Annotated in this window: 58 protein-coding genes and 1 riboswitch (1 of these 59 running past the window's edge); of the genes, 19 read left to right on the plus strand and 39 right to left on the minus strand. The window is 35.3% G+C overall.

What is annotated here, in order from left to right; translation table 11 throughout:
- Positions 1-592, minus strand: partial view of an ABC transporter ATP-binding protein gene (locus AZF04_RS13410; RefSeq protein ID WP_061949156.1) — the 5' portion only. Its footprint begins 179 nt before the window's first position; 592 of the gene's 771 nt are visible here — the first part of the coding sequence; its start codon is at positions 590-592; the stop codon falls past the left edge of the window.
- 158 nt (positions 593-750) lie between these two features.
- Here AZF04_RS13410 and AZF04_RS13415 point away from each other — a divergent pair, with 158 nt between their 5' ends.
- A complete protein-coding gene (locus tag AZF04_RS13415; RefSeq protein ID WP_061949157.1) occupies positions 751-1,461 on the plus strand; it encodes a response regulator transcription factor in 711 nt (236 codons plus the stop codon).
- Between the two features lie 10 nt (positions 1,462-1,471).
- Positions 1,472-2,863, plus strand: coding sequence for a sensor histidine kinase (locus AZF04_RS13420; RefSeq protein ID WP_061949158.1), 1,392 nt, complete (start codon positions 1,472-1,474; stop codon positions 2,861-2,863).
- Between the two features lie 104 nt (positions 2,864-2,967).
- On the opposite strand, the gene AZF04_RS13425 is transcribed toward AZF04_RS13420, so the two are convergent.
- Positions 2,968-3,480, minus strand: a complete 513-nt coding sequence (locus AZF04_RS13425; RefSeq protein WP_045481492.1) for a FixH family protein — start codon at positions 3,478-3,480, stop codon at positions 2,968-2,970.
- 803 nt (positions 3,481-4,283) lie between these two features.
- Entirely contained in the window at positions 4,284-4,685 is a 402-nt protein-coding gene (locus tag AZF04_RS13430; RefSeq protein ID WP_061949159.1) for a hypothetical protein, read from the minus strand.
- Positions 4,686-4,897: 212 nt separating this feature from the next.
- On the opposite strand from AZF04_RS13430, the gene pepT reads away from it, so the two are divergent.
- Positions 4,898-6,136 (plus strand): peptidase T, encoded by a 1,239-nt coding sequence (gene pepT, locus AZF04_RS13435; RefSeq protein WP_061949160.1) that lies wholly within the window; start codon positions 4,898-4,900, stop codon positions 6,134-6,136.
- An 80-nt stretch (positions 6,137-6,216) separates the two neighbouring features.
- Positions 6,217-7,431, plus strand: coding sequence for an MFS transporter (locus AZF04_RS13440; RefSeq protein WP_061949161.1), 1,215 nt, complete (start codon positions 6,217-6,219; stop codon positions 7,429-7,431).
- A 226-nt stretch (positions 7,432-7,657) separates the two neighbouring features.
- Here the strand turns inward: AZF04_RS13440 and AZF04_RS13445 are convergent, their stop codons facing one another.
- Positions 7,658-7,900, minus strand: coding sequence for a hypothetical protein (locus AZF04_RS13445; protein ID WP_045481502.1), 243 nt, complete (start codon positions 7,898-7,900; stop codon positions 7,658-7,660).
- Between the two features lie 85 nt (positions 7,901-7,985).
- Between AZF04_RS13445 and AZF04_RS13450 the strand changes: the two genes are divergently transcribed.
- A complete protein-coding gene (locus tag AZF04_RS13450; protein ID WP_061949162.1) occupies positions 7,986-8,558 on the plus strand; it encodes a hypothetical protein in 573 nt (190 codons plus the stop codon).
- A 16-nt stretch (positions 8,559-8,574) separates the two neighbouring features.
- Here AZF04_RS13450 and AZF04_RS13455 read toward each other — a convergent pair whose 3' ends face one another.
- From AZF04_RS13455 to AZF04_RS13485, 7 genes are all read right to left on the minus strand, one after another.
- The gene (locus tag AZF04_RS13455) at positions 8,575-8,808 is read right to left on the minus strand and encodes a hypothetical protein (protein ID WP_061949163.1); all 234 of its coding nucleotides are present in this window, start codon (positions 8,806-8,808) and stop codon (positions 8,575-8,577) included.
- Between the two features lie 157 nt (positions 8,809-8,965).
- Complete coding sequence (locus tag AZF04_RS13460) at positions 8,966-10,228, minus strand: MFS transporter (RefSeq protein WP_061949164.1); 1,263 nt, start codon at positions 10,226-10,228, stop codon at positions 8,966-8,968.
- Complete coding sequence (locus AZF04_RS13465; RefSeq protein ID WP_082795413.1) at positions 10,225-10,701, minus strand: ArsR/SmtB family transcription factor; 477 nt, start codon at positions 10,699-10,701, stop codon at positions 10,225-10,227. The genes AZF04_RS13460 and AZF04_RS13465 overlap by 4 nt, the downstream gene beginning before the upstream one ends.
- Positions 10,702-10,897: 196 nt before the next feature.
- Positions 10,898-13,501 carry an ABC transporter permease gene (locus AZF04_RS13470; RefSeq protein ID WP_061949165.1) on the minus strand — a complete coding sequence of 868 codons (2,604 nt, stop codon included), beginning with the start codon at positions 13,499-13,501 and terminating at the stop codon, positions 10,898-10,900.
- Positions 13,498-14,181, minus strand: a complete 684-nt coding sequence (locus AZF04_RS13475; protein WP_061949166.1) for an ABC transporter ATP-binding protein — start codon at positions 14,179-14,181, stop codon at positions 13,498-13,500. The genes AZF04_RS13470 and AZF04_RS13475 overlap by 4 nt, the downstream gene beginning before the upstream one ends.
- A gap of 106 nt (positions 14,182-14,287) precedes the next feature.
- Positions 14,288-15,292, minus strand: coding sequence for a sensor histidine kinase (locus tag AZF04_RS13480; RefSeq protein ID WP_061949167.1), 1,005 nt, complete (start codon positions 15,290-15,292; stop codon positions 14,288-14,290).
- The gene (locus tag AZF04_RS13485) at positions 15,279-15,995 is read right to left on the minus strand and encodes a response regulator transcription factor (protein WP_061949168.1); all 717 of its coding nucleotides are present in this window, start codon (positions 15,993-15,995) and stop codon (positions 15,279-15,281) included. Before AZF04_RS13485 ends, AZF04_RS13480 begins: the two co-directional genes overlap by 14 nt.
- 614 nt (positions 15,996-16,609) lie before the next feature.
- Between AZF04_RS13485 and fosX the strand changes: the two genes are divergently transcribed.
- On the plus strand, positions 16,610-17,029 hold the full coding sequence (gene fosX, locus AZF04_RS13490) for a FosX/FosE/FosI family fosfomycin resistance hydrolase (protein ID WP_061949169.1): 420 nt from the start codon (positions 16,610-16,612) through the stop codon (positions 17,027-17,029).
- A gap of 39 nt (positions 17,030-17,068) precedes the next feature.
- On the opposite strand, the gene AZF04_RS13495 is transcribed toward fosX, so the two are convergent.
- From AZF04_RS13495 to AZF04_RS13535, 10 genes are all read right to left on the minus strand, one after another.
- The gene (locus tag AZF04_RS13495; protein ID WP_061949170.1) at positions 17,069-17,548 is read right to left on the minus strand and encodes a hypothetical protein; all 480 of its coding nucleotides are present in this window, start codon (positions 17,546-17,548) and stop codon (positions 17,069-17,071) included.
- A 102-nt stretch (positions 17,549-17,650) separates the two neighbouring features.
- The gene (locus tag AZF04_RS13500; RefSeq protein WP_061949171.1) at positions 17,651-18,535 is read right to left on the minus strand and encodes a metal ABC transporter permease; all 885 of its coding nucleotides are present in this window, start codon (positions 18,533-18,535) and stop codon (positions 17,651-17,653) included.
- Positions 18,536-19,441 (minus strand): metal ABC transporter permease, encoded by a 906-nt coding sequence (locus AZF04_RS13505; protein ID WP_061949172.1) that lies wholly within the window; start codon positions 19,439-19,441, stop codon positions 18,536-18,538.
- Positions 19,419-20,180: a metal ABC transporter ATP-binding protein gene (locus tag AZF04_RS13510; protein ID WP_061949173.1), complete on the minus strand. Its 762-nt coding sequence runs from the start codon at positions 20,178-20,180 to the stop codon at positions 19,419-19,421. Before AZF04_RS13510 ends, AZF04_RS13505 begins: the two co-directional genes overlap by 23 nt.
- Positions 20,181-20,182: 2 nt before the next feature.
- Positions 20,183-21,160, minus strand: coding sequence for a metal ABC transporter solute-binding protein, Zn/Mn family (locus AZF04_RS13515; protein ID WP_061949174.1), 978 nt, complete (start codon positions 21,158-21,160; stop codon positions 20,183-20,185).
- Positions 21,161-21,483: 323 nt separating this feature from the next.
- Positions 21,484-22,179, minus strand: a complete 696-nt coding sequence (locus tag AZF04_RS13520; protein ID WP_061949175.1) for a hypothetical protein — start codon at positions 22,177-22,179, stop codon at positions 21,484-21,486.
- On the minus strand, positions 22,176-23,057 hold the full coding sequence (locus tag AZF04_RS13525) for an ATP-binding cassette domain-containing protein (protein ID WP_061949176.1): 882 nt from the start codon (positions 23,055-23,057) through the stop codon (positions 22,176-22,178). Before AZF04_RS13525 ends, AZF04_RS13520 begins: the two co-directional genes overlap by 4 nt.
- Before the next feature lies 1 nt (position 23,058).
- Complete coding sequence (locus AZF04_RS13530; protein WP_045481556.1) at positions 23,059-23,430, minus strand: GntR family transcriptional regulator; 372 nt, start codon at positions 23,428-23,430, stop codon at positions 23,059-23,061.
- Between the two features lie 864 nt (positions 23,431-24,294).
- Positions 24,295-24,444, minus strand: a complete 150-nt coding sequence (locus tag AZF04_RS21950) for a hypothetical protein (protein WP_327020396.1) — start codon at positions 24,442-24,444, stop codon at positions 24,295-24,297.
- Positions 24,399-24,953, minus strand: a complete 555-nt coding sequence (locus tag AZF04_RS13535; RefSeq protein ID WP_235599990.1) for an HAD family hydrolase — start codon at positions 24,951-24,953, stop codon at positions 24,399-24,401. The genes AZF04_RS21950 and AZF04_RS13535 overlap by 46 nt, the downstream gene beginning before the upstream one ends.
- A 120-nt stretch (positions 24,954-25,073) precedes the next feature.
- Between AZF04_RS13535 and AZF04_RS13540 the strand changes: the two genes are divergently transcribed.
- Positions 25,074-25,469, plus strand: a complete 396-nt coding sequence (locus AZF04_RS13540) for a GNAT family N-acetyltransferase (protein WP_061949177.1) — start codon at positions 25,074-25,076, stop codon at positions 25,467-25,469.
- 454 nt (positions 25,470-25,923) lie between these two features.
- On the opposite strand, the gene AZF04_RS13545 is transcribed toward AZF04_RS13540, so the two are convergent.
- A complete protein-coding gene (locus AZF04_RS13545) occupies positions 25,924-27,531 on the minus strand; it encodes a BCCT family transporter (protein WP_061949178.1) in 1,608 nt (535 codons plus the stop codon).
- 125 nt (positions 27,532-27,656) lie between these two features.
- On the minus strand, positions 27,657-28,250 hold the full coding sequence (locus AZF04_RS13550) for a GNAT family N-acetyltransferase (protein ID WP_412459212.1): 594 nt from the start codon (positions 28,248-28,250) through the stop codon (positions 27,657-27,659).
- A 104-nt stretch (positions 28,251-28,354) separates the two neighbouring features.
- On the opposite strand from AZF04_RS13550, the gene AZF04_RS13555 reads away from it, so the two are divergent.
- The gene (locus tag AZF04_RS13555) at positions 28,355-28,876 is read left to right on the plus strand and encodes an RNA polymerase sigma factor (RefSeq protein ID WP_061949180.1); all 522 of its coding nucleotides are present in this window, start codon (positions 28,355-28,357) and stop codon (positions 28,874-28,876) included.
- Entirely contained in the window at positions 28,854-29,738 is an 885-nt protein-coding gene (locus tag AZF04_RS13560) for a hypothetical protein (protein ID WP_061949181.1), read from the plus strand. Before AZF04_RS13555 ends, AZF04_RS13560 begins: the two co-directional genes overlap by 23 nt.
- Before the next feature lie 44 nt (positions 29,739-29,782).
- Here AZF04_RS13560 and AZF04_RS13565 read toward each other — a convergent pair whose 3' ends face one another.
- Complete coding sequence (locus AZF04_RS13565) at positions 29,783-30,439, minus strand: spermine/spermidine synthase domain-containing protein (RefSeq protein WP_061949182.1); 657 nt, start codon at positions 30,437-30,439, stop codon at positions 29,783-29,785.
- A 173-nt stretch (positions 30,440-30,612) separates the two neighbouring features.
- A riboswitch (ZMP/ZTP riboswitch) is annotated at positions 30,613-30,696 on the plus strand.
- A 55-nt stretch (positions 30,697-30,751) separates the two neighbouring features.
- On the opposite strand from AZF04_RS13565, the gene AZF04_RS13570 reads away from it, so the two are divergent.
- Positions 30,752-31,585: a bifunctional 5,10-methylenetetrahydrofolate dehydrogenase/5,10-methenyltetrahydrofolate cyclohydrolase gene (locus AZF04_RS13570; RefSeq protein ID WP_235599991.1), complete on the plus strand. Its 834-nt coding sequence runs from the start codon at positions 30,752-30,754 to the stop codon at positions 31,583-31,585.
- A 354-nt stretch (positions 31,586-31,939) separates the two neighbouring features.
- Here AZF04_RS13570 and AZF04_RS13575 read toward each other — a convergent pair whose 3' ends face one another.
- Positions 31,940-32,818 (minus strand): SMP-30/gluconolactonase/LRE family protein, encoded by an 879-nt coding sequence (locus AZF04_RS13575; protein WP_061949184.1) that lies wholly within the window; start codon positions 32,816-32,818, stop codon positions 31,940-31,942.
- Positions 32,815-33,087 carry a hypothetical protein gene (locus tag AZF04_RS13580; RefSeq protein ID WP_061949185.1) on the minus strand — a complete coding sequence of 91 codons (273 nt, stop codon included), beginning with the start codon at positions 33,085-33,087 and terminating at the stop codon, positions 32,815-32,817. The genes AZF04_RS13575 and AZF04_RS13580 overlap by 4 nt, the downstream gene beginning before the upstream one ends.
- A gap of 342 nt (positions 33,088-33,429) precedes the next feature.
- Between AZF04_RS13580 and AZF04_RS13585 the strand changes: the two genes are divergently transcribed.
- Entirely contained in the window at positions 33,430-34,272 is an 843-nt protein-coding gene (locus AZF04_RS13585) for a Cof-type HAD-IIB family hydrolase (protein WP_064504140.1), read from the plus strand.
- 134 nt (positions 34,273-34,406) lie between these two features.
- Here AZF04_RS13585 and AZF04_RS21955 read toward each other — a convergent pair whose 3' ends face one another.
- The 6 genes from AZF04_RS21955 to AZF04_RS13615 form a co-directional block, all read right to left on the minus strand.
- Positions 34,407-37,112, minus strand: a complete 2,706-nt coding sequence (locus AZF04_RS21955; RefSeq protein WP_061949187.1) for a glycosyl hydrolase 53 family protein — start codon at positions 37,110-37,112, stop codon at positions 34,407-34,409.
- Between the two features lie 96 nt (positions 37,113-37,208).
- The gene (locus AZF04_RS13595) at positions 37,209-39,269 is read right to left on the minus strand and encodes a beta-galactosidase (RefSeq protein WP_061949188.1); all 2,061 of its coding nucleotides are present in this window, start codon (positions 39,267-39,269) and stop codon (positions 37,209-37,211) included.
- Positions 39,270-39,292: 23 nt separating this feature from the next.
- A complete protein-coding gene (locus AZF04_RS13600; RefSeq protein ID WP_045481587.1) occupies positions 39,293-40,144 on the minus strand; it encodes a sugar ABC transporter permease in 852 nt (283 codons plus the stop codon).
- A 2-nt stretch (positions 40,145-40,146) separates the two neighbouring features.
- Complete coding sequence (locus tag AZF04_RS13605; protein WP_045481588.1) at positions 40,147-41,403, minus strand: carbohydrate ABC transporter permease; 1,257 nt, start codon at positions 41,401-41,403, stop codon at positions 40,147-40,149.
- Between the two features lie 141 nt (positions 41,404-41,544).
- Complete coding sequence (locus AZF04_RS13610) at positions 41,545-42,816, minus strand: sugar ABC transporter substrate-binding protein (protein WP_061949189.1); 1,272 nt, start codon at positions 42,814-42,816, stop codon at positions 41,545-41,547.
- Between the two features lie 178 nt (positions 42,817-42,994).
- The gene (locus AZF04_RS13615) at positions 42,995-43,987 is read right to left on the minus strand and encodes a LacI family DNA-binding transcriptional regulator (protein ID WP_061949190.1); all 993 of its coding nucleotides are present in this window, start codon (positions 43,985-43,987) and stop codon (positions 42,995-42,997) included.
- Positions 43,988-44,588: 601 nt separating this feature from the next.
- Here AZF04_RS13615 and AZF04_RS13620 point away from each other — a divergent pair.
- From AZF04_RS13620 to AZF04_RS13630, 3 genes are all read left to right on the plus strand, one after another.
- Entirely contained in the window at positions 44,589-45,170 is a 582-nt protein-coding gene (locus AZF04_RS13620) for a histidine phosphatase family protein (RefSeq protein ID WP_061949191.1), read from the plus strand.
- A gap of 16 nt (positions 45,171-45,186) precedes the next feature.
- Positions 45,187-45,597, plus strand: coding sequence for a GNAT family N-acetyltransferase (locus AZF04_RS13625; RefSeq protein WP_061949192.1), 411 nt, complete (start codon positions 45,187-45,189; stop codon positions 45,595-45,597).
- A gap of 99 nt (positions 45,598-45,696) precedes the next feature.
- Positions 45,697-46,281 (plus strand): S26 family signal peptidase, encoded by a 585-nt coding sequence (locus AZF04_RS13630; protein WP_061949193.1) that lies wholly within the window; start codon positions 45,697-45,699, stop codon positions 46,279-46,281.
- Positions 46,282-46,684: 403 nt separating this feature from the next.
- On the opposite strand, the gene AZF04_RS13635 is transcribed toward AZF04_RS13630, so the two are convergent.
- The 3 genes from AZF04_RS13635 to AZF04_RS13645 all read right to left on the minus strand — a co-directional run bounded on the left by AZF04_RS13635 (position 46,685) and on the right by AZF04_RS13645 (position 48,257).
- Positions 46,685-47,287: an undecaprenyl-diphosphatase gene (locus AZF04_RS13635; RefSeq protein WP_061949194.1), complete on the minus strand. Its 603-nt coding sequence runs from the start codon at positions 47,285-47,287 to the stop codon at positions 46,685-46,687.
- Positions 47,288-47,475: 188 nt separating this feature from the next.
- A complete protein-coding gene (locus AZF04_RS13640; protein ID WP_061949195.1) occupies positions 47,476-47,919 on the minus strand; it encodes a DinB family protein in 444 nt (147 codons plus the stop codon).
- A gap of 158 nt (positions 47,920-48,077) precedes the next feature.
- Complete coding sequence (locus AZF04_RS13645; protein ID WP_061949196.1) at positions 48,078-48,257, minus strand: hypothetical protein; 180 nt, start codon at positions 48,255-48,257, stop codon at positions 48,078-48,080.
- A 359-nt stretch (positions 48,258-48,616) separates the two neighbouring features.
- Here AZF04_RS13645 and AZF04_RS13650 point away from each other — a divergent pair, with 359 nt between their 5' ends.
- From AZF04_RS13650 to AZF04_RS13665, 4 genes are all read left to right on the plus strand, one after another.
- Entirely contained in the window at positions 48,617-50,677 is a 2,061-nt protein-coding gene (locus AZF04_RS13650; protein ID WP_061949197.1) for a HelD family protein, read from the plus strand.
- 136 nt (positions 50,678-50,813) lie between these two features.
- Positions 50,814-51,626 (plus strand): TrmB family transcriptional regulator, encoded by an 813-nt coding sequence (locus AZF04_RS13655; protein ID WP_045481604.1) that lies wholly within the window; start codon positions 50,814-50,816, stop codon positions 51,624-51,626.
- A gap of 95 nt (positions 51,627-51,721) precedes the next feature.
- Positions 51,722-52,453, plus strand: coding sequence for an AzlC family ABC transporter permease (locus AZF04_RS13660; RefSeq protein WP_061949462.1), 732 nt, complete (start codon positions 51,722-51,724; stop codon positions 52,451-52,453).
- Positions 52,450-52,779 (plus strand): AzlD domain-containing protein, encoded by a 330-nt coding sequence (locus tag AZF04_RS13665; RefSeq protein ID WP_061949198.1) that lies wholly within the window; start codon positions 52,450-52,452, stop codon positions 52,777-52,779. Before AZF04_RS13660 ends, AZF04_RS13665 begins: the two co-directional genes overlap by 4 nt.
- Before the next feature lie 211 nt (positions 52,780-52,990).
- On the opposite strand, the gene AZF04_RS13670 is transcribed toward AZF04_RS13665, so the two are convergent.
- Together AZF04_RS13670 and AZF04_RS13675 are read right to left on the minus strand one after the other, a co-directional pair.
- Positions 52,991-53,695: a DsbA family oxidoreductase gene (locus AZF04_RS13670; protein WP_061949199.1), complete on the minus strand. Its 705-nt coding sequence runs from the start codon at positions 53,693-53,695 to the stop codon at positions 52,991-52,993.
- 103 nt (positions 53,696-53,798) lie between these two features.
- Complete coding sequence (locus tag AZF04_RS13675) at positions 53,799-55,010, minus strand: MFS transporter (RefSeq protein WP_061949200.1); 1,212 nt, start codon at positions 55,008-55,010, stop codon at positions 53,799-53,801.
- A gap of 100 nt (positions 55,011-55,110) precedes the next feature.
- Between AZF04_RS13675 and AZF04_RS13680 the strand changes: the two genes are divergently transcribed.
- Entirely contained in the window at positions 55,111-55,671 is a 561-nt protein-coding gene (locus tag AZF04_RS13680) for a TetR/AcrR family transcriptional regulator (protein WP_061949201.1), read from the plus strand.
- Positions 55,672-55,892: 221 nt separating this feature from the next.
- Here AZF04_RS13680 and AZF04_RS13685 read toward each other — a convergent pair whose 3' ends face one another.
- Both AZF04_RS13685 and ald read right to left on the minus strand, forming a co-directional pair.
- Positions 55,893-56,321 (minus strand): hypothetical protein, encoded by a 429-nt coding sequence (locus AZF04_RS13685; RefSeq protein WP_061949202.1) that lies wholly within the window; start codon positions 56,319-56,321, stop codon positions 55,893-55,895.
- 192 nt (positions 56,322-56,513) lie between these two features.
- On the minus strand, positions 56,514-57,632 hold the full coding sequence (gene ald, locus AZF04_RS13690; protein ID WP_061949203.1) for an alanine dehydrogenase: 1,119 nt from the start codon (positions 57,630-57,632) through the stop codon (positions 56,514-56,516).
- Positions 57,633-57,671 lie beyond the last annotated feature (39 nt).

The following is a 57,671-nucleotide window of genomic DNA, read 5'->3' on the forward strand; positions in this document are numbered from 1 at the left end:
TAGTCGTCTCATGATCATCATTCATAGAACGAAGGGTTTCTAATAGGCTTTTGGCAGATTTAGAATCTAATGCACCCGTTGGTTCATCAGCGAAGACTAATTTAGGGTTTGTTATTAAAGCACGACACGCTGCTGCTCTTTGCTTTTGACCTCCCGATATTTGATAAGGGTATTGATCGATAATATAATCAATACCAAAGGCTTTAACGATTTTATCTATTGTTTCTTCTATATCTTTCACTTTCTTTTTGGCAATTGCTAATGGCAATAATATATTTTCTTTTACAGTTAATGAATCGAGTAAATTATACTCTTGGAAGATGAAGCCTAAATGTTTCTTACGAAAATCAGCTAACTTCCCTTCCTTCATTTGTACTAAATTGTTTTCCTCTAAGTGAATTTCTCCTGATGAAGGTTTATCAATCGTCGCTAATACATTTAGAAGCGTAGATTTACCTGAACCAGATGGCCCCATCACTCCCACGAACTCTCCATAGTCAATGTCAAATGATATATGTCTCAAAGCGTCAAACGAGCTCGTTCCTTTTCCATATACTTTTCCAACCTCTTTGACCGATAATAATGTTTCCATATCTAATCCCTCGCTTTCCTTATTACTAACTATAACTAGCCATCCTTAAACGAAAATCACATTTACCTTACAAAATCCTTAAATGATACATACTCTTTATGGAAACTGTTACTATAGAGAAAGATAATAAAACCGTGAATTCGGAAGGGTGAGAGAAAATGGGGCAACCAAAAATTCTAATTGTTGATGATGAAAAAGACTTATGCACCTTAATTAAAACCTCCCTAAAGAAGGAAGGCTTCGAGGAAATCATTCTAGCCAATACGATTAAGGAAGGCTGGGAGGCTTTTTTGCAGCACTCTCCAGATCTTGCTATCTTAGATGTCATGCTTCCTGATGGGGAAGGCTATGAGCTGTGTAAAAAAATTCGGGAGGAATCTAAAATTCCCATTTTATTTCTGTCTGCAAAAACAGAGGAAGTAGATAAAATTTTAGGATTAGCTATTGGCGGAGATGATTATGTAACAAAGCCTTTTAGTCCTAAAGAAGTTGCTTACCGAGTAAAGGCTCAATTAAGAAGAGTAGGTCTTTATAGTGTCGATGTCGATCAAATAACACCGGCTAACACATCGAAAAAGGTCGGAGTATTTTCAATCAATAAAGAGGAAACAGAAGTTAAAAAGAATGATATAGCCTTAGAGTTAACAGCAAAAGAGGTTGGATTGATGGCTTGCTTCTTAAGAAACCCTAATCGGATTTTAAGTAAAGAGACTCTTTTTCAGGCTGTATGGGGAGAAGAATTTTATGGTGCCGATAATACATTAATGGTACATATTAGAAGGCTAAGGGAAAAAATAGAAGAGACTCCTTCTAACCCTAAATATATAGTAACAGTTAAAGGTTTAGGATATCGATTTCTAGGAAGTTAGGTGAAAGCAGTTGAAATGGAAGTTAACAGGACGCTATATATTTTCAATACTATCTATCGTTTTTATTGTTCTTGTAGTGAACGCTTCGATTGTATTGGCTATGCTTATTCACCAGAGATTTAATGATGAAGAGGATATTTCAACTGACAGAGCCGAGTCATTCACAAGAGAATTTAGTCAATATTTCATGTTCGAAAATGGACAACCTACTATTAGTCAGCAAGGGCAGGACGCTTTAATCGGTTTTGGTGCATGGCTTCAAATTCTCGATGAAAATGGAGAAGTAATAAGCTCCTTTGATGCTCCAGAATCTGCTTCTATGAATTACAGCCCGATAGAGCTTATTCATAAATATAAGTATATGGATGATGAATTCAACACTTATTTTATAGGTGCTTATGAGGAATATAGCTACATTATCGGAATGCGGTTTTCGGATGAAAGGAGATTTGTATTTACGATAGATTTGCAATCCTTTTTTTCAAACGCGACTCTAGCCTTTTTTATTATCGTCATTGTTAATTTCATCATTGCTGCTTCTATAGGTCTTCTTTTTAGTTCTATTCTTACAAGACCCGTTCACATTATAATCAAAAGGATTTCCCAGCTTAATCAAAGGCAGTTTAATGAGTTTCACCCTAATCGACCTGGTATTTTCAATTCTGTTTTTGCTAATCTTAATAATTTATCGAACACACTAAAAAAACAAGAAGAAGACCAGTCAAAGCTCGAGAAGATGAGGAATGAATGGATTAGTAATGTCACTCATGATTTAAAAACACCATTGTCTTCTATTCAAGGCTATGCAGAATTATTACGAGAGCACGATATAACGAAAGATGAGCGACTTGAATACTCAGAGGTTATTGAGAGACAGTCTATTTATATGAGAAACTTACTCGACGATTTAAATTTGACGATCCGACTGCGAAACCAAGAAATGCCGTTGAGCGTAACAGAAACGAATATTGAAAAATTTGTCAGAGAGATGATCATTGATATCCTAAACTCTCCCTCTTTTCAAGACCGTAACGAGATATCTTTTTCTAGTGAGGCAGAGAATGTATACCTGTCTATTGACAAACATTTATTAAAAAGAGCCCTACTCAATTTTATTCAAAATGCCTTTGTTCATAATGACGCTAACGTTCTAGTTTCTTTAGTGATAACAGATGATTATATGGTGATAGAAGATAACGGAAAAGGAATAAAATCAGAGGATTTAGAGCAGATTTTTGAACGCTATTATCGTGGAACCAATACCGAACATATTCAAGGTACAGGATTAGGGATGGCGATCGCCCGAGATATCATTGAAGCTCATGGAGGAAAGGTTGAAATCACTAGTCAACACGGAAAAGGTACCTCCATTCGTATTTGGTTTGAAAATATGAGAACATAAAAATATTAAACATATAAACTTTTGAAAGAAAAAAGGCTGGTGCGTAATCACACCAGCCCATACATTTATTAAAATTATTAACCATTATTAACCATTATTAACCATTAATGATGATGCTCATGGTCGTCTTCGTCATGTTCTTCTGTATCGCCTTCATGATTTTCATGACTTGCATCACTTTCTTCGTTATCAGGATACATTTCAGCCAACTCTTCCTCGGTTAAGGAGCCGACCGTAAATTCCTTTGTCGGCATTACATGCATATCTCTTGCTGTAACATGTGCTTGAACATTATATAGACCTTCGTTTGTGAAGGAATATGTATTTTCATAGAGACCAGAACCTACATGCTCAGCTTCAATCATTTCACTATCTTCCTTATTTCCTGATTCCCAAACCTCAAAAATGACTTCATATGCATCTTCAACCACTTCTTCACCATGCGTCACAACCGCGCCTAAGGTTATCTCCTCATTTATATCAAGGCTTTCATTAGGTAATTGAATGGATACTTCTACTGGTACAAGACTATCTGGCTGAGTCGTTTGTTCATCGCTGTTTGAACAAGCCATTAACAAACTAATCGATAATAGTAACAAAAATGAGAAACGCTTCATTGTCTCACCCTCCTTTTTTGTATTCACAACTGTTAGACCATTATATTATAAACAATGTTTGTGAAAGGACTGTGAAATAGTGGAAAGATTTATTTTATAAGCTATTTGAGTGAATTTCATCATTGCTCTATAAGTGAATAAAACCGACCATTCATTTAAAAATGTCTTGGAAGTTTGTGAATTCACTCGATGATTGAAACGGTAGGTAGTGACTCCCAAAGGATGAGCGCAGTCTGAAGATCCACTCTGGCGAAGCTCTGCGCAATCAGAGTTAGCTGAAGACAAGCCCTTGGGAAAGCATCTACCTAAAGTGAAAATCTAAACCTCATTGATTTGTTTTCATTAAAAGACGAACCTTGATGAATCCACTTGTTGATTGAAACGGTAGGTAGTGACTCCCAAAGGATGAGCGCATTCTGAAGATCCACTCTGACGAAGCTCTGCGCAGTCAGAGTTAGCTGAAGACAAGCCCTTGGGAAAGCATCTACCTAAAGTGAAAATCTAAACCTCATTGATTTGTTTTCATTAAAAGACGAACCTTGGTGAATTAACTCGTTGATTGAAACGGTAGGTAGTGACTCCCAAAGGATGAGCGCAGTCTGAAGATCCACTCTGACGAAGCTCTGCGCAGTCAGAGTTAGCTGAAGACAAGCCCTTGGGAAAGCATCTACCTAAAGTGAAAATCAATAAACCTAATCGTTCGGTTTTCATTATAAGATATGAATTTGATTTATTAATTATTATAAAGCAGGTCCTCTTTGAATAAAAGCTCTGTACGTCCTCTTTTATATGGAACGTCAAAATTAATTACTCATATTGTGAAAAATTTTTTCTATATTATGAAGAAGCTTTCTTGTGCTATAGTAATCAATTTTCGCATGATATACATTAGATTGATTCAATTGGTTTTCATAAGATAACGCTTCATACTCCTCAATATTATGATTAGTAATGCTTAAATAATCTTGATGCGTATAAGACTGAAGCTCTTCAATTTGTTTATATAATTCTTCTAATTTCAATTGTACAAAAGGAAGGATTTTATCTTCAGACTCTGTTTGTGCAAATACGTCCTCACAACTCTCGAATTGCTGTTTGATATTGGCTAATAAATTCTGCTCTTGTAAGCCACTAACCTCCATGTGATTGACAATTTGTCTACAGGCACTTACCAACTCATGTGTTCTCTTTAATGAAAAGTCCATTTATCCACCTCTATAGTCCTGATTTGATTTTTTCTTATTTTAAACTCCTATAAAGAATCTATACCTTGATTGGTTGCTAAATTATAATCCCTACCTTCTCCGTAACCATTTCTAAATATTAAAAGAAAATGATATGATGAAGAAGAAAAAGAATCCATCGCACCATTCAAGCTATGAATTGATATATTTTTACATAAAAGGAGCTAACCAAGATGCAAAAGTCAAATTTAATTAACCGCCTTATAAAATATGCAAAAATTGACACCCAATCAAATGAAGAAAGTACGAGTTGCCCTTCAACACCTGGTCAACTAGAATTAGCTCATTTGCTTGTCGCAGAATTAAAGGAAATAGGTATGTCTGACGTTACAATAGATGAAAATGGCTACGTTATGGCTACATTAGAATCTAATACAGAAAAAAATGTGCCAACAATTGGATTCCTCGCACATGTTGATACAGCAACAGACTTTACGGGTAAAGATGTCTCTCCTCAAATAGTGGAGAATTATAATGGAAAAGATATCATTTTAAATCAAGAAAAAAATGTTGTTTTATCGCCAAAGGATTTTCCACAGCTTTCTAAATATGTGGGTAACACGCTAATTACAACAGATGGAACAACTTTACTTGGAGCCGATGATAAGGCGGGGATTGCTGAAATTATGACAGCTATGGAATATCTAATACAGCATCCAGAAATAAAGCATGGAAAAATAAGAGTTGCTTTTACACCTGATGAGGAAATAGGTAGAGGCCCTCATAAGTTTGATGTAAAACAATTCGCCTGCGATTATGCCTACACATTAGATGGTGGACCAATTGGTGAACTTCAATACGAAAGCTTCAATGCTGGATCAGCAAAAATCACAATAAGAGGATCTAATATTCATCCAGGTACTGCAAAAGGGAAAATGGTCAACTCAACCAAAATTGCTATGGAATTAAACCGTCGTCTTCCTGCTGCAGAGGCCCCTGAGTTTACAGAGAACTATGAAGGCTTTTTTCACCTTTTATCGATATGTGGTGATGTCGAGGAAACGAAGCTTAATTATATTATTAGAGATTTTGATTCGGCCGAATTCCAAAAAAAGAAAGATACTCTTCAGTTGATTGTAAATGATTTAAATGCTATGTATGAAGAAGAACGGGTTTTCTTAGTACTGAAGGATCAATATTATAATATGCGTGAAAAAATTGAACCTGTTCGTGAAGTGATTACGAACGCTTCAGATGCTATGAAAAAACTAGATATAGTCCCAATCATTGAACCTATTCGAGGAGGGACTGATGGTTCGCAAATTTCCTATATGGGATTACCAACACCTAATCTTTTTACCGGTGGAGAGAATTATCATGGTAAGTTTGAATTCATCTCTGCAGAAAGCATGCTAAAAGCAACGAAGGTGATTATAGAAATTGTGAAATTATTTGAAGAAAGAACAGAATAGTATGGATGACTGCTTACGAGAACACTTGTGAGTAGTCATTTCTTTATGTGAAAAAACGACCATTCTGGAGATGTGATACTGTGACAGAAGTAACTCTTACTCGGAAACAATATTCAATCATGACTTTTTTATTATTTTGGTGTGGACTCATTATTTTATCTAGTATGTATATGACGATACCACTTCTAACTATTTTTTCGAAGGAATTTTCGATTACTTTAGAGCAGTCGGCCTGGGCTGGCAGCGCTTTTTCCTTTTGTTATGCTATAGGATGTCTACTTTTTGGACCTTTTTCAGATCAATACGGTCGGAAAATTTTTTTATTCACAAGTATTTTTTTACTGTCTTTTATTACCATCGCTATTAGCTTTGTATCACAATTCTATATACTTGTTATTCTTAGAGCATTACAAGGCTTGGTAGCAGCGGCGTTTGCGCCTCTTTCATTAGTTTATGCAGGAGAAATGTTTCCAAAAGAAAAGCGTGTCACTGCTATTGGGTTTATAAGCTTAGGCTTATTTATGGCAGGAATTATTGGTCAGGTATATGTCGGAGTTTTTCAAAAATTTACTCAGTGGTCATATAGCTTTTTATTAATAGGGCTCATTTATCTAGTTACTAGTTATTTTGTTTATCGCTATTTACCTGATGATTTTATACCCACTTCAAAAACGAGTAGTCTTAAACAGGCCGTTCGAAAAATGTATCAGCAAATAAAAGAAAGACAATTACTTTTCGCCTTTCCCATCACTTTTAGTATCTTATTCTCTCTCGTAGGCCTATACACGATGCTTGGACATTATTTATCCCTTCAATACGGCTTACAGGAACAAGATATTCTAATGATTCGAGCAATAGGTATAGTAGGTATGCTTATCTCTCCCTTTGCAGGCAGAATTGCTGCACGGTTTGGTATGCTTCAGACCTTACGAGTAGGACTTATTTTATCGATTACTAGTTTATTATTCATGATTACTCAACCAAACCTTATTCTCATTGTTGTTTTAACGATCTTTTTTGTGATGGGCTTATCTTTGGTTAACCCTATTAATATATCGGTCATTAACTTAATAGCTAACAAAGCAAGAGGTTCCGCTCTTTCCTTTAATGCGTTCATCTTATTTTTAGGAGCAAGTTCAAGTCCAATTATGGCTATATTCCTCCTTAAAAATGAACTGTATCAGCTCGCATTTCTTCTATTTAGCTTGTTTCTGTTTATTGGAATGCTTTCCTCACTATTCATTAAGCTACCCACTTCTATGAACCTACTAAATAAAAATATGAAGAGTGGCTAATAAACTAACAGGTATAGCCGACGACTTTTGCATGGTCGCCGGCTACAATAAATTCAAGCTTTATCAACATAAACCCTTATGTATACATACCTGTGTATTTAGCGTCTTACTAAATTAGAACCTAATTTAAACAAACTGTATAAAAATCCACCTGCCATTACTACACAGAATATTCCAACTAAAACCATCATAACTGCTGACAATATTAACACCTCCTTTTAAATCTTTAAAAGTCTGTTTTTTCTTCTCTAGCGTCTAAAGAATTACCTGCATCTGTTAACTTCAGTGTCTTCTGATGCTCTAGCTCTAGTGCTTCGTTCTGCTCAAGCTTTTTCATTTCCAGCTCTAATTCTAGCTCTTTCACTTCAAGAAGTCGTTCCTTATGATCGTAATCTTTTTTTACTGCATACCCACCTAAAAACAAACTAGGTACAATAATACCTAAAACAATGATAACAAAAGGATCCATAAAATTACTCCTTCCCACTCAAAAGTTATTTAACTATTCGTACAACTATGATACGATTTTACCATTAATAACCTGGAGGTATGATATGAAACGTTTTCAAAACAAAATAGCAAAGTTCCTATTTTGGAGTGGTTGTATCCTTACTATCTTAAGCATCGTCATTACAAGCATTCAAACTTATACCGAATATCAGCTTTATTATTCAGATGATTTCTATTACGATGATGACAGATTTATACAATTGCTTAATCATTTCATCACGTACATACGCTTTAATCATAATCAGTTTTTATTTAGTTTATTTTTAATTGGCTTTGCTGAAATTATTGAAATTTTTTTCAAAAGAAACTCAACACCTGCTTCTTCTTACATAAATAACTCTGTGAATGAAACAGATGAAATAAGTATAACAACAGAAGCTAATGAGATACAAGCTCTATCAACCGAACAAAAAACTCAAGTTGTTACCTTTTTTGAGCAGCTCGGATTAGATGTTGATGAAATAATCCCGTCTCCGTTCGAAGGATTTTTAATCGTTCAGATTCATGATGATTTCCATCTAGTTGAAATGGGTGAATTTCAGCCCAAGATATTAAAAATAAACAATTATCCTGAAATTGCCGAATGGTTTCATCAACAAAACCCAAAGCATAAATAGTATGTTAATCATTTTCTCAAGGCTTTGTCATATGTTTTTCTTTAACATACTCTTCATATACTCGGTCTGCTATCGATTGCTTGGTTTTATTGGACAAAAGCTCATTGTGAATATCCTTCACCATTAGTGCAATCCACATGTTCACCCCTAATAAAATGCCTAAGCATAATATCGCTCCAAAAATGGGGTTTAGCATAAAAGCTAATAAACTGATTAAAGTGCTAAGAATGACTAAAAGTAATAATTTCAAGCTGCTTTCACCTCTTTAGTAACCTAACGATATAACTTTATAATTTCTGTTTATTATTTTATCATATTCTTTTTTGGTTGCATGAAGTAATTTATTTCAGATGAGGCAAAAAAACTAAGCGAATTGCTTAGTTTTTTAAATATTCTGCGTCTTATTTCTATGAATCGGCTACTTTCACTTCTTTATTAGTCGAGGTTTTTTTAAGAAGCAGTTCAATTTCATCTATTTTAGGCAAGGCTCTTAAGCGCTTATTTAAATAATAGTAAATAGCCACTATGACTAAAGCTATTCCTGCCAAAATGATAGGGTAATGAAGTTCGATTGTACCCACAAACCCACCAAAAAGGGAGCCTAATGGTGTACAGAGGCCAGCAATACTGGAGACGACCGTAATCACTCTTCCTACCAACTTAATTTCAACTTTTGATTGTATAAGTGAAAAAATAAGAATATTGACTACCGCTATCCAAAAGAATGCAATAGCCATTAATACAATTCCTATTGATGAAGGAACTAATCCGACACCAATCATACATAATCCTGAGAATATGAAGCAAATAACGATCATTTTTCCGAAGGCAATATCTTTTAATAATGGAGTAAGCATAGAGCCTATAAGCATTCCAAATGTTAAAGCCGCTAAATAATAACCATAATAATGTTCAGAGCCACCTTGCTGTAAGGAGAACGCTGGTAATATAGCAAAGAGTCCACCTGTAAAGAAGTTAACCACAATAGCCGGCACAACTACTTTCTTAAGATGTGACCCCCAAATGACTTGAAATCCCTCGGATAAATCTTTTTTGTAACGTATCACATTACTTTGAAGAGTGGTCTTCTCTAAAGTAGTAGGCTCTATTTTAAATGTAAATAGCATATAAAGAAAGCCTGTTAATCCGTGACAAACAGCTGTTATCATAACAACCTCTGCATTTCCAATAAAAGCAATTACGAGACCTGCAACCGCTAAAAAAACAATATCTAGGCTTTCCCTCAGCATATTCATAAGAGAATTAGCTCTTACAACATTTTCCTCACCAACAAAAGCGGGCACTAGCGTTGATTCAATCGGGTAAGTAAATTGGGAAATCATCGCTACCAAAAACATGATACCTATGACATAAAATACATGTAGGCTTTCAACCATATATAATAGAGGGATGCTTAATAATAAAATCGACTTAAGAAATTCGCAAACTATTAAGCCTTTTTTATATGAAATATAATTAGCAAATGGTGCAATTAAAAATCCAATGATATTAGGAATGTTAATAAAGAAAAAGGTTAATCCGGAATAAAAAACATTATTCGTTAGTTCTAAAACGAGGAGCATCGCTGCAACTGAATAAATCCCTGTTCCTACTGCTTTGATGAAGGTTCCCGATAACAAAACACTATAATTCCGCGAAAATAAATTCAAAGCTCCTCCTCCTCTACTTTTAGAAAGCTCAGCTTTAAATGATAACTATCCTTTGATTCATGTGAATAATTCACCGATAATTTCAAGTATTTCATAAGAAGCTCATTATAATCCTCCTTAAACTGCTTCAAATTCTCTTCGCTAAAATCAATATATGTCTGATACTTATCTACTTCAGTCTCTTCTTCTGTTTGTGTGGGCTGCTCCCCTTCTAACCTAAAATGGGTTGCCTTTGAACGATAATATTTTTCGTTAATCCCTTTATTTTCTCTAACCTCGGTCAGTTCAATAATTCCCATCTTATAAAGCTGCTGAATATGGTAATGAATAGAGCCAGGTGTTTTGTCTAATGATTCAGCAACTTGTTTTGAAGTTAGCTCTTTTTCTGAAAGAAGATAGATAATCTTTGAACGCAATGGATGTGAAATAAGCTTCTGTTGCTCTAAATTGATACTCATCATTTTTTTCTCCATCATATAACCTCCGTTTATCAATCTACAATTATTATATGATCTAATTTTTTAGATCGCAACCACTATTTTAAATTAATCTAATTTTTTAGATCATTTATACTTACTATAAAATTCTAGCTTATTCTCATCTTACCTAAACGAAAAGGGCCTATTCTTAGATTATTTTCGTAACCTTCAGAATCGCCCCTCTAACCTACTAAATATTTTCTTGTTTTAATACATCGATAATATTTTCCTTTTTTACCTTGGAGATAGAGTACAGCATCGCTAACCCTACTATCATGAATACACTTACCATAACAATCATAATTTCAATCCATGGTAAAGTAAATGTATAAGAAAAGGCATACTGATTACTCATATAAATCAAGTACATAATGATGACGCTAATAGGTAGTCCATACAAGATCGCTTTCATTCCAAAAAACAGACTCTCAAATCGAATCATTTTATTAAACGCTTTTGGAGTCATTCCCATTGATTTCAGCATCGCAAATTCCCTTTTTCTCAGTGCAATACTTGTTGAAATCGTATTAAAGATATTTGCTACCGATATTAGCGTAATCAATGTGATAAAGCCATACATAAATATTGACATGATTTTCAACAAGTTTTCATCAGCTTGTCGTTGCATATAAGTGTTTGTAATATTCATAAAATCTATATTGTCCATTAGTTCAAGTTGCTCCTGTGTTGCAATCGGATCGTTCGATTGAATATACAATGTATGATTAACATATTCCATTTGATCGACTATACCTTCAAAAGCAGCTGGAGATACGATTAGAATAATACTACCTAAGTTAGAGTAAAAATTTCCTAATGGCAGTTCATTGGTAAGAGCTCCAATCTCAACTTCTCCATATTCATCCACAACCATATCATCGATTTCTTCAGAATAAGTGGTGAGTTCTAATTGCAGAGTATCGCCTTCCTGCAATTTTATGGATTCACCTTCTACATACTTTCCTTGTTCTGCATTTTCATATTGTATTTGATTAACCAATATAGCTTGATGTTGGTTTGTTTGGTCAAAATCCTCTACGTCTAAACCAATACTTGTGACGTATTGTTCAAACATGTTTTGATTCATTGAAACCAAGTCTACACCATAGCTATACTTGCCATTCACTAATTCCTCTGGTACTTCCTCGATAGATTGTAATAGAGAGTCAGGTAAATACTCTTTCTCAACATTTGTAGTAAGGTAAATCATCTGGTTTAAACTCTCTGCTGTTATTCCCTCTACTTGATCAAGCTTTGATAGAAGCTCATCCAATTGACCACCTGAATTATGAGAGGATATACTAATATCAAAATTTACGGTCTCCTGTGAAAGCTCCATCGATTTAGATAAACTATAGGAAAAATAAGAGACGGTTAAAAACAAAATAATACTAGTCATTAAAGAAAATACCGTTACATAATATCTTTTTTTATTTCTTTTTATATTTTTTAATGCAATCTCTGCTTCTATTCCGAAGAAATTTTTAATAAAAGATGATGTTTTGACTGTTTTTTTACTTAGTTTAATATCATGAGACTGACGAATAGCATCAATAGCTGTAATCTTAGAAGCTCTCTTCGCTGGTATATAGGTTGAAATGAAAATAGTTAAGGTAGAGATGAGTACCGAAATGAGAATCGAAACAGGGGAAATCACTAAGGACATCTCTTGATCATAACCTATACTACCTAACAAAGAGTTAACGAAAATTAACGTGACTCCTATTCCGGTAATTCCTGCAATAATACCAATCGGTATACTAATAGCACCAATGATAAAACCTTCAAAATAAACCGAGTTTCTTTTTTGGCGCTTAGTCGCCCCCACACTCGATAGCATCCCCAAATAACGAGAGCGTTCTGAAACAGATATTGCAAAAGAGTTAAATATGAGCGAGATGGAACCAATCATTATAACAACCATAATAATGGATAAGAGACCATACATCGTTGCTTGGACATTGTCATTAATCGTTATTCCCTGATATCTCAATAATTCATGATTAAAATCTACATTTTCGATTTGATGTTCTTTTGCAAATCGTTCTCCCTCTTCAAAAACGGTTCTTTTCACTTTATCTAATGTTACATAGCCAAAGTAATCAGCAGAAGATAATGGGGACTGCTCATTTAATAGAGAAATAATTGAATAGCCCGAGGACCAATAATGATCCCAAAGTGGTTCCTCTATAATCCCAACAACACTATATTCTTTCTTTTCTAACTCAATTAGAAACTCCTTATTCTCTCCATCAATAGTGTATAATGAGCTGTTTTCTCCTTTATTTATAAAAAAGTCATCGTATTTAGCTGAACGAGCTCCTATTTCTAATTCTAATGTATCCCCTACTTCTATCAACTTCTCGGAACCATTCAACATCTCTTCAGAGATTACTACTTCACTGTTGTTTTGTGGTAAGCGCCCTTCCAATAGCTGAACTTGCATTTGCTCAAAGGCTGACAAATTCAGTTCATTAATATATAAGTAAGGTTTATTTTCATCTGTAGGTTGTTCTAAATAAGCATATCCTATATCTCTAATCAGAGACAGTGACTTCGTATTCGCTTCATTATGAATACTTTCAATCTGCTCTTGATTCAACTCATTATACATGACATGCCATTCACCAAATGTCTTAATCGTATCTCGCTGTAGCATATTTAAAAAAGAAGAACCCAAAGTAGCAACAGCAACAACCATTGCAACTGAAATAATCGTGCCAACAATGGTAATAAGTGTTCGCTTCTTATTCTCCTTTAAATGCCTCAAAGTAACTTTATTAACGATATTCACGACCTTATCACCTCATCTTTAGCAATGACACCATCCTCAATTGAGATAATTCGATCGGCTTGAAGAGCAATTCGGTCATCATGAGTAATCACGATTAAAGTTTGATTATATGTTTTGTTAAATAATTTTAGTAAATCGACAATTTCCTTACTATTTCTACTATCTAAATTACCAGTCGGTTCATCAGCTAGCATAATGGAAGGATTACCCATTATTGCTCTTCCTATTGAAACCCTTTGCTGCTGTCCACCAGAGAGCTGATTAGGTAGATGATTTAACCTCCCCTCTAAACCAAGTAGCTTGACGGTTTCTTGAAAATGCCTTGGGTTGACCTTATGAGAATCTAATAATAGTGGCAGCATCATATTTTCTTCGACAGTAAGAATCGGTAACAAATTGTAAAATTGATAGATGAGCCCAATTTGTCTTCTACGGAAAATCGCAAGCTGTGTCTCATTTAATTGATACATGTCTGTCTTATCAATAAAAACCTTCCCAGTCGTAGGGGAATCGACTCCCCCTAGAAGGTGTAAAAGTGTTGATTTCCCAGAGCCAGATGGACCTATAATAGCAACAAATTCTCCTTTATTTACTGAAAATGATACTTGGTCTAGTGCTTTTACCGCTGTGTCACCTTTCCCATATGTTTTTGACAGATTTTCTATTTTTAATATCTCCATCATTAATCCTCCAATATTTCTTTTGATGCTACTAACTATATCTGTTTAAGGTGACGATGCAGTGACTATTTTGGTGACGAATTAGTCACTTTACCTAAAATGGTTTTCAGTTTCTGATTTCCTTATAAAATTTGATATAAAAAGTGGTCCCTAGCCCATACTCACTTTCCACTTCAATGTCTCCCCTTTGACTTGTAATGATCGTATGAGCCATAGCTAAACCAATTCCTACACTGCTTTCTGAAGCGTTACTACCTCTATAAAATCTTTTAAAAATATAAGGTACATCCTTTTTTTCAATTCCACTCCCACTATCCTTTATTTTTAATTCTGTATAGAGAGCATTTTCTTTATAATCAATTGTAATGGTTCCTTTTGCATTCGTATGCTCAACTGCATTTTTTAACAGGTTTATAAAAGCTTCCTTTGTCCAATTTTTATCTCCTATAAAAGAAGTGGTTTCTATTCCATTCATTTCGATTGAGAGTTCCTTTAATTCAATTGGAATTAAGATAGGAATTAAGGCATCTTCTACTAATTGCTTCATATTCATTTTTTCTTTTTTAAAGATAATTGTACCAGCATCTATTTTTGATAATTTCAATAAAGAAGAGACTAACCAATCCATTCTTTCCAATTGAAATTGAATATTCCTTACAAACTCTTTTCTTTTTTCGGCATTGATGGTTGAATTGCTTAATAAATCCGCCATCACCGTCATAGATGTTAGAGGCGTTTTTAACTGATGAGATATATCTGATATCGCATCCGTTAATTTACTTTTATCATTTTCAAGACTATTACTATAATTCGATAACTTCATGGTTACCTTATATATTTCGTTCTTTAATAAACTTAGCTCTCCCTCTTGGTTATCACGAATATCTAGTGAATAATCACCAGCAATAATTTCTCTTAAGTAGCTAGATAACTTTGCCATTTCCTTATACCTCCATGTGATAAAAAGAAAATGTACACTAGCGAAGACTACTCCACAAACTAAAACATATATAGCTGCAAGACTAGAAATAAGTAAGGCACCACCTGTAGCAACTAGCAGGAGAAAGGGGTACAACAAGAGGATGATTCTAATCTCTTTATTTCTTAACATGCTGTTCTCCTATTCTATACCCAATTCCACGAACTGTCTGAATGAGTAGAGGGTTCTGAGGGTCGTCCTCCATTTTTTCACGAAGTCTCTTAATATAAACAGTGAGTGTATTATCATTAACAAAATCCCCTGCCGCATCCCAAATCAATTCTAATAACTGTGACCTTGTTAGAACTTGTCCTAAATGATTGGCAAAAATCATTAAGAGGCGATATTCGAGTGCTGTTAGGAACAATTCATCTTTATCCTTGAATACCTTGCCCTCTAATGGATGAATGGATAAATCTCCTATTTTTATAACGGTGTCGTCTTTTGGGTCTTGCGTCACATCCGAATGACGTTTATATCTTCGTAAAACACTGTTAATTCGAGATAGTAGCTCTCTGATACGAAATGGCTTCGTTATATAATCATCCGCCCCCATGTCTAGACCTAATACCACATTCACTTCATCATCCACTACCGTTAAAAAAAGGACAGGGGTATCAGATTTTTCTTTAATTAATTGACAAAGCTCGTAGCCCGAACCGTCTGGTAAAGAAAGATCTAAGATACATAGAGCAATGGAAGAAAGCCGTTTCTCAATTACTTCCTTTGCAGAGCTTACATTATGACAAAGAATAACATCAAATCCCTCTTGTTCTAAGGAATATTCCAATCCTGATGCAATCGTCTTATCATCTTCAACTACTAATAATTTCATTTTTATCAGCCACCTCATGGAAATCTTTCTATGTTTTTTCCGATAAAAAATCCTATCTTCTTCCTCATTATACATAGTATAATCATATATCATTCATTTTTATAAAAACGTTTTTTGATTTATTTAATTGAGTGAATTTCTTCATGTCTCTATAAGTGAATGAAGCCTAACGTTTCTTATAAAATATATTTTGAATGTTTGCAAATTACTCGTAGATTGTAACGGTAGGTAGTGACTCCCAAAGGACCAGCGCAGTCTGAAGATCCACTATGACGAAGCTCTGCGTAGTCAGAGTTAGCTGAAGAAAAGCCCTTGGGAAAGCATCTACCTAAAGTGGAAATCAAAAACCTAACCGTACGGTCTTCATTAAAAGACGAACCTTGGTGAATTAACTCGTCTCGTAGATTGTAACGGTAGGTAGTGACTCCCAAAGGACCAGCGCAGTCTGAAGATCCACTATGACGAAGCTCTGCGTAGTCAGAGTTAGCTGAGGACAAGCCCTTGGGAAAGCATCTACCTAAAGTGGAAATCAAAAACCAAATCGCTTGGTTTTCATTATAAGATATAAATGATGAAATGGATTCAATTACTTATTTTTAAAGGAGGAACCAAACTTGATTGAGGGAGTAAGTCATATAACCTTTATTGTTAGGGATTTAGAAAGAACTAGTAAATTATTTAAAGATTTATTTGATGCGAGAGAAGTTTATAATAGCGGCGAAAATACCTTCTCTCTTTCCAAAGAAACGTTTTTTATCATTGGTGGGCAATGGATCGCCATCATGGAAGATGAAAATATTGTGAATAAAACGTATCACCATATCGCATTTAAAATTCAAGAAGACGATATCGATTTTTATTTAAATAAAATAGCCAAACATCAATTAGAACTTAGACCTCCTAGGAAAAGAATAAAAGGAGAAGGACACTCTATTTACTTTTATGACTACGATCAAAATCTGTTTGAACTTCATACAGGCACACTAAATCAACGCTTAAGTACCTATAAGAAGGCACTACATAATGTAGAATAGTAACTAAAACAAAAAAAGAGATGGTAAACAACCATCTCTTTAAGCATCTTCTTTAATATCCATTATTTCCTCATAAGTATTTAAATAGAATGCTTCTAACAAGCCTTCCAATTGGCTATTTAGGGAATGGTATTGCTCATCCGCTCGTTCAACGATCGAGTAAAAGGCACTTTCACTCTCTTCACTCGGATTGTCTTCTAAATCTTGGAACGCTTTCCATATATCTAACCCATACTGATTAATAATTTCTGCATATTGATGAGCACCTATTTCCTCTAAGCTTGTTGATAACGATTTAAGATAAGAATCAGCTCCTGCTTCTTCCCATTCATTTTGATGCCAATTCATCAACGATTCATGACCACCGCTCTCAAGCTCGTTAAAATAAATGGTTAACCTCTGCCCTTTTAAAAATAGCTCCTCTTTATTCGTTTGCTCCACATCACTAAATACTTCAATCATCACATTCCATATATCTGTACGTTCTTGCAATTCGCTTCTATTTACTATAGGCTTCACTATTTTCAACGCCTTCCTTATTTTTGTTTCATACGTTTATTTTAAAGGAAGTTGCTTTGGCTGCCTATCTTTTTATAAAACCATTAGGTCATAGCGAGCCAATCAATAATTAGTTGAAGTAGTGCTAGCTGGCTTAATCCATTTTGATAGTAAACCGTGCTTAGGTGAGAATACGAAACTAAAAATAAAAACAAGTCCAGTAGCAAAGGCCATAGATCCTGATATGGAAGTATCGAGCCAAAATGCGATATAATAGCCGACGATAGAAGAAATGACACCAAAGCTTGCACTTAAAAGCAGCATAATCGATAGCTTTTCCGTCCATAGATAAGCAGCGGCAGCAGGGGTAATCAGCATAGCAACGACCATAATGGCTCCGACAGCATCGAATGAAGCCACTGTTGTTATGGACACAAGGCTCATAAATAAATAATGTAAAAAGACGACCGGCAAGCCTAAGCTGGCTGCAAGAGCAGGATCAAAAGAAGTAATCTTCCACTCTTTATAAAGTGCAAATATAAAAAAGAGCACAATTAGCAACACAATAAAAAGCATAACGGTTGTTTTAGGAACCTGACCTAAAAAAGGTAATGAATACGTATCAAATGGTACAAAGGTAATCTCTCCCATTAGCGCATGCTTTACATCTAAATGAGCATTCCCGACAGATGTAGATATTAATATCACAGCTAATGCGAATAAGGTGGTAAAGACGATCCCCATTGATGCATGTAATTCTATATCAAGTGAATGAAGCCATTGAACAAGAAAAGTCGTTAATAACCCTGCTAAAATGGCGCCAATTAACATATGTGGACCCGTCACGACTCTTGTCATCATAAAAGCGACAACGATCCCTAACAATACCGTATGACTAATCGCATCTGACATCATTGCCATTTTTCTTAAAATCAAAAAGACTCCTATTAAACCACATGAAAGTCCAACTAAAGAGGCGGTCAAAATAATCCATGCTGTATAATACAATTAATTTGCCTCCTTTGCCTTCATTTGACTAACTTCCCTTTGATGTTTTTTAAATTGAATATGCTTAATGACTATACCTCTTTCTTTTCCTAACACAAGTGACACAATAAAGAACAGGGCTGCCATCATTACTATGAAGGGACCCGTCGGCCAGCCTCTTCCTAATGCACTAATGGCCGTTCCTAAAACACCAGAAAGTCCGCCTATAGTAGAAGATAATACAACCATCCATTTAAAGGATTGCGTCCAATATCTTGCGCTTACAGATGGTATGATTAATAATGCAGCAATTAATATAACACCTACAGCTTGTATTCCAATGACTATTGTTGTAACCAAAACAATGGTATATAAAGCATTCATCCCCTTAATAGAAAAGCCAAGACCTTTCGCAAACTGAGGATCAAATAAAAAGATTTTCCATTCCTTAAAGAAAAGGAAAATAATTGCTAAAACGACTACTGCTAAAATAATCATCGTATGAACATCAGAACGGACCATCACGGCTGCCTGACCAAATATAAAGCTATCTAACCCACTTTGATTACCACCTGGTAATCGATTCACAATCGTTAAAAGCATAATACCTAATCCAAAAAAAACGGATAATATCATCCCCATCGCCGTATCCTCTTTTACTCTTGTTGAGGAACGAATCCATTGGATAAAAAGGGCCCCAATTAATGCACTACCCGCTGCACCGATAATAAGTACAAACAGATTTTTCTCACCTATAATCATAAAAGCAATAACGACACCAGGAAGAGCTGCATGGGCTAGAGCGTCACTCATCAAGCTTTGTTTTTTCCAGTAAGCTAGACAACCAACAGCTCCAGCAGCAATTCCTAAAATCATCGTACTAAAAAGTACCCACTGTGTATTACTACTGAGAAGAATCGACCACATGCATATTCTCCTCCTCAATGAATATCATATTGCCTCCATATGTCTTGGATATGTTTTCAGGGGTAAATATGTCTTCTGTCTTTCCATGCTCCATAACGGTTTTATTTAAAAATAAAACATGATCGTAATATTTTGAAACAGTTTGTAAATCATGATGTACGACCAGTACGGTTTTTCCTTTTGATTTTAGCTCTTTTAGAGTAGCCATAATCGCTTTTTCTGTTGCCGCGTCAACACCTGCTAGTGGTTCATCCATAAAATACAAATCAGCATCTTGCACAAGAGCTCTTGCTAAAAATACTCGTTGCTGCTGTCCACCAGAAAGCTGACTAATTTGCCGATTCGCATAATCAGCCATTCCCATTTTTGCTAACGCCTCATAAGCACTTTTTTTATGGTGACGAGAGGGTCTTTTTAGCCAACCAATTTTCCCATACAATCCCATCGTCACTACATCAAGAGCATCGGTTGGAAAATCCCAATCAACAGATCCACGCTGCGGAACATAGCCTATTCTTTTTTTCGCTTTTTGAAAGCCCTCACCAAAAAACTTTACATCCCCCTTCAATGAAGGATGTAACTGTAGTAATGATTTAATGAGGGTGGATTTACCAGCTCCATTTGGACCAACAATACCCGTTAGGGTGCCTTGCTCTACTTTAAAATGCACATTATCTAATACGGTATTTTTTTGATAGGATGCCGCCAAGTCCTTTACATCAAGGACTATATTGTTCATTTTTACTCAGCTCCTCCAGCTAACGCTTCATAGATCGTATCTACATTATATCGATACATACCTAAGTATGTTCCTTCTTCCGTTCCGTCTTCTCCCATTGCATCTGAATAAAGCTCTCCACCAACTTCAACTTCTAGACCTGAGCTAGCAGCACCTTCAATGACCGATTCAATACGCTCTCTCGGTACACTTGATTCAACAAAAATAGCTGGAACACCATATTCCTTAATTAAGGCTATTGTATCATTTATATCGGAAACTCCTACCTCATCTTCAGTGCTTAAGCCTTGTAAACCAACCACTTCAATATCGAATTTTTCCCCAAAATATCCAAATGCATCATGAGCAGTAATTAAATAACGTTTTTCAACTGGTATCTCTGATAATTTATGTTGAGCATCTTCTTGAAGTGTATCTAATTCTTCAAAATAACGCTGACTATTTTCCTCAAATACATCCGCATGTTCTGGTGCAAATAGCTTCATTTCCTCTACTGCCGATTCTAATGCCTGTTTCCACAAATCAATATCAAACCAAATATGCGGGTCGATCACCCCTAATTCTTCCTCAAGCAGTTGATCCTCTGATAATGTTTCACCGATAGCTAATACTGGCTTATTTTGCCCAATTTGATTAAATATTTTGACCATATTTGCTTCTAAGTCTAAGCCATTATAAAATATCATATCCGCTCCATCAAGCGTACTAATATCACCTTGAGTTGCGTTATACATGTGAGGATCTATTGACGGCCCCATTAAACTTTTTACCTCTACATGCTCGCCTCCAATAATAGACAATGGCTCTCCAATTTGAGCAATGGTTGTAACAATATGAATTTTCCCTTCTGACTCTCCATCAGCACCTGTACTTCCTTCATTGCTAGTCGACTCACTACAAGCGGCGAAAATAAGAACTAAAACAACACCAAACATAACTGTTAATCCCTTTTTAAACAAAATTAATCTCCTCCACTTCATTTTAGTATATGCTTATTTATTTATTCATAATAGAACTTTAATGATTTAGCCATATCATATTTTTTTAACTTAATAAAATATTTGTTCGTCCAACTAAAAAAGTTTCCCTAAGGCAAATATTACTCCGTTCAAATCTAAGTGTCAAGAATAATTTACTGAATTCAACGACTCAACCACACTTCTATTTTCTATTCTTTTTTGTTTACATAGGTTACTGTAATTAGCATTTTTCTTAAAAAAGTTCTCACAAAAAGAGCTGCCTCTAACACATCCACATTAGGAATTAGAGAGAGCAGCTCGGTATTTTCACTATTCAAATTCATTTATGCTTTGACAACAAAATATTTCGATAAATAGTTTAAAATGGAGAGTAGAATTAAAATAAGGATAACCGTTCCAGATATCGCTAAAAGATAAGAAAGCGAAAATTGAATGCTATCAATAATAGGTAGATTTATCGGCTCTCCCCATATCGCAGAAAAGAGCATAATCATTGCACCAGATACTATAATAGAGCCAAACCCTCTCCAAACATTTTTTTGGAAAGCAGTCGTGATGAACCAACCTAATAGGAAATAAAAGAACATCTTGGATATGAGTTGGACGGTCACTAATATGGTAAAGGGCTGAGTAATCTCAACAGAGAAGACAACATTCTCCAATAATTGTAAAACAAAGGCACTGCCTGTTAAAAGGATGCTTAGTGCTCCAATTGAAATGATTAACCCATAATAATAATCTTTCCTCGTTATCCCTGCGGATAGATAATACTTAATCAATCCTCCCATTGAGAGTGTTCCACATACAAAAAAGAAAATATGTGCTGAATTCATGAAAGCTTGTGTAATGGAAATTTGGTATTCTTCGCTTAATGGTCCCCATTGTAAATCAAACAAAGGTAAAATTACATAAGCACCAAGCATTGCGACAAGGAAAAATATTACATAATATATCATCCAATGGCCAATCGTCAAAAATAAATGAACACCTACAGAAAGAGATTTCGACTGCTGTTTCATTGCTCTTCTCCTTTCGTCAGGTGGATAAATAATTCTTGCAACGTGATGGGACCAAGCTCCAGTTCATCTAAACTCGCTTTTCCTCTCTCGTCCTCATTTAAATCTCCATAAATCATTACTCTTTTTGTTCCACCTAAAACTTGTTCTTTTAATACTTTTTTATCTTTCACAAAAGACTCTACCTTAGCCGTAGCACCGGTAATCGATAAGCCTTTTTCTCGTAATGCCTCTGCACTATCATGAATAATGACCTTTCCATCATCAATAATTAAGACTTCTTCAAACATCGATTCCATCTCTGAAATAAGGTGAGTTGATAGAATAAAGGTTCGTGGATACTCCATATAATCTTTTAATACTTCTTCATAAAAAATTTCTCTAGCTGGTGCATCCATTCCTAGATACGCTTCATCAAATATCGTTATAGGCGCTCGCACAGATAGTCCTAACACAACATGTAGTGCAGATTGTTTCCCCCTCGAAAGCTCGTATACTTTTTCCTTTACGTCAATTTTAAATTTCTTCAGTAACTCTAGCGCATACTCTTCATCATATTGTGGTCTAAAACGACTATTCTCCTTTAACCAATTTTTAACCCTTTTTCCAACCTGCCATTCATCCATTTTTACATCTCTTATAAAAATGACCCTTTCAAGGTAGGCAGCGTTTTCGTAAATATCCTGATTATTCATAGTCGCACTTCCAGAAGTTGCTTTTCTAAACGTTGCTAATATCGATAATAAGGATGTTTTACCCGCACCATTTCTTCCTAGTAATCCATAGATTTTGTCTTCTTCTATTAAAAAGGAGATATCCTCAAGAATACGTTTGTTTCCTATTTTCAAAGACACTTTGTCTAGTTGCAGCTCATTTTCCATTTTACTCATCTCCTTTCAATGTATCTATCATCGTTTTAATTTCTTCGATGGTTATGCCAAGTCTGTTCGCTTCTTGTAGCATGCTCCTCATATATTCCTCTTTAAAGGCTAGCTTTCTTTTTTCCTTCAAACGATTATAAGCACCCTCTGCCACAAACATTCCTACACCCCTTTTCTTGTATAAAACACCAGCATCTACTAATTGGTTAAATCCCTTCAATACTGTAGCCGGATTAATTTTATAATGCGAGACAAGCTGAGTGGTAGAAGGCACCTGTTCTCCTTCTTTTAAGTTTCCATTCACAACTTCATCTTCAATCATTTCTTTAATCTGCTGAAAGATTGGTTTATTTTCATCTAAGATTCTCCACATATTGAACTCCCTTCTATCAATATGGTTACTTGGTTAGTTACTTATGTAGTTAACTATATACCCATTATCGTCATATGTCAATCTTCTTTATCAATAAAAATAGAAATAGGCTCATTTAGTGCTAAACTTCAAATAAAGCAAAGTTAAAAGTAGCCCCCAAAAAACTTCCTTGAAAAATCTCCATTTAACTAAATCAATTTCATCATTCATATCTTATAATGAAAACCGAGTGGTTAGGTTTTTGATTTTCACTTTAGGCAGATGCTTTCCCAAGGCTTGTCTTCAGCTAACTCTGACTACGCAGAGCTTCGTCAGAGTGGATCTTCAGACTGCGCTGATCCTTTGGGAGTCACTACCTACCGTTTCAATCAAGAAGTGAATTCACAAACTTTCAGACATTTTTAAATGAATGGTCGGTTTCGTTCACTTAAACCCATTTCATCCTTCGTATCTTTTAATGACAACCGGTCGATTTGGTTTTTGATTTTCACTTTAGGTAGATGCTTTCCCAAGGGCTTGTCTTCAGCTAACTCTGACTATTCAGTGTGTCGTCAGAGTGGATCTTCAGACTGCGCTGATCCTTTGGGAGTCACTACCTACCGTTTCAATCAAGAAGTTAATTCGCAAACGTTTAAAATATATTTTATAAGAAACGTTCGGTTTTATTCGTTTATAGAGAATTGATGAAATTCATTTAACTAAGAAGCTAGTTTTCATAGGAGACTTTACAAAAACAACAGGACCCTCCATCTTTTGATAAGAAGGAAGGTCCTATTTGTGTATGTATCCATTATATGCTTTCATATTTCACTACAATAACCAATGCTTCCATCTTCTGATAAAAGCGATCGCTATGCTTAGTTCCTAATGATTCATCATAATAGGAACGATTTCATTTAACTCTTTTATTTCATAATCGGCTTCATTTACATGCTTCTCACCGTTATTTTTCCAAATAGTTTTCATACCTATATCTTTAGCTGCTTTAATATCGTTAATAGGATGGTCTCCAATAAAATAGCTTCACTCGCCGTAACGTCTAATTCTTTTAATGCTAATTCAAAAATTCGTGAATCGGGCTTTTTTATACCTTCCCATTCTGATATGTATATCTTTTTAAAATATTTTTCTATATGTAATGCTTCAATATTTCGATATTGAAAAGACCCAAAACCATTACTAATAATCGCCATCAAATACCCTTTTTCATGCAACTTTTCTAATGTTTCATGCATATACGGAAAGGCTTTTGCACTTTTAAAAAAGAGATTTATATAATCTTCAAGAAGAGTATTAACAAAACAATGATTGATTCCATTTTCTTGTAAAAGCTGCGTATATACTTTATCCTTCCACACATAGCCTCTCTGGTCAAGTTCAATAAATCTCTGAATAAACACGCTTTTATTAATTGTTTTTAAAATGGATAACTGCCGTTCATATTGATTCACTAAAAAATTTAACAAAGATTCACTTCTATTTAATAAAGTTTCATCTAAATCAAAACATATAGCTTTTATCAATAAAATCACTCCCCGTTTATTCTTCCTCTAGTCTAACACTAATTGGTAATAGAATATTTTTTTCCATGACATGTATCATTCTGTTATAATGTAATGCAATAAAAGGGGGAGAGAACTAATATGATTACATATAGTAAAGATTCGAAAATTTCTGCAAATCAACTTTCTGATATCTTCAAAAGCTCAGGAATTAAGAGGCCCTATAACGATATAGCTAGGCTTCAGAAAATGCTGGATCAAGCTGATTTATTGATTACCGCATGGGATCAAGATAAACCAGTAGGTGTAGCAAGAGCCTTAACTGATTTTAGTTATTGTTGCTACCTATCTGACCTTGCTGTTAATGATCAATATCAAAAGCATGGAATCGGTAAACAGCTAATCTCACTTGTTCAGGAAGAAATCGGTCAAGAGGTTGCTCTTTTGTTGTTATCGGCGCCAAACGCAATGGACTATTATCCTAAAATCGGCTTTCAAACGGTCAAGAATGGCTTCATTATACCAAGAGAAAAATAAGTGAGTGAGACATCCCGTTTTAAAATGGTACATATCAAATAACAAACAATGAGGCCGAGACTATAACTGTCTTAAGATGATTATGTGAGAGAAAATTGAAACTGATGTGGAATGGATGCAAACACTAAACCCTCCTTACTGTGTGAAAGGAGGGTTTTTTTACGGGTAAGATTCCATATGAAAGGCGTAAGCAGGACTCCAGTGGGAGGAAGTGGCTATGCCGAAATCCACTTAAAAAAGTTTGTTCAGCAGCACCCTACCGGACGCGAAGTGTCTTGATGGAGAACAGCAGGGCACCTAACATGTGTGCAAGCATTCATTCGTTAGTATTGTCGCAGTCTCGTTACATTTAAAATTTTTAAATAAACCTATCAGAATATCTTTAGGAGAGCAAACAACTGGAATTTCATGTGTTTTCTCCCCTCTTTTTTTACATAAGCATTGCTCATTTTATTTATTCTTTCTCTTTTTTCGTTTTATCCTGCTTTTTCTTTTGCTTATCTAGATTCCTTTGTTTCTTTTCTTGTTCTTTACGCCAACGTTTCCATTCACGCTGTTCTTTTCGCTCTGCAGCTTCTTCTCTTAGTCTCTCCTGTTGAAGCGCCTTAAATAAGGATATGACCATCAAAATCATAATAATGGAAAAAGGGAAAGCCACCAAAATCATCGTATTTTGAATTCCCTGCAAGCCACCACTATATAACAGTACAGCTGCTGTTCCGGACATAAATACTCCCCAAATAATCTTAATTCTATTATGCGGATTCAATGAACCTTGTGTTGACTGACTGCCCAAAACAAACGTTGCCGAATCTGCAGATGTAATAAAGAAAATCGCAATAGCCACAATGGTTATATAAGACATAATTGTACCAATAGGCATGTTCTCCATTACGCCAAACAGAACTTTTTCCTCTGTTAAAGAAGAAACAATGGTCCCGGCGCTCTCTAATGTTATAGCGGTACCTCCAATAAAAGAGAACCAAATGAAACCCATAACAGAAGGTACAACGAGGACGGCTACAACAAATTCACGTAACGTTCTTCCTCTTGATACTCTCGCAATAAAGCTTCCTACAAATGGTGACCAAGCCATCCACCATGCCCAATAAAACAATGTCCAATCATTAATCCACTGTCTCTCTTCTTCATTAGTAGGTGCCAATCGAAAACTCAATCTAGGAAGATTTTGTATGTAATTTCCAAGCGTATTTGTAAATAAATTAAACGAAAATATTGTGGAACCAAATATTAAGAAGTATAGAAAGATAACTCCAACAACGCCCATATTTACCGTACTTAAAATTCGAATTCCTTTGTCTAGCCCTGTACTTGCAGATATTAGATATAAAACTGTTGCAATCACAATGATTAATAGCTGCATCCAAAAGCTATTTGGCAGTCCTGTAAGGAATGAAATACCCCCATTCATTTGAGCCGCGCCAAAACCAAGTGTAGTCGCTACACCTGAAAGAGTAGCAATTATTGCAACAATATCTATTGTTTTACCTAATCTTCCATCCATATTCCATAATGGAGATAAAGTAGCACTGATTAAGCCCTTTTTGTCTTTTCGATAACTAAAATAAGCAATACAAATGGCAATTATCGCATAGATACTCCAGCCATGAAGGCCCCAATGTAAAAAAACATAAACCATGGCATCTGTAGCAGCTTGACCGGTGCCTTCTTCAGCCATTGGTGCATTTATCGCATAATGAGCAATAGGCTCTGCTGCCCCAAAAAACAATAAACCAACACCTAGGCCAGCTGTAAACAAAAAGGCAATCCAAGTGGGATAATTATATTCTGGTCGATCATCATCTTTCCCTAATCTCACTTTTCCAAAAGGCGAAAAGACAAATACCAGACAAACGATTAAAAACATGGTTACGACAATCATATAGTACCAACCAAAAGTATCAGATATAAATGCTTGAGCTTTTGCTGTTATGGTTTCAAGTGAATCTGGCCAAATGACTCCTGTTAAAATTAAAATTGTTAATATTCCTATAGTCCAATAAAATACGGACCCAACCTGACTTGCTTCTTTCTTCTTCATTTGCTTGCTCCTTCTGGTAGTTTCGATCTTAATGGTAGGTTTACCAAATTAAAGAGATTCATGAATTTCAAATTAAAAAGTAAGTAAAGCATGAAAAAGCATTGACCTACCGGACAATGCACCATCTACTTATGCTCATCATAATCCTCTTTTAAAATCGAATATATCTTTATGTTTTGGTGAATACCCTTTATATATTTATATTTCCTCATTTTTCCTTCATAGAGCATTCCCGATTTTTCCATTACCTTAGCTGAACCGATATTTTCTTCAAAGCACTTTGCTTCTAAACGAACTAAATTCATCTTTTCAAAACCAAACTGTATTAAAGCTTTAACAGCTTCTGTCATAACTCCTTTGTTCCAATAACTCTCGTTAAGTACATAACCTAATTCAGCCCGACGATCTTGGATATTCCAATTAACGAAATCAACATTTCCTATTACATCACCAGTTTTTCTCCATTCAATTGCCCAAGGAGATATTTGTTGCTGTTCATATTGCTGTAAAATTTGTTCGATAAATCGCTCAGCATCGTCATAAGACGAATACGTATCCCATGTGACATATTTTGTTACATTTTCATTTGAGCCGTATGCATATAAAGATTCCAAATCTTCTTTTTTCCATTTTCTTAGTCTAAGACGTTCTGTTTTTATCTCAGGTAAATCTCCATAAATATCTTGTACTCTGATTATAAATACCCCCTTATAAAAAATGTTAACCCTATTATAATAAAATACATATAAACGTAAAGTCTTTTTTTAAAACTGTAAGTTTTTTTGAGGATAATCGTCTAATAGATAGGAGGGGATGAGATGGGATGGAAAAAACTATAGTAGAAACCTGGTTTGAGCTTTATGAAACTGATATTACTAGTTACCTCATTTACTATACCGGTAAAGTTGATGTTGAGGATTTGGTACAAGATACTTTTTTAATTGCGCTCAAAAAAATGAATCAATTTAAAAAACAATCGAACCCTAAAACTTGGCTTATATCCATTGCTCGAAACCAAGTAATTGACAAATATCGAAGGCAAGAACTATTAAAACGAATTCTAAGTAAAATAAAAGAAGAGCCTATTTATTACGAATGTATCGAGAAGAAATCACTAACAAAACTAGAACATGAAGAGCTCTATACGGCAATTCTACAGCTAAAGCCATTTTATAGAGAAGTCGTTATTTTGAGAGGTATTTTAGAGATTCCAGCAAAAGAGGTAGGGCAAATTCTCCAATGCCGTTTGAATAAAGTTCATGTTACTTACCATCGAGCATTGAAGCAATTAAAAATACAATTAATGAAGGAAGGACAATTTAATGAATACCGAACCCATTCGTAAGTCCTTAAGTCAGCTTTCTAAACATTCATTAAACCAAGAACAAAAACAAAGAATTTTATTTAAAATCAGAGAGCAAACCAAACCGCAAAAAAGATTAAACTCATATATTCTTTATCCTGTTTCTCTTTTATTATTTTCATTAACAAGCTTTTTACTTTTAGTAATCATCCAACCTTACTCTGGGTCTCAGGATAATCAAGCCTCTATTAATGCTCCGCAGGCTAGTTCATTTTATAATGAGGAATTGAAACAAGAGCTTTATGGTATCGAAAATGAAGTAGGGATTATTGGTCATACCCCTTTTGTTGCAGAAGATAAAACGAGAGTGGCAAAAATTTTGCTCTATTTATGGATTAATCAAAGTATAACAACAGAAAGCGTATTAGAAATACGAGCAACAAATGCCAATGAGGAGCAAGTTCTGCTATTAGAAGGAGAAATATTACCCTTCTCAGAAGGTGGTTCTATCATCACCTCTTTTAATTCTTTTCCAAAGGAAGGATTGTGGCAATTAGATTTTTATTTAGAAAATAAGAAGTTAGCAAGCTTTACTACAAGCGTATTACCGCCCTTTCCGACATCTGAGAACTTTCAAGTAATCACTCACCCCATGGAGACAGGTGTAAATGAATCCAATGAATGGTTCATTGAAAGTAAACAGCAAGAGCCTCTCATTGAGGTGGATCTTTATAATCGTCAAAATGTTCTCGTTTCTTCTTATATTTTCCCTCTTGACCATTCCGTTATTGAAAGTGATACAGGAGAAAATATATATCGTTATCATTATACTTTGTCATTACCGAAAGAAGATCAATACTATTTCATGATTAACGGTGAAAGAACGAATGTATTTTCGAATTAAAAAAAGCGGAGCAGCCTGACTCCGCTTTTTGCCTTTAAATCTCTCTATACAGCATCTGACACTATATAAACATAATCAGGAACACCTTTTTTTTGCGCTACCTCTTTTACAGCAACATACCTAAAGAAACTCCTAAGCTTTTTCACAAAATGAGGTGATTCTGTTGCACTCCAAAAAGTTAGTATTCCACCTTCTTTTAAGAGTCCTATTAATTCGCCCATCCCTTTTAAAGAGTATAAATGATTATTTTCTTCGGCAACGGTCCAATCAGGTCCATTATCGATATCTAAACAAATAACATCATATTTTGAGTTACTTGCTTTCATATATTGAATGAAGTCATCATGTATAATAGTCGTTCTTGGGTCCTTAAGAGCATTAGACGAGAATTGCGATAAGTGCTTCTCATTCCATTTAATAATAGCTTCTTCTATTTCAATGACATCTACTTGTTTTACCTTAGGATTACTTAAAGCCTGAGCTAAGGAAAAGCCCACTCCTAATCCACCTATTAGAACAGAGTGAGGATTATCCACATAATCTAAAGCTGCTTTTACTAATAGCCTTTCTGATTCTCCATTATATGTAGCCATTAAGAAGGTACCATTATATATGATTTCGTAATCACCATTTCTTTTTTGTAATTGAATCATTCCTCTCTCCGTATGACATCGTTCAATCACTTCTGGTAGATTGTCCATAAAATTCATCCCCTATCTATTCAGAATCATTATATTAATCATAGCAAAGTTTTTATAATCATTGTAATATTTAGACTTTTTTCAGATATTGAAATATTAACCAACTATTAAAAACCTCGCTCTATCTATTGACTTTTCGAGTGGTTATGCTATTCTTTGGATGTAAAATAAGTAAGAAACACAGTAACTGACGACAAAAGTGGAAAAAACCACAAGGGAGCTGTGTTTATATATGTCGGGTCGTCTGGGCAGGGATAAGAAATGGTAACAGGTTTCTTATCTCTTTTTTTAATTGACTGGGAGGCGAATAATGTGGCAAAAACAATTTTAGATGGAAATCTTGTTTCAAAAGCAATTCGTGAAGATTTAAAAAAGAGAGTAGACTTGTTAAAAGAAAAAAATGTTACCCCCTGTTTAGCAACCATTCTTGTAGGTGATAATCCCTCTTCAGAAACATATGTGAAGATGAAGGGTAACGCCTGCGCAAAAATTGGAATGGAATCCATTCGAATTCATTTACCTGAGAACACTTCTACAGAAGAGCTTTTAGAGAAAATAAATGAGTTAAATGAAAATCCAAAAGTTCATGGGATTTTACTACAACACCCTGTACCTGCTCATATTGACGAGAGATTAGCATTTGAGAGCATTTCTATTAAGAAAGATGTGGACGGCGTTACTAGCATGGGTTATGGTCAAACAGCTCTAGGATTTGGCAAGTACCCCGCTTGTACACCAGCAGCTATTATGGAAATCATTCGTTATTATCAGATTCCAATAGCAGGTAAGCATGCTGTCGTTGTAGGAAGAAGTCCGATTTTAGGCAAACCAGTCTCAGCATTGCTCTTAAATGATGATGCAACCGTGACTACATGCCATTCTAAAACAACTAACTTAGAAAGTATATTATCACAAGCGGATATTGTGGTAGCGGCAGTCGGAAAGCCTAATTTCATTTTAGGCGACTGGTTAAAGGAAGGTGCCGTAGTATTAGATGCTGGTTATAACAAAGGCAATGTTGGAGATGTAGACTATGATTCTTGCTATGAAAAAGCAAGTGCTATCACACCTGTTCCTGGTGGCGTTGGCCCTGTCACTATTTCCATGCTATTAAAGCACACGGTTATAGCTGCTGAGGAAATGTAAGCTGTAGATGAATGGTTTTATAATAAAAGCTGTGACAATACTCATGAATGATTCTACACATGTTTAGTGCTCGGGTCGCGTCCGGTGGCGAGCTGCCAAACTAACTTTTTTTCAAAGTGGATTTCGTTATTGCCACTACTTCCCACTGGAGTCACCGTGCCTTGTGTCCGCTAGTTTTCGTCTTTATAAAAATCTAGTCTTTCAACAGAACCCTGCTTCTTTCACAGTAAGCAGGGTTCTTTGTTCTTATTTGTGTTTCATCCATTACTCATCATTTCAAGCTGTTTGATGTGATTTAAAAACAGATTAGGTCCCATTCTCTTATTACTTATTCTCCTGCAATCTTGAAATTTGTTAGCCTCTGAATAAATCTACTTTCAAACCTTTTACGCCTGGTTTATATTTAAAAACAGCGCCTGAGTACGGATATTCTTCTAATTGCTGCTCATTCATCCCATTTCGAGCACTTGTAATATAAAGTTCATCTAAATCAGGTCCTCCAAAGGTACAAGAAGTCACATTTAATGCGGGTACCTCGACTTTTTCAAGCAATTCGCTACTATCTGGATTCCATCTACTAATACAGCTTCCACCATAATGAGCAATCCAAAGCATTCCTTCCTGGTCAATCGTCATTCCATCTGGAACTCCCATACCTTCAGGGATGGTGATGATTTGTTTTTGATTACTAATATTTCCAGTTCTTATATCATAATCAAATCTTGCAACCTGCCTTGTATGAGTATCAATGAAATACATATAATCATTATTAATCGACCAAGCTAGCCCATTAGATAACCCTACTTTATTTATTTTCTTCTCGACCTGCAATTCATCATTTAAACAATATAATGCGGCCTCTTGATGCCCGCTCTTTTTAGGCATGGTCCCTGCCCAAAAGCGACCAGCAGCGTCACATTTCCCGTCATTAAATCGATTTCCAGGTTTATCAGGTTCTGGATTTTCTAACTTTTCAAGGGTTTTAAAATCCTTTCCTAACCGAGCAAATCCACTTTCTAAAGCTAGGATTACTCCTCCCCCTTCACAAGGAACGGCCGCCCCAACCATTTCATCTAAAGAATAGGTTTCATTTGTTGATGATTGAGGGTTTAACAGGTGAATTTTCTTTTCTTCAATATCAACCCAAAGTAATTCATTTGTGCGGTAGTCCCACACGGGACCCTCTCCTAATGTTGCTCTAGCGTCATAGGCAACCTCAACTTTATGAGTCAAATCATTTCATTCCTTTCCATATTAGTTTTTGTTTTTTCTGTCATAGACTCTAAATTTTTAGTAAATATAAGTACTATACCTGCTATTAAAAATATAAAACTTAATATATATGGAAAAAAGCCATTTATTGCATCAAGTGTTTGAAATAATCCCCCTGACGAGAGATTTGCTTGGTTTGAAGTATAGGTTGCAACGGCTAAGTGTACTAAACCAATCAATAGAGCACCAGATAATAAAAAAACAGAGCCGATTCGTTCATTACGAGTCATACAATTCACTCCTAAACTCTTAAGGATGAATTAATAATAACATAAAATTCAAATAATTCTAATTAGAATTTCGCCTCTCTCCTTCATTGCCTTTGTGTAATGATTTCCTTCAAATTCCTATATTTTAAAATATCTATATGGAAAGTGTTAAGAAACTCGACAGCTTCCATTTAAGGTAACTTTGATACTGAAAATCCTCAAATTTCTGGGTTTCCCTTAGACCCCCTTTAAAAACCTGGTAATAATTGTGCTTTTATAATGGAGATGTTTATTGGTAATTTTTTATATTAATATTTATAATAGGAGATATATAGAAAAAAGTCGACCTAGGAGTGGATGAATTTGAAGCGAAAAATAGTATTTTTAGATGTTGATGGAACTTTAATGCAGGAAAATGGACAAGTACCAGCTTCTGCAATTACCGCTGTTCGTGAAGCTAGAAAAAATGGTCATTTATTATTTCTTTGTACAGGTCGTTCAAAAGCGGCCATTTTTAAAAATATTACTGAAATAGGATTCGATGGTGTCATTGGTGGAGCAGGAGTATATGCAGAAATAAATGGCGATATATTATACAAAAAATCATTGACCCTAGAAGAAGTTACTTTCCTCGTCGATTATTTCCAAGAACGAGACATTCATTTTATGATGGAATCTGATGATATTAATTATGGAAGCCCTGGATTAAAAGACTTTTATATAAAAGCGATAGAGTCTGATTCAAATGTATCTGATGAATTTCTAACTAAAGATGATCACCCTCTACAGCAGCTTATGAATATTACTAAGTTTGATGAGACTCTTTACCAAGCTAACATAAATAAAATTTGTTTTATTGGAAGTGAAAATACGTCCTATCAAGAAATTGAAAAGGATATAAAAGAGCGATTAAACATTGTACCTAGTAGTTTTGTAAAATTCGGTAAAGCTTCTGGGGAAGTTTCTAGCTTAGGTGTTCATAAAGCAGTAGGAATCAAATTTATTTTAGAGCATTTAGACTTATCTCAGGAAGACACAATCGGAATCGGTGATAGTATAAATGATTTAGAAATGATTGAGTATTGTGCTGTTGGGATTGCGATGGGGAATGCGCGAACTGAATTAAAAGCCATTGCTGATGAAGTCACGGCACCTATTGATGAAGACGGTATTTACAAAAGCTTTAAAAAGCACCACTTAATCTAAAGCATCAAGGATGATGAAACAAGTCTAGTCCTTCAATAAATTAAAAAAAGGAAATCGATTAGCAAATACTTTTCGATTTCCTTTTTTATTTAAGTAACCTTTTAAAATTACTCTTTATGGTAAGACTTTTCCTTTTACAAATTCAACCGTTTTTTACGATAAAGATAGATAGCAGCTCCTGTAGCTAACAATAATAAACCAATGGCTAGATATTGAAAAGAAGCCGTTGCTGTTTGAGGTAAGGTGCTTTGTTTCTTTTCATCATCACTATCATCTTTTTCATTTACAGGAGATGTCGCTTCGTCATCTTTTTCTTCCTTAGGATCTTGTAGATCTGGAACTGGATCTGGGTCCGGATCTGGGTGTCCTGGTTCTGGTTGTGATTCTTGCTCTGGATCTGGATCTGGATCAATTGGTTCTTCATAATCTCTTACTTTTGATAAGTAGAAATCATCAATTGTACCCCAAGCACCACCATTAGCCTCTACTATGGCGCCTACTGTTATGCTTCCGTCTGTAACTAATATTTCTTCAATAGCGGCTTCATTCCAATTACCCCATCCTCTAACCGAGGTTGGCTCTCTGAATTCGTCATCAGAGGTTTCAGCATATACATACAGTTCTCCTTCATGTACATCTCCACCTTGAATGAACATAGAAAGGTTATAATAACCAGGTTCTAAATCTGTAATCGTTTGATAAACGTTAAAATTCACTTCTTCTTCAGAGAAAAAATGCACAGAGTAATTTCCTGTTCTAGCATCTGCAGGATTATTTGCAAATCTAGCATGCTCTGGATATTCTCCATGTTCAATCGTCCACATACTTCTGTCTTCATCCTCAAAGCTCGGATTAAGAACATGATTTTTACTCATAATCTCTATCGTTGCTTTTACTTCATAACCATCTTCAGTGATCCCACCAATTGTATAAATACCTATTCCTGAGATTTGCTCTAAAGTTGCTTGTTCCCACGTTACCGGAGTTTCATCCACTCTCCCACTGTTATATACAGCAGTTACGGTTTCCGGAAGTTTGATTTCTTCACCTTCCGTAAATTTCAACGTGATATTTCTTACTTCCGCTATACTTTCAGGTGCTGTTGTACCCGTTTTAACATAATTAAATATATTCAGAGATTCTAGTGGGTGACCGTTAAAATCAAATAATGCTTGATTATCTACCGCACTTCCACCAAACCATTCACCAGCATCTTCTGGATCATATTCTGTAGCATAGCTAGAAGCCCATCCAGAACCAAACTGCTCCCACTTTTCTTTATTGCTTTCTAAATCTTCAGCAGGACCAACAGGCAGCCAAGCTGGCTCCCAATAGAATACTCCTATACCTGCATCTCCTACATTCACAACAGCATCAATCACATTGCGGATCGCAGTTGCTTGACCTTGAATAGAAACGGGATAATCTAGAGTTTGTCCGGATTCACTAGGTGCGGTGTTTTCATGTCCATCTCCATCTTCTGCTGTATAGGTGTAAGATGTTTCGACAACCATAACATCCTTATCATATGTATCAGCTACATGCTGTAATACGTTCGTTAAGTTTTGAAGAGTTCCGTGCCAAAAAGGATAATAGGAGCTGGCAAAAACATCATAATCAACTTGATAATCATCTAAGGTCTTAGCTAGAGTTTCATAGCGACCTGCTGATTCAGGATTCGTAAAATGAAGAGCAATGATGATATTTGAATCTACCTCTCGAACAGCTTTACTTCCTTCATTAAATAATTGAGTAATGTGGTTCCAATTCGTTTCACCAATAAATGCTGAGTTTGTTTCATTCCCAACTTGAACCATGCCGACATTTACACCAGCAGCAATCATTTTCTCAAGACTATCTTTTGTAAATTCATAAACAGCTGTTTTCTTATCTTCAAGGTTTAGATTACTCCAAGCTTTTGGAGCTTGTTGCTTTGCAGGGTCTGCCCAAAAATCAGAATAATGGAAGTTTGCAAGTAGCTTCATATCATACTGAGCCGCTCTTTTCCCAATTTCTATAGCTGCATCTAAATCATTATTTCCCCCACCATAGCCATTTCCATTACTATCATAAGGGTCATTCCATATGCGTGCTCGAATATAATTAACTCCAGCTTCGCTTAATGTTTGGAAAATATCTTGCTCTTCCCCTTGATCGTTGTAAAATACTACACCACTTTCCTCAAGTGCGAGTATACTAGAAATATCTACCCCATTTATAAAATCAGCAGGTAAACCTTCTACTTTTTCAACAAAAATATCTGATTCCACTGGGTCTACACCACCTAGATTATTATTTTCAACAAGTTGAATGTAGTCTAAGTATCCCCAGCTGCTTGGTTGACCACTTACGATTGCCCCCACGTCAATAGAAGTCGTTTCTGTCATTTCAAATTCTAAGCTTACTATTTGCCAATCATCATAACCAGTTGTCTCAAATTTCTCACTAACTTGTTCACCAGCAAATAATTCAATACCCGCTCCATCTTCACCTACACCACCCATACTATGGGCCGTTAGTTTATAAGAGCCTGCTGGTAATTCTGGTATTGTTTGCTTCACTTCAAAGCTAGTTGACGATAGTAGTGTATCTGGAAACCAATAATTGAATGCATAATCTCCTTCTATCGGTTTTACATGATTATCTGCATAAGCTGAATTCTGCAAATTCAAATCATCTACTTGCTCTCCTTCAAAAACCCAAGAAGAATCTTCCCAAATGTCATTCTCAAAACTTCCATTTTGTAACCATTCTCCTTCGTCTGCAAAAGAAATGGAGGTTGGTAAGATTAAATTTATGACTAGCATCGTAATCATGAGAATGATAAAGTTCTTTTTCATTTACATACACCTCAATCATTTTTCTGATATCGCTTTCATACAACCTTATGAGCTAACCTATTCCTGGAAATTGAATAGGTTAGCTTACTTCTCTATTTATTTTTCTAACGCATAAACCTTCACACCGTAACAAGGCAAATCAATATTACCTGACTCTTCTTGATTACTTAATAAATCTTTTACCTTCTTATTCACAACAATGCTTTGTGTTTTTTCTGTAAAGTTCATAACAAACAAGAATTTTGTACTCTCATCTTCCCTTACTTGAACAGAAACACCTTCTTCGTGTTCAATTGGGAGATTTTGCTCAAGAGACAATTCTTCAATAATAGTTTGATAGAAGTCACGATGAAAATCCTTGCCTAAACGGGCTCCGATAAAATAACCTTTCCCTTTTTCATAGTGATGACTCGTAACGGCAGGTGTATGTTCATAGAAATCCTCTAGGTAAATTCCTTCTACCTCAGCTTTGTTATTATTTATAATTGCTGCGTAATCCTTAACTTCATAGGTATTACCATTAAAAGAAACACGATTTCGATCAGATGGATAAAAAGTATCTGTTTCATTAGGATTAACACCGAAAATATCCTGTAAATCTTTATGCCAGCCACCAAGATAAGTTAAATCATTTTCATTTACTAATCCACTTATATAGGTTGTAACAACATGTCCACCATTTGCCACAAAATCCTTCAGACGAGCGATCGTTTCTTCACTCATTAAGTAAAGCATTGGTACAAGCAACAATTTATAAGGTGAAAAGTCCTGTTCTTTCGTTATCACATCAACAGGGATATCTTTTTCCCAGAATGCTCTATAATGCTCCTGTAGCGTTTGAGGATACCTTTTTGTTTTTTTACCGAATCCCTGAGCATCTTCAAGTGCCCAATGACTATCCCAATCGAACATAATAGCAACATCACTGTGACGATTCGTTCCAACAACATCTCCAAGTTTAGAAAGAGCTTTTCCGACTTCCTCAACATCCTTAAAAACACGATTTTCAGTAGAGTTATCATGATCAACAACTGCACCATGAAACTTTTCCGATGACCCACGTGATTTTCTCCATTGGAAATACAAAATACTATCAGAACCATGAGCAAGCATTTGCATAGAAGATAATAAGTGCATGCCAGGACGTTTTGTTTTGTTTACATCATGCCAGTTGACTCCACTTGGTGTCGATTCCATTAATAAGAATGGCTTTTGTTTTAAGCTTCGATACAAATCATCAACAAAACCAACCTTCATCGCTAAATCAGCTGTAGTATCCCAATCATTGTGCCAAGCTGGGTAAGCATCCCAACTTACGACATCAACATGCTTAGCAAACTTACTATAATCTAAGGCTTGAAAAGGAATTAAATCATGTGTGTCCGCCATAAAATTTGTCGTTATAGGAATATGAGGCGTATGCTCTCTTAATGGTACAATTTCATTTTCATAGAAAGAAATTGTCTGATCGGTAACAAATCTTTTCCAGTCAAGGTTCATGCCATGAACGGCGCTTTCTCCATTTCTAGAAGGCGACTCGATTTGTGACCAGTCATTAATAGTATGACTCCAAAACGGCCCCCACCAAGCATGATTTAACTCTTTTAGATTATGATTATACTTTTCTTTCAACCAATTTCTAAATGCCTCTTGGCAGCTATCACAGTGACAATCACCGCCATATTCATTGGAAATATGCCACATAATTAATGCTGGGTGCGAACCATATCTTTTTACTAAACGCTCATTCATCTCTTGTGTTTTTTCACGATACACTTTAGAAGTAAAGCAGTGATTATGTCTGCCACCATGTAACTGTTTTTCTCTACTTGCATTTACTCTTAGAACCTCTGGATATTTTTGTGACATCCAAGCTGGTCTAGCTCCACTAGGAGTGGCAAGAATAACACGCCCACCTATGCTATAAATATCATTAATGATTTTGTCTAACCATTCAAAGTTAAACACCCCTTCTTCAGGTTCCAATGTACTCCAAGCAAAAATACCGACAGAGAATGTATTAGTATGAGCTATTCTCATTAGCTCTATATCCTTCTCTAAAATCTCTGGATAATCTAGCCATTGATCAGGATTATAGTCCCCTCCATGAAGCATGAATTTCTCTTTTGTTGCATAAGTCTTAGAAAATTTAGACATAATACTCTCCTTTAAAACAAGTTTTATCCTTTAGTGCCCCCGGCTGTTAATCCAGAAACAAAGTTTTTCTGTAACAAAATGAAAATAATCGCTACAGGAATACTAATTAAAATAGCCCCTGCTGCAAAGGTGGTATAGCTTGCACCCATGACATCATTCACAAGATTGAATAACCCAATTGGTAATGTATACGATTCTGGTGTCCTTAGGATTGTTGATGCCAAAATAAAATCACCTAATGGACCTGTAAAACCATTCATTGCCACAACAGCTAACATTGGCTTTGAAAGTGGCATGATAATTTGCAGGAAAATTCTCGTATTACTTGCTCCGTCAATTTTGGCACTTTCATCTAGGTCAATAGGAATGGAATCCATATAACCTTTCATCAAATAAGTGTTCATCGGAATTTGTCCACCAATATATAACATGATTAATAACCAATGACTATTCATCATGCCTAGCATTTGCGCTAACACAAATAAAGCGATTAATGCAGAAAACTGTGGAATCATTTGTAATAATAAGAACAAAGTTAATCCATGTTTACGACCCTTAAAACGGAACCTCGAAAAAGCATAGGCCGTAAACGATACACTAATTAATGTTCCTAACATCGTAAACACACTAATTTTGATTGAGTTCATATACCACTGAACATATTGTAGGCTCGGCTTTCCAGCAAATAGCTCCTGGTAATGGATCAAGGAAGGGTTTTGCGGAATCATTGATGTACTAATTAAACTATTCCCCGGGTTAAAGCTTGCACCTATTGTCCATAAGAGAGGGTAGACGATCACACATACCATAAAAGCCAAAATTAAATATGAAATCGTTAAACGAATATATTTCTTTTTGTTCATATCTAATTGCATGATTAAGCCCCCTCTTTAAAAGAATTTGTTCGTCTGAACTGCCATAATGCAATTCCGATAACAAATACAGATAATAAAATGGTTAAGGCTGCAGCGAGAGAATATTGACTTGATTGCATCGTTAGCTTATAAATCCAAGATACAAGGATATCTGTTCCACCTGCAGATGAGCCTGGGACAGCAGGTCCCCCACCACTAAATAAGTAAATAATATTAAAGTTATTAAAATTAAATGTATATTGAGTAATAATAATTGGTGCCATTGCAATTAAAATCATTGGCATGGTTATATGTTTAAATTTAGAGAAAATCGATGCTCCATCAATCGTTGCTGCTTCATACAAATCATCAGGGATAGATTGTAATACTCCCGTTGTAACTAAGAAAATATAAGGAAAGCCTAACCACCCTTGAATGGTAATAAGAGCAACCTTTGTCCAAGTAGAATTCGTCATCCAAGGAACCGGATCAATTCCAAAGAAGGCTAAAATATCATTATTAATAGCCCCAAAGCTATCATTAAATAAACCTGCAAAAATTAGAATTGTAACAAAACCCGGTACAGCCCATGGCAAAATCAAAATCGTCCGGAAAAACCTTTTAAATTTAATTTCTTTTTGGTTCACAACAACCGCAAGAAATATCCCTAAGCTTACCTGTAAGGTCGTTGCAACTAATGTCCAAATGACGGTCCATGATAAAACATCAAAGAAGGTAGAACGCCAAATGTCTACTGTAAAAATATTAGTAAAGGTTTGGAACCCAACCCAATCTACTAAATTAGCTGGTGGCGAATTATAAAGGTTATAATTCGTAAATGCTAACGCAAAACTGAATAAAATCGGAAATATGACTGCAAATACTAGTATGAATAAGGACGGTCCACTCACTACATAAGGATATCCCTGTTCAATTAAGTTTCTATATTGTTCTCTTATGCTATAAAGCCTCATATTCTCATCGCGTAGCTTACCGTTTTTATACGCATCTCTTAAGTTCAAATAGTAAATAGCTAACCCAAAAAATGTGATAATAACGGCAATAATACCTTCTGCTAATAAAAATATAGAGTTATCTCTTGGCACTTGTGTTCCAAGAGTCACTAATCCCCAATATCCCATATTGAATAAATCAGCAAAAATGGCAATAAAGGCAATAGAGAATCCTAAAAAGAGTATCCCCTTTACCCATTGCTTATTATAAAATTGCCCAAATCCTGGAATTATCGACAATAGTAAAGCGATTTTTCGATGCTGCACTTTTATTCACCTCGTTATTTACAAACAATCAAGTCGACTTTATTGAATAACATGTTCAAAAACTTCTACTTCACTAGAACCCAATTGAATTGGACAGAATAGTGCCAAACAAAAGATTGTTTGACACTACTCTAATTTTTCTTAGTTACTATGATTAGCTGAGATTTGCGATTCAATTAAGTCAACAGCTTGATTTAATGCCGCTTCAGGCTCAGCACTACCAGTAGCAATCGTTTGAAGCGCCGCATCTACCGGAGTCCATACCTCATTCATTTGAGGGATGTTCGGTGTTAATTCAGAATATTGAGCTTGCTCAGCAACAGCTTGTGCTGATTCGCTTTCAGCTACAACAGGATCATCTGCTAATGATTGAACAGCAGGAACTTCTTGTGTAACTTCATAACGTGTTCTAGAGTTCTCTTCATTCGCTAAAAATTTCACTAGCTCTTCAGCTAATTCACCATGCTTTGAATAGCTGCTGACATTATAGCTTTTAACTCCCATGAAAGCACTCATGTTATCACCATTAGATAGTTCAGGAAGCTTTACTACTCCGTAATCAATACCAGCACGTTCGAACGGCTCTAAATTCCAAGGCCCTGAAATAACAGCTGCTGCTTTTCCTTCAGAGAATAGAGAATCTAAAACGTTAATTCCTTGCTCGCCAATGATACCAGAAGGGAATAATCCTTCACTATAAAACTTTTGAATTACTTCTGCTCCTTCAATTGCACCAGCACTATTTAAACCAATATCTGTCGGATCATAATTCCCGTCAGCATCTTGTCCAAATACATATCCACCATATCCACCAAAAACACTTTGTGCATAATAGATTTGGTCAAATAATGCTAAAAATCCGTATGTGCCATCCTCAACATTTTGTGAAAACTCGTACCATTCATCTAAAGTCTGAGGAAGCTCATCTTCAGAAACAAGATCTTTATTATAGAAAAGCACGGTTGTTTCCACTGCTTTTGGTAAACCATAAACACTACCGTCAACCATTTGAGACATCATAGCTGCATCTGTATAAATGGATTGAAGCTGATCATCTATTGTTAATTCCTTTAATAAGCCTTCTACTACAGCTGTTCCAATTTGGTCACCTGGCATCGTTAAAACATCAGGGCCCGTTCCAGCTGGTCCATCCAGTCTTAAATCTTCAATTTGCTGCGCAAATGTTCTTTCTTCGACACGAACGGTTACACCATGCTCTTCTTCGAATGCAGCCACAGCATCAGCAATACCTTCTGCTTTATCTTGGTCTTCCCATACTACTAGTTCAATATCACCAGCAGCTTCTTCTGTTTCACCAGTCGCTCCATCATCATCTTGTGGACCACAAGCTGCTAGAGCAACACTTAAAGTAATTGCTGAAACAATACCCATCCATTTTTTATAGTTCTTCATTCTTTTCATCCCCTCTTTTTTATTTCAAAATATATATGAAATATTGAAAGCGTTTCATAAAAATAATATAGCATTTTAATAAAAAATTGTAAACGATTTTAGATAATTTTTTTACTTAATTGTAGTAAAATATTTTATTAAATAGACCTAAGGACATAAATCCTTAGGTCTAGACGGTTTAAAGAGCGCTTTTTCTTTTCACTAATTCCGCCCCTATATATATCGTTTTTACTATTTTACGTTTTTCTACTACTCTCTCTAGTAAAAGCTGAATGGCTACCTTACACAATTCCTTCGTGTCTATGTGGAAAGTTGTTAGTGGGGGTGAAACATATTTAGCAACGCTTATATTATTTATACTTATGACACTAACTCGACCTGGAATAGCTAAACCACTTTCGTTTAAAGCTTGAAGACAGCCGACTGCTATCGGATCTCCTGAAACAAAAAATGCCGTTGGTAGTTGTTCCCCTAAATTTTGAATCGCTTTCATGGTTTGTTGATAGCCATTCTCTACCGAGAAGCCACGGTGACAAAAAATATAATTTTCATTGAGCAATTCTTTCTCCTGCATATAAGTTCTAAATGTTTCTTCACGAATGTCCATCTCATCGAGATCCGTATTTGGATTATGATAAGTCCCACCGATTAAACCAATTTTACTATGCCCTGTTTCCACCAGATAATCGACGGTTTCCTTTGTAATTTGAGCTAAATCAGGGCGTACAGAGTCGAAAGTTTTAGGGTCAGGAGTCGAATCAATAAAGACGCCTTTATTTGTCTTTTTCCTCAATGTATTTAGTTCTTTATCGGAGAAAATACCTACAGCAATAAAGCCTTCTATTTCATCAGGTATCGCTTCAATACCATCAGCAATTTTATAGGTTTTTATCTCGATATTATAAAGTTTTGCCAACTTTTCAATCTCTAACCTCATTGCTTTAAAATAGACATCTTCTAATTCTTCTTTATCTGTTAACCAGTATAAAAAAGCTATATTTTTCACAAGAACTCTTACTGTTTTTTTGCGGTAAGATAGCTTTTCTGCTACTTCATATATTTTTTCTCTTGTTTCATCAGAAACAGAGAGCTTCTCATCATTATTAAGAACTCTTGAAACGGTCGTTATGGAAAAGCCCGCTTCTTCAGCTACTTTTTTAATCGTAGTCATTCATAATCCTCCAATCACTTATATCTATATCACAAAATAGTATGACAATATAAAAGTAAAATATTTTACTTAATATTTACTTATAAAAAAGAAAAAGTCAAGTTGAATTCTCTTATAAAACAAAGAGAGAACTAGTCTACTCTTACCCTCTTACCTTCTCTCTAATTTTAACTCGTTTTTACCAGTCTTTTATATTCTATCTTTTTCTCTTCCTTCTTTCACTAAAGAAATACAAACGAAGCTATTTACATATTAATTTGCTCATGCTACAATGCTCAAAATCTTTCTAGAAAAATGATAACATCAACTCTCTTATATTCAAAAAAAGGCATATTGACCAATGATTTCAGTTCTAGCCTTAAGATTTAGATTTTATGCGTACTTAAATTTACGATTAAGTCTAGAAGAAAAGCATCTCTCGCGGACAGATTCATATATTTAATGAATGGAAATATCTTTTTTTATAGAGAGCTTACTTTATACGTTCAAGGTTATTATTTTCACATTTTTTCTTTTGAGTACTAAACATAAATCATTTTCCATTTTATTGTAATGACTCAGGTAACTTCTATTAATATCAAGCAAAATCGGAGGGATGATGATGACGAAAATTTGCCTAGTTCGACACGGAGAAACAGATTGGAATGTTCAAGGTAGATTACAAGGTAAAACCGATATTCAATTAAACGAGACTGGCATTCAGCAAGCCAAGCTATGCGCTCATTATTTTCATTCATCAAATTGGGATTTGATCGTTACTAGCCCTTTAATTAGAGCAAAAAAGACAGCAGAAATTATTAATGAACCTTTGCAGTTGTCAATGATTGTCTTGGATTATTTTACGGAAAAAGGATTTGGTCATGCTGAGGGCTTGACTATAGAAGAAAAAAGAGAACAATTCCCTACCAATGAAATACCAAATATGGAGAGTCCCGAATTGTTGAGGAAACGCCTTAAACAAGGAATTGAAATCATTCAAAAGAATTATAGTGAGCAGAACATCATATTAGTGGCTCACGGAGCTGTCATAAACGCTCTTTTAGCTATCTTTTCAGAAAACATTATCGGTACTGGAAAAACAAGTCTGGCTAACGCTTCTTTAAGTACGATTCTTTATTCAGAGAACAAATGGAATATAGAGGATTTCAACCAGATTAGTCATTTAAATGAAAAAATCCACTAAGGAGTTACTTATACTCATGCAAATTACTTATACCTCAAATATACCGAGCAAAGATGCTTTTCATTACTTATACGATACAACTGGTTGGAATTTGAATCAAAGTTACACAGCCGATCAACTTCATCTAGCTATTCATAACAGTTGGTATACGGTCTCTGCCTATGACCAAAATGAACTTATTGGTTTTGGTAGAATGATTTCCGATGGTATTTATCAAACCTTTATTTGTGATATGATTGTCCACCCTGATTATCAAAGCAAAGGAATTGGCTCACATATATTAGAGCAATTACTTCAGAAATGCAAAAGCTCAAACATAAAATGGATTCAATTATCCTCAGCAAAAGGGAAGGCTCCATTTTATGAAAAATTCGGGTTTACGAAACGTTCCAGTGATGCTCCAGGAATGTATAGGCTGGACATGTGATTTCAGCGAATTAAATGGAAATTATTCACAAAAAGTTAACCAATTCACTATCAATCCTTCTCCCTCTATTAATATAATTAAAACAAGGAGGGATATACGATGAAAAGGTTCGCTCTTACTTTATGCACTTTCTTTTTATTAATTGGTTGTGAAAGTCCTCAGTCTGCAGTAACCGATACTGAAACAAGTACAGAGGTGTCCATTTATAATCAAACCGTTTCATCTGACCTACACGCCATCCACTATCTTAGCGATAACATGGATAGAGGTAATCATGAGTATTTTGACAGCACTTTAATTGTAGAGCCACGTATTAATGAAAATGAATTAAACCGAGGAACCATCGTATTCGTAGATGAAGAAATATCTAGAATTATCGGCTTACCTAATGAGAGCGTAAAGATTGATAACGGGAAGGTTTTGATTGACGGTGTTCAATTAGATACCTTTTATGGTAAAGCCCACCGTTTAGGAATGAGCAATAAGGAAGATTATCTTTCTTTTTTAAAAGACAATAATGCGGAAACACATAACCGTTCAGAATCTGTATTTAACTATTCTAGAGATGAAACAAACCTTGGTGAGTATGAATATTTTCTAATGTCCGATGATTGGTTAAGAGGAAATATAAAAGAAATAAACTACAATCAGATTGATGGTATTGTACTCGGCATTTTAGAATAATAGCTGCATACTATAGCGGATGAGACAATACTCATGAAAGAATGTTACCTCACATGTTAGGTGCCCGTCTGATCGCTCCCCCAAGAAACTTCACCGGTGAGGTGCTGCGGAACTATCTTTCTTAAAAGTATATTTCCCACTGGAGTCTCCGTGCCTTGCGTCCGCTAGCTTGCGCCTTTCACCGGGAATCTGCCCTTTCAAAAAAAAACCTCCTTTTTCAAAGTAAGGAGGATTCATGGTTCGTTCTTGATGTTTGCATCCATTAAACATCGTTTCAATTTTCTCTCATGTGGTGATTTTAAAACAGGTTTTGTTCCGGCCTCATTTGAATTTTTTTGTCGCCACCCCAGAAGTGTCTTAGACTATGACACTCCTAAATCATACATTTACCCCGCACCATTTTTTATAAATCGATATCTTTGTTATTCCTTGACTTAGAACTTCGCCAAATCTTTTTTTCTAGATTCTCGTAATAAGTCAACGATTTTTGAATCAAGAACGATTTAGGAACTACATAATAAAAAATAAGAGCATAGATGATAGCAATAGTAGCCCCCACGATAACATCAAATGGATAATGAACGCCTACCCCTATTCTAGAGGCGCCACCCAAAACAGCCAAAACTAGCCAGAAAACATTCCTTTTGTGAAACAGCCAGAAGCTTACACAAAAAGAGAAAAACAAAATAGTATGGTCGCTAGGAAAGGAGTTATTGGCTCTCTTTTCAATCAATTGATTCACATTTTCCATTTCAATAAAAGGCTGATAATTAAAATGAAAAAAACCAACCAAATGTCCTGTCACATAGGCAAATAAAAAGGCTAAAACACCCACTATCACTTTTTTTCTTCCTTCTGATGTTCTCTTAAACCAAAGAAATATAACAAAAAGTGCTAAAAATAGCACCGTGTACTCTGCAAAGAAAACAAATATGTTATTTAAGAAAGGATATTCAATTCCTAAATGATTAATATAACGAAACCAAGATTCATTTATTTCTCTCATGTTCACAACCTACTTTTTTCTAATCTATTGAAATCATTGTCAATTAAGATATTGAATGATTCTATCATAGCTGTGAAACTTTAGAAAGTTGGCTTGCCTTCATTTTGTTCTTTTCAATCGGTCTCATTTAAAAGAAACTCTTGTTGGATCAGTATTTACTTTTTAATTAAGAAAGATTATAAAAAATGCTATAATTCATTCCTTATTTGCTGAAGATGATGAGAGTCATGCTTTATAAAAATTTTGGTGAAGCTTTCATTGGAAAATTCTCGTTTTCCCGTACCGATTTTAAAAGTAGCTTTCGGCTCCATTTTTTGGAGCTCGTCTACCAATCGTTGTCTCGTCTCTATAAACAAATCAATAATCTCATAAACAGACTTCCCTTTTAACTCTGAAATGACTTTTTTATTATGAGTATCATGATCAGGAAAAGCTGGAAGGGTTGCACGATCATCCATTAGTGGCACCATTTCTTGTAAATTAAATCGATCCCAACCATATAAGTGGGCGATAATCTCACGAATCGACCATTTATCCTTCTGTACGGTCTGTATTAACAAATGTACATCCTCATTTTTTAATGAACGAATGTCGTCTGTCATTTCTGAAAAGCTTTGGAATGTTTTATTCATATTTCTCCTCCTCTATTTATGAACTATAAGTAAAGTATAACGGATTTACTACAGATTCCGTAGGCTTTATAAATAAAAACAAGATGCCTCTTATAAAATTTCATAAGAGGCACCTACTCAAAAATCAAACTTAGGAATATTTATTTAACTTCAAAGCTTTAATGAATGGTTTTACGTTGTCTCTCTTCTCTATCCGCATCTAATGCAAGTTCGATTAAGGAGATTTGCTCATCAATTGCTTCTGCTGGGAAGTTACCATCATCTTCATTCTCATTTTTTAACTTTTCCAACATCAGCTTATCTCTTACAAGAAGAAATATTTCTTCATGATGTAACATAATATAGCGCTCCCTTAATGATTACGTCCTACTAAAATTATGCCCCATACATAAGGAAAATAAACCTCGTCTAGTAAATTAAGGAAAGATACTCACAAAGACTTACGACTATATAAACCGAATGACTCAAAAATCTAATGATCCATAACAGGGAAAGAAGCAGAAAAAACAAAAACCATCAAAAGGACCGGTTCCTTTCGATGGCATGATTTAAAAGTATCAATTTTACAAATTATGTCATTTGTTTTTTTGGCATGACTGTATTATCAGCTTAGCAAAATTTTAATAAAAAGTCTATTAATTTTTTTTATTTTACTAGAAAATAAAGTGAGGCAACTAACTTGAAGGAGGCTGTCATTATGACCTTTAAATACGAGGAGAAAATTCTTAATCAAATACAGGACAAATTAATGGTTCAATATGAAGCAGTTAAAAACAAACCTATCTATTATGGAGATGATTTTAATTTACAAGTATTAGAAGACAATCGTAAAAAAAGAGAACATTATTTACAGAAAGCATTAGAAGAACCTTATTTTGGTCGTTTTGACTTTCAAAATTTCGAACAAGAATCTAATAAAGAGACCTATTATATCGGTAAACAAGGAATAAATGATGAGCAAACCGGTCATCTATTAATCACTGATTGGAGAGCACCTATCGCAAGCTTATTTTATGCTTTTTCCGGCAGCGAGGAAGATGTATATTATCAATCACCAGATGGTTTGGTCGAAGGGGAAATTCATTTAAAAAGGAACCTTATCATTCGCAATTCAGAGCTTACTCGTTCCGTTGATAGCTTTGTTAAAGGACAGACACTGAAAAGTGGAGGAGATGAATTTTTATTATATAAGCTAGGAGAACAGAAAGATAACCGTTTAAGAGATATTGTCGCGACGATACAAGGTGAACAAAACAATATTATACGGCACCCTCCTCACCAAGCTGTTCTTATACAAGGTGTTGCCGGAAGTGGAAAAACAACCGTTGCGCTTCATCGTTTAGCTTATCTTCTCTACGAATATCGCGAAACATTAAAAGCGAATCGAATGATTATCTTCGCTCCTAACGCTGTTTTTCTAGATTATATATCGCAAGTATTACCCGAATTAGGCGTAGGAGATATTAAACAAACGACTTTTGCTGATTGGGCTTTAGAAACCCTACAGGATCCGAAGCTTAATATCATCCCTCTCGCTCAGAAAAGAAAGCCTTTTTTTGAAATGAATGAAGAAACGAAGGAGGTTTCTTCTTTCGAGACTGACAAAAAATCTCCTCATTTTAAAAAGCAAATTGAAGATGCTCTTGATTTATTAGAGAAGCGTTGGATACCTACTGAAGATTTTGAAGCTTGGCCCGGAGCTGTCTTTCCCATTACTCAACTAATGTATTGGTTTGAGCATGACTTCCAAAAAGATTCTGTTCTTACAAAATATGAACGAACAAAATCAAGATTAAAAAGATGGATCGAAATTGAAGTAAAACAGTTTTCAGATAAAAAAGAACAGCAACAAGCTAAAAAAGATGCTATGCAAAGGCTGAGAAGCTACCTTAGAAAATGGAAAAAAGAAACTCCTTATCATTTGTATGTTCAAATTTTAAAGAATTTAAAATTTGAAAAAGCCATCCCTGAAAAGAATCAATTAGATATAGAGGACTTAGCCCCTTTAATACACATTCAGCTTTATTGGTATGGGATAGATAAGACTAAGAAATTTGACCATGTTGTGATTGATGAAGCGCAAGATTTTTCCTATTATCAATTATCGTTATTAAAGAGCTTAACCCGTGGTCACTCTTTTACAATATTAGGAGATTTAGCTCAAGGTATTCATAGTAATGAAGGAATCGAGCATTGGGATGAGTTCATCTCGTTATGGCAAGCCCATCAATGTGCGTACTTTGAAATAACTAAAAGTTATCGCTCAACTTATGAAATTATCGAATTCTCAAATCGAATTCTAACCCATTTAGAGAAAAAGCCATCCTTTGCAGAACCGGTTTTTAGGAGTGGTGAGCCTGTTCAACTAAATCATTTAAAAAACGAGGACTCCATAAATGCTATCAAGAACTGGATTAAAACGATGCAATCAAAAGAAATGAGAACAATGGCTATTATTTCACGAACACAGTCTGATAGTGAAAAATATTACGAACAGCTTAAACATCTATTTCCTAAATCAGCTTTACTTGGCACAGATGATTCTCAATATAACGGAGGCATTTCGTTTCTACCAGTTTATGTTTCCAAAGGCCTTGAGTTTGATGCCGTTTTAATTGTGGATGCCGATCAAAAAAATTACCCCTTAAATCCACTTTCTACAAAATTATTATACGTAGCATGTACACGAGCTCTTCATCATCTAACGATTATCCATCAGGACAATCCTAGTTTTATTCTTAACGATGAAGACTGCTAATTTAATACGGTCCAAAACAATAAAAATCTCTTTCTTAAAAACTGATAATTACAAACTTTGTCGAATGAATTGACATTTTCTGTTCACATTTTTATAGTAGGTATAGTACTAACTACTAATAGGAAATGAGGACATTATGGAGGAAGTATATAAAGAATTACAAAAGCTCGGTTTTTCTAAATATGAATGCAAAGCATACATTAGTTTATTAAGACACTCCCCCATTACAGGGTATGAAATTAGTAAACGCTCCGGTGTTCCTCGTTCTATGATATATGAAGTAGTAGGAAAGCTTGTTGATAAAGGCGCTGTCTATACGGTTCCTTCTGATCCAGTAACCTACGCACCCTTACCTGCTAAAGAATTGCTAAGCCGTCTAAGACAGAATTTCGAGGATTCTTTTGATTTTTTAGAGAATAAATTAGCTTCCTTAGAATCTGAACAAGAGGTTGATGTGATTCGTCGTATTAGCACAGATGAACATGTATTAGCTGAAATGCTCGATATGGTGACTAAGGCGAAGAATGAACTGTGGCTCTCCATCTGGAGTCCGCAAGTTTCTAGTATTATAGAGGACGTCAGGGCGCGCATTAATCAGGATCATCTTGAGGTTTACTCACTTATTTTTGGTGCCCCTGATACAGAGATTGGTGTTACGACCCACCATGATTATATGGAACCTAAAATTGCAGAGGAAAGAATGAGTGGACGACTCACGATTATTGCTCGTGATTTAGAGGAAGTATTAATTGCAAACTTTGCCCCTGATACTAGTGCTTGGGCTATCAAAACAAAGGATCCTGCTTTAATTTTAGTCGCCATGGAATATATTCGCCACGACATGATGTATTCTCGCTTAACAGAGACTGTGGGCCCTGAAAAGGCTGCTAGTCTTTGGAAGGACAATGCGGATTTATACCATGTTGTGACGGGCAAACGGTTCATCTAATTGTGAACCGTCTTTTCTTAGCAAAAAACCTAGACGTTATTACACTAACTACTTAAGATTTTAATAAAGAGGCAAAGGAGTTTTGAAGCATGGGAATGGTTGATATTAACTTAAAGGAAGTACATAAACCTAAAAAGAATGAAGCAGAATTTTTATTCGGAGTAAAATCTGCCATTCCTACAGTTATGGGCTATGCTAGTGTAGGAACAGCAGCTGGCATTGTAGGAGTTGCTTCTCAATTTAGTCCTTTAGAAATCAGTTTATTAGCTCTCTTTATGTATGGAGGAGCAGCTCAATTTATTATTTATGGTCTTTATGCGGCTGCAACTCCACTAGCGGTCATTATTCTCACAACCTTTATTGTGAACTTGCGACATTTTTTATTATGTCTAGCATTAGCTCCCCATTTTAAAGAGCATTCAACCTGGAAAAATGTAATTGTAGGTGCCTTTGTTACGGATGAATCCTTTGGGGTAGCCTCTAATCAGATTACAAGAGGCAAAACACTATCTCCTTATTGGATGTTTGGTCTAAACTTCAGTGCTTATTTGACATGGGTAACAGCCTGTTTAGCTGGCTCATTATTAGCTAAATGGATTGCTAACCCAGAAGCACTTGGACTTGATTTTGCACTCACTGCCATGTTCGTCGCTTTGCTTATCTTACAATTGCAGTCTGTTACTTCGAAAAAGTTAAAACATCAACTGAGCTTAGTTCTTTATATGATCATTACTATGGTAACTTTTATGATGTTTATGCCTTCTCATATTGCTCTTATTCTATCCACAATCATCGTAGCAACTATTGGGGTGGTGACCGATAAATGAGCCTAAGCTTACCTATACTATGGTTAATTATTGGCTGTGCACTCGTCACTTTAATTCCAAGGATTATTCCATTTCTTTTTGTCAAAAAACTAACTTTACCAGACGTTGTATTAAAGTGGTTATCCTTTATTCCTGTCTGTATATTAACAGCATTAGTTATACAAAGCGTTTTATCAGTCGATGAAACGGGCTTCGTTTTTGATCAAACGGTTCTTATCGTATTAATTCCAACCATACTTATTGCTATTTTTACGAAAAGCCTTTCGATAACGGTTATTGTAGGGGTTGGCTTAATGGCAGTAACAAGGGTGTTTTTTTCCTTATAAAACCAAATATAACTACTCAGCTTGTCGAACATGAAAGAATCGACAGGCTTTTTTTGCAGCCTAGAACTAAAATAATTAGGTAACCAAAAGCATATCCTCATCCCTACCTATATATAGGTCTAACAAAAAGTTGTAGATACATTTTCAATCAAAAAAAAACGAGCAGCTCGATAGCCACTCGTTCATATCTTGTATTTTTTTTGAATCAACCTTATATATTACAATGACCGTCCGAGCATGCATTTCCCTCTTCTTTATCACTTAATACAGTGAGTTTAGGTTCTTGCTCACTCTTCACCTTTTCAAGAACCTCTAGAAAAGCTTTAGGGTCCTGAGCACCTGAGACAGCATATTTACGGTCAAAAACAAAGAAAGGTACTCCCTGCACTCCTAATCCTGAACCCTCTTGTTGCTCAGCGATTACAACATCAGCGTATTGATTTCCTCTTAGGAAGCTTAGAACGTCTTCTCCTTGAAAGCCAACTTCCTCTGCAAGACTGACTAATGTTTCGTGGTCTCCTACATTTAGACCTTCCGTAAAGTAAGCTTTTAAAAGCCTCTCCATCATTTCTTTCATCTTACCTTTTTCTTTAGCATAATGACTGAGACGATGCGCATCTAACGTGTTAGTAGGTTTAATTTTATCCATTTGAAAAGATAAACCAACCATTTTCGCCGTATCAGCTACTTGTGCATTCATATTTTTTGCTTGTTCTTCTGATACTCTATATTTTTTCGCCAAAACTTGATCCATGGAAAGGTCCGTATTCTTTTTGGCGTTTGGATCTAGCTGAAAGCTTTTAAATTCTATCTCGACCTGATCTCTGTCTGAGAAATCCTTTAATGCTTCTTCAAATTTTCTTTCTCCTATATAACAGAAGGGACATGCAACATCAGACCAAATTTCTACTTTCACTTTTAAAACCCCCTTTTTAAACTCACTATAAAAACACGAGTTACTATCTATTATCTAGTATACAAAAAACAAATGCAAAGAATGCGCCTTATTTTAAATGTGTTTAAACTTGCTTAAACGCTTTTGCTTTTATAAAAATAACCAACGTAAAAGCTAACCCAATCAGTCCAAAAGCAAATAAGACCGTTTGAATAGAAATGCCGATAGAGACAAGTCCAGTTACAATTCCGTAGGAAATTGGGTCAAATCCATTCATCGCTAGAAAGATTAAACTCATGACTCGTCCCATAATTCTTATATCCGTTTGCTCTTGTGCCACTGTAAAAAATGGTACATAAACAAATACCATCGAAAATCCAATAAAGAAGATGACCATAGTAAGGAAACTCAAAGATCCGATAGAACTAAAGATTAAAAATAGAATTAATGTTACCAGCAAACCGTATATAGTGGTCGCTCCTCTTCTCGTTTTAATCGTGTAAAAACTTAATATAGTACTTCCACAAAGCATACCAATCCCTAAGCTAGCCTCCATAAAACTTAAATTTAAGGGTGACCCATTAAACATATCAACTAATAACGGAATCGCAATGTGTAAGCTTCCAAAGACAAAGAAATTTAAGATAATTAATACTAAAATTCCTGTTAATAAGAACGAAGAGCTTCTTACATATTTTACACCTTCACTCAAATCCTTCCACGGACTCTGAGCAACCTTCTCTTTATCATCATCTTTTTCTTTTATTAATGGTGGAAAAACAAATACAGCTGATATAAAGACTAAAATCATCGCGACAAAAAAGCTTCCTGAAATCGAATAATACTCCATTAATAAGCCTGCCAAAATAGGACCAATCACGAACGAAATTTGATCAGCTCCTTGAAAAATTGCATTCGCCTTTTGTAATAACTCCTTCGGAACGATTTTGGGTATTAAAGATGAGCTAGTCGGTCCAAAAAACGCATCTAAAACACCAAACAATCCTGCAATAATAAGTAGCATAAAAAATTCTAACATTTGGTTGGCCATTAATAAAAATAGTACAAGTAATAAAACGGCCTGCATAAAGTTCGTAATAAACATTATCGTTGTCTTTTTATATTTATCAGCTACAATCCCACCAAAAACCATTGTTAGAAGACGAGGAACTGTGGCTGTCATTAATATAATTCCTACTGCACTAGGACTTCCTAATTCACTAATCGCATACCAAGAAACGGTTGTTAAGAACATACTAAATCCCACTACAGCAAATACTCCAGCTATAAGAAGTAACACGAATGTTCTATTTTTTAATAAATGATTTTGTTGCATTACTTTCACCTCTCTTAATTAGACCGACCAGTCGGTCTGTGATATAATATATAATAGAAATTAAGAGATTGTCAAGAAGAAAAAGAAAGGAGTTTGATAGATGAAAGAGACTATTCTAGCTAGCGCTCGTGAATTATTTATAAAAAAAGGGTATACAGCTACTTCTATGGGTGACATTGTGAAGGCAGCGAATACAAGTAAAGGTAATCTGTACTATCATTTCACTAACAAGGAGCATTTATTCTTAGATATATTAGAGAAAGAGGAGGATCGTTGGGCTAGCCTATGGACCAAGTATGAAAAAGAGTGTTCAACTGCTTATGATAAATTTATTCGTTTAGCTGAATTTTCTGGCTCTACTCAAGCACAATACCCGATGCAAATGGCTTTAGCGGAATTTTATGCTAAAGAACACGACTCGGATTTAATTAAAGAAAAAATAGAAGAGCTTGAGCAACGATTTGTTCATTATTATCATAAGATACTGGAGGAAGGTGTTCTTAACAAGGAATGGACTATAGAAGAAATCGACGAAAAAAGTGAAATGGCTTCCGCCGCCTTTACGGGATTGGATATTTGTTTCTATTTAAGGGACGAAAAAGAAAGAATTAAATTATTTAAAGATTTTGCTCAGGTCTTCCTAAAAGGAATGATGAAGTAAACGATTAGAATGAACTATACGTACGTTGAGAAAATAGCTACATTACCGATCATCACTTACAAAAGACGAGCATTACTAAAAGAGGAATGCTCGTCTTTTTATTTTAGGAACTCTTGAGGAACTGGGCCTTGTCGTCTCCAAAGAGGAGACTGAAGCTTGTACCCTAAAAGTCAATCATTCTTAACTCAATGTTTAAGTTCTTTTTAAATAATGTCTGCACTTTATTTATTAGTAGAAGCTCGTTTCATTGATGCTTCTTTACTTTCCTTTTTCGTATCTTCAATGAGCACCATGATTAGAAAGATAAAGTAGCTAAGAACTAATGCCATTCCACCTACTATATAAAAGATTAAAGTAAAGGTTTGTGGCAGTGGAAAGGGTTGAACCATATATAACCACATGCCTAGCGTTAAACCAATAGAGCCGATGACAGCGGTGATTGTTTGCCAATCGGATAAACGCTTTCTCTTAGGCTGATATACCTTGTAATAAATACTCCATGAAAAAAGAGTTAACCAACCTACAACTAAAATATGGGCATGTACGGGCCGAATCGCATAAGAACCTGCTCCTGCCATATGCGCTCCTAAAAATACACCAATTAAACCAAAAATAGCCGATAGAACTAATAATATTTTTGCATGATTCACAATAAATCCTCCTTAACTAGCATAATCTGAAGTTTAAACTTATTTGCCTATAATTCCTACATAGATATCTTTGTTTCCTCTTCTCTTTTCTTAAAATAGCATACATTGATCGATTACAGTCAATTTATTTGTTTTTTACCATTAAAAAGCCCCAAAACTCCTTTGAATTTTGAGGCCATCGTTTTAGCTTTACTATTTATTAAGTGCTGTTTCTATTTCTACTAAATCATAACCTAAATCACGTGCAACAGCTGGATAGGTGACTTCCCCATTTGCAGTATTTAACCCTAAAGATAAACCTTGATTTTCTTTTAGCGCTTTTTTTACTCCCTTATTTGCAATTTCTAAAGCATAAGGAATGGTGACATTAGTCAATCCAAGCGTAGAGGTTCTTGCTACGGCCCCTGGCATATTGGCAACTGCATAATGAACCACTCCGTGTTTTACATAAGTAGGACTTTCATGAGTCGTTATTTCATTAGCAGTTTCGATAATCCCTCCTTGATCGATGGCTACATCTACTATAACCGAGCCCGGTGACATGGTTTTAACCATTTCCTCAGTCACTAACTGTGGAGCTTTAGCTCCTGGAATTAATACCGCTCCAATTACTAAATCAGATTCCTTAACTGCATTTGCAATGTTCATAGGATTTGACATTAACGTGCTGATGTTATTTCCAAAAATATCATCCAAATAACGGAGACGCTCCGCACTTAAATCAATCATGGTGACATCTGCACCAAGGCCAATAGCAACCTTCGCTGCATTTGTACCTACAACACCTCCACCTATAATGGTCACCTTCCCACGCTTTACACCTGGAATTCCCGAAAGTAAAATCCCTTTACCACCTTTTGGTTTTTCTAAAAATTGTGCGCCCACTTGAGAAGCCATACGACCTGCCACTTCACTCATCGGAGTTAATAAAGGAAGTGTGCGATTGACTTCCACCGTTTCATAAGCAATGCTAATCACTTCATTTTCTAGTAATGCTTTTGCTAGCTCTGGTTCCGCTGCTAGATGTAGGTAAGTGAATAAAATTAATCCTTTACGGAAAAATCGGTACTCATCTTTTAAGGGCTCTTTGACTTTAATAATCATTTCTGAAGAAGCCCAAACCTCACTTGCTTGTGAAAGAATAGTAGCTCCAGCTTCTACATAATCTACATCTTCAAATCCACTACCAATGCCTGCCCCTTTTTCAATGAATACATTATGACCATTATTGTGTAACAACAAAACTCCTGCTGGAGTAATAGCCACCCTATTTTCACTATTTTTTATCTCCTTAGGTATTCCTATAATCATAAACGAACCTCCTAAAACGGCTTAAAATTAACTATATTA

This window comes from Alkalihalobacillus trypoxylicola (assembly GCF_001590785.1).
Lineage (GTDB): Bacteria > Bacillota > Bacilli > Bacillales > Bacillaceae_D > Alkalihalobacillus > Alkalihalobacillus trypoxylicola.

Bases quoted from the DNA above. Each gene is read 5' to 3' on its own strand.
- AZF04_RS13415 (WP_061949157.1), top strand. From the start codon at position 751: ATGGGGCAACCAAAAATTCTAATTGTTGATGATGAAAAAGACTTATGC.
- AZF04_RS13425 (WP_045481492.1), bottom strand. From the start codon at position 3,480: ATGAAGCGTTTCTCATTTTTGTTACTATTATCGATTAGTTTGTTAATG.
- AZF04_RS13430 (WP_061949159.1), bottom strand. From the start codon at position 4,685: ATGGACTTTTCATTAAAGAGAACACATGAGTTGGTAAGTGCCTGTAGA.
- pepT (WP_061949160.1), top strand. From the start codon at position 4,898: ATGCAAAAGTCAAATTTAATTAACCGCCTTATAAAATATGCAAAAATT.
- AZF04_RS13445 (WP_045481502.1), bottom strand. From the start codon at position 7,900: ATGGATCCTTTTGTTATCATTGTTTTAGGTATTATTGTACCTAGTTTG.
- AZF04_RS13450 (WP_061949162.1), top strand. From the start codon at position 7,986: ATGAAACGTTTTCAAAACAAAATAGCAAAGTTCCTATTTTGGAGTGGT.
- AZF04_RS13465 (WP_082795413.1), bottom strand. From the start codon at position 10,701: ATGGAGAAAAAAATGATGAGTATCAATTTAGAGCAACAGAAGCTTATT.
- AZF04_RS13475 (WP_061949166.1), bottom strand. From the start codon at position 14,181: ATGGAGATATTAAAAATAGAAAATCTGTCAAAAACATATGGGAAAGGT.
- AZF04_RS13480 (WP_061949167.1), bottom strand. From the start codon at position 15,292: ATGTTAAGAAATAAAGAGATTAGAATCATCCTCTTGTTGTACCCCTTT.
- AZF04_RS13485 (WP_061949168.1), bottom strand. From the start codon at position 15,995: ATGAAATTATTAGTAGTTGAAGATGATAAGACGATTGCATCAGGATTG.
- AZF04_RS13505 (WP_061949172.1), bottom strand. From the start codon at position 19,441: ATGTGGTCGATTCTTCTCAGTAGTAATACACAGTGGGTACTTTTTAGT.
- AZF04_RS13510 (WP_061949173.1), bottom strand. From the start codon at position 20,180: ATGAACAATATAGTCCTTGATGTAAAGGACTTGGCGGCATCCTATCAA.
- AZF04_RS13515 (WP_061949174.1), bottom strand. From the start codon at position 21,160: ATGAAGTGGAGGAGATTAATTTTGTTTAAAAAGGGATTAACAGTTATG.
- AZF04_RS13520 (WP_061949175.1), bottom strand. From the start codon at position 22,179: ATGAAACAGCAGTCGAAATCTCTTTCTGTAGGTGTTCATTTATTTTTG.
- AZF04_RS13525 (WP_061949176.1), bottom strand. From the start codon at position 23,057: ATGGAAAATGAGCTGCAACTAGACAAAGTGTCTTTGAAAATAGGAAAC.
- AZF04_RS13530 (WP_045481556.1), bottom strand. From the start codon at position 23,430: ATGTGGAGAATCTTAGATGAAAATAAACCAATCTTTCAGCAGATTAAA.
- AZF04_RS13540 (WP_061949177.1), top strand. From the start codon at position 25,074: ATGATTACATATAGTAAAGATTCGAAAATTTCTGCAAATCAACTTTCT.
- AZF04_RS13545 (WP_061949178.1), bottom strand. From the start codon at position 27,531: ATGAAGAAGAAAGAAGCAAGTCAGGTTGGGTCCGTATTTTATTGGACT.
- AZF04_RS13555 (WP_061949180.1), top strand. From the start codon at position 28,355: ATGGAAAAAACTATAGTAGAAACCTGGTTTGAGCTTTATGAAACTGAT.
- AZF04_RS13560 (WP_061949181.1), top strand. From the start codon at position 28,854: ATGAATACCGAACCCATTCGTAAGTCCTTAAGTCAGCTTTCTAAACAT.
- AZF04_RS13565 (WP_061949182.1), bottom strand. From the start codon at position 30,439: ATGGACAATCTACCAGAAGTGATTGAACGATGTCATACGGAGAGAGGA.
- AZF04_RS13580 (WP_061949185.1), bottom strand. From the start codon at position 33,087: ATGACTCGTAATGAACGAATCGGCTCTGTTTTTTTATTATCTGGTGCT.
- AZF04_RS21955 (WP_061949187.1), bottom strand. From the start codon at position 37,112: ATGAAAAAGAACTTTATCATTCTCATGATTACGATGCTAGTCATAAAT.
- AZF04_RS13595 (WP_061949188.1), bottom strand. From the start codon at position 39,269: ATGTCTAAATTTTCTAAGACTTATGCAACAAAAGAGAAATTCATGCTT.
- AZF04_RS13600 (WP_045481587.1), bottom strand. From the start codon at position 40,144: ATGCAATTAGATATGAACAAAAAGAAATATATTCGTTTAACGATTTCA.
- AZF04_RS13610 (WP_061949189.1), bottom strand. From the start codon at position 42,816: ATGAAGAACTATAAAAAATGGATGGGTATTGTTTCAGCAATTACTTTA.
- AZF04_RS13615 (WP_061949190.1), bottom strand. From the start codon at position 43,987: ATGACTACGATTAAAAAAGTAGCTGAAGAAGCGGGCTTTTCCATAACG.
- AZF04_RS13620 (WP_061949191.1), top strand. From the start codon at position 44,589: ATGACGAAAATTTGCCTAGTTCGACACGGAGAAACAGATTGGAATGTT.
- AZF04_RS13625 (WP_061949192.1), top strand. From the start codon at position 45,187: ATGCAAATTACTTATACCTCAAATATACCGAGCAAAGATGCTTTTCAT.
- AZF04_RS13630 (WP_061949193.1), top strand. From the start codon at position 45,697: ATGAAAAGGTTCGCTCTTACTTTATGCACTTTCTTTTTATTAATTGGT.
- AZF04_RS13635 (WP_061949194.1), bottom strand. From the start codon at position 47,287: ATGAGAGAAATAAATGAATCTTGGTTTCGTTATATTAATCATTTAGGA.
- AZF04_RS13640 (WP_061949195.1), bottom strand. From the start codon at position 47,919: ATGAATAAAACATTCCAAAGCTTTTCAGAAATGACAGACGACATTCGT.
- AZF04_RS13645 (WP_061949196.1), bottom strand. From the start codon at position 48,257: ATGTTACATCATGAAGAAATATTTCTTCTTGTAAGAGATAAGCTGATG.
- AZF04_RS13650 (WP_061949197.1), top strand. From the start codon at position 48,617: ATGACCTTTAAATACGAGGAGAAAATTCTTAATCAAATACAGGACAAA.
- AZF04_RS13655 (WP_045481604.1), top strand. From the start codon at position 50,814: ATGGAGGAAGTATATAAAGAATTACAAAAGCTCGGTTTTTCTAAATAT.
- AZF04_RS13660 (WP_061949462.1), top strand. From the start codon at position 51,722: ATGGTTGATATTAACTTAAAGGAAGTACATAAACCTAAAAAGAATGAA.
- AZF04_RS13665 (WP_061949198.1), top strand. From the start codon at position 52,450: ATGAGCCTAAGCTTACCTATACTATGGTTAATTATTGGCTGTGCACTC.
- AZF04_RS13675 (WP_061949200.1), bottom strand. From the start codon at position 55,010: ATGCAACAAAATCATTTATTAAAAAATAGAACATTCGTGTTACTTCTT.
- AZF04_RS13680 (WP_061949201.1), top strand. From the start codon at position 55,111: ATGAAAGAGACTATTCTAGCTAGCGCTCGTGAATTATTTATAAAAAAA.
- ald (WP_061949203.1), bottom strand. From the start codon at position 57,632: ATGATTATAGGAATACCTAAGGAGATAAAAAATAGTGAAAATAGGGTG.